Genomic DNA, 55,353 nt, shown 5'->3' with positions numbered 1-55,353 from the left:
CCGCGCGGGGTGCCGGCCGCGCCGCTGCGCCCGGCACGCGCTTCGCGCCCGGCCTTGAGCCAGGCCGGGCTGGCATGGCGCCGGCCCCGTGCATCGGCCCCCATGTTGGGCGCACCGCCGAAACCGGCGATCCGGCCCAGCGTGGCGGTCGAGCTGTTGCCGTCGAGGTCGATCTGCAAGGTCGAGCCGATGAACATGTCGCAGGCGTAGTGGCCGGCCGCCTGGCAGAAGGCGCGGTTGCTGCGCAGGCTGCCGTCGGGGCCGGTGAAGAACACGTCGGAGCGCGCGCGGATGTAGTCCTCCATGCCCAGCTCCGAGCCGAAGGAATGCACCGACTCGACCCAGCCCGCCTCGATCGCCGGGATCAACGCCGGGTGCGGGTTCAACGCCCAGTGCTTCCCGATCTTTCCCTTGAGGCCGAGCGACTCGGCATAGGTCGGCAGCAGCAGCTCGATCGCCGCGGTGTCGAAGCCGATGCCGTGGTTCAGCCGCTGCACGCCGTACTCGGCATAGATGCCCTTGATCGCCATCATCGCCATCAGCACCTGGACCTCGCTGATCTGCGCCGGGTCGCGCGTGAACAGCGGCTCGATGAAGTTGGGGCGCGGCGCCTTCACGACGAAGTTCACCCAGCCGGCCGGGATGTCGATGCGCGGCAGCGTGGTGCTTTGGCCGTCGACCCATTCGTTGACCTGGGCGATCACGATGCCGCCCGAGAACGCCGTGGCCTCGACGATGGCCGGCGTGTCTTCGGTGTTGGGGCCGGTGTAGAGATTGCCTTCGGCATCGGCCGCCTGCGCGGCGACCAGCGCGACCTTGGGCGTCAGGTCGACGAAGTAGCGCGCGAACAGTTCGAGGTAGGTGTGGATCGCGCCGATCTCGATGCGCCCGGCCGACACCAGCTTGGCCAGGCGCGCGCCCTGCGGCCCCGAGAAGCTGAAGTCCAGCCGGGCGGCCACGCCGTTCTCGAAAATGTCCAGATGCTCGGGCAGCGCCAGCACCGACTGCACCATGTGCAGGCCATGCACGCGCTGAGGATCGACCTGCACCAGCGCCTGGGCCAGGAAGTCGGCCTGCTTCTGGTTGTTGCCTTCGAGGCAGACGCGGTCGCCGGGCGAGAGCACCGCTTCGAGCAGGGTGGCGACCGCTTGCGTTTCGACGCGCTTGCCGGCCAGCCGAGGCCCGAGGGCAGCCGCCGCGCGCGCCAGCCGGGCGGCGCGGTCGTCGGCCTTGGAGGTCCAGGATCTGGAGTTCATGTCGGTCCGAAGAGCTTGCATGGAATTCAGTCGAATGGGAGGCGCCGTCTCACAGCACCACGAAGAGCAGCCACACCACCACGGGGGCGACAAGGGTCACGATCGCGCCGTACACCATCAGCTGCCGGAAGAACACGTCGCGGTCCACGCCCTTGGCATTGGCAAGCACCAGTGCGCCGTTGGTGGAGAACGGACTGACGTCGACGATGGTCGAGGACACGGCCATCGCCGCGATGAAGCCGATCGCGCTCACGCCGCCGTCGCCCTGCAGGAACGGCACCGCGAGGGGGATCAGCGAGCCGAGCACCGCGGTCGACGAGGCGAAGGCCGAGACCACGGCACCGACGAAGCACAAGAGCAGCGCGGCCATCATGGGCGAGGTGAGGCTCGCCACGCTGTGGCCGACGAAATCGATCGTGCCCATCTTGTCCATCACGCCCACGTAGGTGCTGACGCCGACGATCAGCATGATCTCCGGCCACGACACCTGGCCCAGCGCGCGCTTCTGCAGATTGGGCGCCATCAGCGTCAGCACGAGGCCGATGGTGATCGAGACGAAGCCGATGTCCTGCTTGAAGAACAGCGTCAGCACAGCCAGCGCCAGCAGACCCAGCACGGTGGCGAGCTGGTAGAGGCGCGAACCCTGGTCGGGCGCGACCGCCGGCGCCGCGTCCATGAGCGACTCGCCGGCTGCCGTCGTGACGCGCCGCTCTTCCGCGAGCGATTCGGCCTCGGCGCCGCCGAACACCTGCGCGCCGCCCTGTGCATGCGCCGTGCGGCGCGTCGGCGGCACCGCGCCGGTCACGTCGGCCTTCTGGCGCAGCAGCTTCATCCCGCCCATGAGAAAGAACAGCAGCAGCGACACGGACAGGTTGACGCCCAGGCTTGCCAGCATCGTCGCGAGCTCGTTGAGCGGCAGGCCGGCCTTGGCGACGATCTTGTTGGTGATGCCGCCGTAGATGCTGATCGGTGAGAAGCCGCCGCCCTGCGCGCCGTGCACCACCATCAGCCCCATGAGCAGGGGATTGATGCCGTACTTGGCGGCAAAGCCCAGCGCGATCGGCGCGATGATGGCCACCGCCGCCGGGCTGACCGCACCGACCGCCGTGAGCAGCGCGGCGATGAAGAACATGATCCAGGGGATGGCCGCGATGCGCCCGCGCACGGCGCGCACCGCCAGCCTGACCAGCCAGTCGATGGTGCCGTTGTTCTGCGCCAGCGCGAACAGGTAGGTGATGCCGACCAGGGTGAGAAACAGGTCGGCCGGAAAGCCGCCCATGATGGCCTTGGCGTTCATGCCGGCCACCAGCGTGCCGACCAGGAAGGCGCCGACGAAGGCGATCACGCCCATGTTGATCGGCAGCACGGTGGCCAGCACGAACATGCCGACCAGCGCATAGATCGAAATCCAGTGAGAACTCATCGAGGCGTCTCCGTTTTTTGGTGCGACGTGCAGTGCTTGCGCGTCTGGGTACGGACAGTACGCACCCCCTCCGGGACGATCAATGAAGCGCTGCGGTCGACCTTTACGCCTTCTGAAACGATCGAGGGTTAACCCCAATCGGATCGCCGTTGGGCACTCAGCCGAGTTCGGCCTTGGCCAGGCGGCACACCGACAGCAGCGCGAGCAGGTTGGGATCGCGCTCGCGCGTGCGCAGAAAATTGAGCGCGATGGTCTGGCGCATCAGGTACCTGGGCTGAAGCGGGATCAGCTGCACGTTCTGCGGCATGACGCCGCGCACCCGGCCCGGCAGCAGCGTGTAGCCCACGCCGCCGCTGACCAGGTTCATGAGCGAGAAGATGTCGTCGGTCTTCATCACCACGTCGGGGGTGAAGCCGGCGATGCGAAAGGTGTCGACGAAGCCGCTGTAGGTGACGAAGCCCTCGCTCAGGCTGACGAAACGCTCGCCGGCGCAGGTGGCGAGGTCGATCTCCTTCTGCGTGGAGTAAGGAGAGCCCACGGGTGCGGCGAACTGGATGTCGTCCTCGAACAATGGCTCCGATTCGACATCCGACGCCTCCTCGGGGATCGCCATGAGCGCGGCATCGACGGCGCCATCGCGCAGCTTCTGCAGCAGGTGGGCATTGGAGCCGAGCACGAGCTCGGTGTGCAGCTCCGGCTTGCGCAGCTTCATGCCCATGATCAGCTGCGGCACCGTGCGGCTCGTCAGGGAATAGAGCGAGCCGATGCGGATCCGATCGGCCGAGTAGCCGGCGACTTCTCGCGTGGTGTGGATGCCCTTGGACATCGTGCGCAGCACCTCGCGGGCCACCTCGGCCAGTGCCTGCGCGGCTTCGGTCGGATGCAGATTGCGGCCTTCGTGCCGGAACAAGGCACAGCGCAAACCCGTCTCCAGCGCATGCAAGGCGCGATGCACGCTGACGGCACTGATGTCGAGCTTCTCGGCCGTGCGAGCGAGGTTGCCGGTCTCCAGGAAGGCCAGCAGGATCTCGAGCCTGCGGAATGTGATCTCTTCGTCGACGTGGAGGTGCATGAGACGGGCCGGGGTTCATGCGCATCGTAAGCGAGTCCCGCGTGGCGCTGCACCGGAAGCTCACGCGAAATCGACCGATTCGACGCCTCGCCCATGAGGGCGCGTGCAAACAGATCCGGTGGTGTGGGCGCATCGGCGGCGCGTGAGACTCGCTCCCCTGCCACGAGCTAGACGGTGATCTGGGCTTCCTTCACCATGACTCTCCACCGGTCGACCTCCTGCTTCATGAACGTGTTCACCTGCTGGAGCGACATGTCGGGCATCAACGGTGTTCCCTGTTCCTCGAACTGTCTTGCCAGGACGACATTCTTTCGGCCCGCCGCGATGGCTTCATGCAGGCGGCTCACGGTGTCCGCGGGTGTGCCGGCGGGTGCCCAGAGACCGCTCCAGGTGGTGGTGTCCAGTTCCTCGTGCAGCATCTCGCTCAAAGTCGGGATCTCGGGTGCGACCGAGAGGCGCTTGCTGCCGGTGGCGGCCAGGGCGCGCAGGCGGCCGGCGCGCACGAGCGGACCGACGACGGACCAGGGATCGACCGCGAAGGTGAGACGGCCCGCCGCGACCTCCGCCATGACGCCCTGCGACCCCTGCTTGAACGGCACGTGCAGGAGGTTGGGAACGCCCAGGCGGTTGGCGATCAGCTTGCAGGTGATGTGGCTGTTCGCGCCCACCCCGTTGGAGCCGTAGCTGTGTCGATCCGGAGCGGCCTTGACGCGGGCGGCGAGGTCCTGCAATGAACGGATGTCGCTGTCGCCACCGACCACCAGGAGGGTCGGCACGGTGGTCGTCACCGCCACGGGAAGGAAGTCGCGAGTCGGCTGGTAGGCGAGGTCCTGATAGATCAGCGGCGCGATCGCCCAGGTGGTGGCCGTGCTGTAGAGGAGCGTGTAGCCATCGGGCGTCGATCGTGCGACCGCCGTGGCGCCGATGTTGCCCCCGGCCCCCGCGCGGTTGTCGACGATCACCGAGGCGCCGCCCAACTGCCTGCCGATCACGTCGCCCCAGCTCCGCGCGGCGATGTCCGTGCTGCTGCCGGGGGCGAAGGGGACGATCAGCTTGATGGTGCGGCTGGGATAGCGATCCTGCGCCATCGTGCGGGCGGGCCCGAGCACACCGCCTGCCGCCAGCGGCAGGCTGGCCAGGGCGCCCAGGAATCCTCTGCGCGTGGACTGCGCGGATGTGTCGGTGATGCTCATGGGAGGGGCTCCGGTGGATGGCGGGGCGCGGATCAGCCGCAGAATTTCCGCATGGCGCGCAGCCAGCTGCCGCCGAGAAGCGCCGTGACCTCGCTTTCCGAATAGCCGCGGTCGAACAGGCCCTGCGTGAGGTTCGGCAGCTTGCGAACCGACTCGATGCCGATCGGGTAGGACTGGCGTCCGAACGCCGACAGGGAACCGAAGATGTCCGGACGGCGGGTGCGCCAGGTCACGACGCTGGGCGGGGCGACCACGGTCGCGGACTCCTGGAAGGACTCGACATAGTCCATGCCGATGCCGACGTGGTCGACCCCGACCAGCTTCACGTAGTGGTCGATGTGGTCGAGCAGGTCGTCCAGCGTCGGGGTGTCGTCGGACAGCGATTGCGGCAGGCCGCACACGCCGACCATGCCGCCCTTGGCGGCCATCGCCTTGACCGTGGCGTCGGTGGTGTTGCGGCCATTGGGGCGCAACTGGTCGCTGTTCGAGTGCGTGCAGACCGGAGCCCGCGACAGCGCGGTGGCCTCGGCACGGGTGCGGTGGCCGCAGTGCGACAGGTCCAGCATCAGCGGCAGCGTGTTCGCCAGTGCGATCAGCTCTTCGCCGAGATAGGTCAGGCCGGCGTCGCGCTTCTCGCCGCAGCCGTCTCCGAGCGCATTGGAGGTGGTGTAGGCCAGGCCGAGGAAACGCAGGCCCAGGCGAGTCATGGTTTCAAGGCGCCAGAACTGGTCCGGGTCCTCGATCATGCTCGCGCCCTGCGTGCCGATCACGATGCCGAGCTTGCCTTTTTTCTTGGCGGCGACCACCTCGTCGGCCGTGGTGCACAGCGCCAGAAGGGGGCTCTTGTCGATCTTGCTCAGGTAGCGCTCGAAGTTGTGCAGGGTCTTGTCCCAGTTCTCCTCCAGCGCGAAGGTGACGTTGGCGGCGTTGACCCCGCCTTCGAGGCAGCGACGGGTGAACTTCTCGTCGAGCACATACGAAATCGCGAGGCCGTCGAAGACCAGGCTGCTCTGGTGGACGCGGCGGGCGCGCTCGTCGACGACGAGCTCTTCTGCGGGATGGGCGGTCACGGACATTGGAAATCTCCAGGAACTGTGGGTGATGGATTCAGGCGGTCGCGGATGCAGGAGCCCGAGGGGTGGAAAGAGCGAGGCCGCGGGGCGCCGCGAATCGCTGGATATGGAAGGGGTCTATCGGCGTCGTGGTCGCGCCGGTATCGATGAGTTCGGCCATCACGTCGCCGACGCCGGGGCCGAGCTGAAAGCCATGGCCGCAGAAACCGAAGGCGTAGTACAGGCCGCTGACCCGGCCGCTCGGGCCCATGACCGGGAGCTCGTCGCGCATGTAGCCCTCGATGCCGCTCCAGGTGCGAAGCACCTGCAGCTTGCCCAGGACCGGCGCCAGGCGCCGGAGCTCGCGCAGCTGCCGCAGGACGTTCTCCGGCAGCACATAGGCGCGCTTGAGGTCCGGGTAGGCCGGTCCTCGCAAGCCTCCGCCGAACACGATGTTTCCGCGCTTGACCTGGCGGAAGTAGACGACCTCGTGCGCCACCTTGGTGGAAACGCCGACGACCGGGACGATGCCGTAGGGCAGCGGCTCGGTGACGCCCATGCTGGGCCCATGCGGCGTCATCGGCACCGGCTCGCCGAAGGCAGCGGACAACTTGTCGCCCCAGGCGCCGGCGCAGATCAGTGCGGACGGTGCGCGGAAGCACCGGCCGTCGGCCGCCTGCACCCGGAAGTCCTCGCCGTCCTTGTCGACCGCCCGCACATCGCAGTTCTCGATCACCCGGGCACCGGCGCGTGCCGCGGCACGGCCGAATGCCGGTGCCGCCAACCGCGGGTTGGCATGGCCGTCGTTCGGCGAATAGGAGCCGCAGATGACCTCGCTGCCGAAGAACGGAAAGCGGCGGCGGAACGCACTGCCTCCGACCAGCTCCAGCTCCAGTCCCCAGCCGCGCGCGTCCTTGGCGTATTGCTCGACCACCGCCGCCTGCGCCTCGTCGTAGACGCCGCGCACATGGCCGGTCACGAGGAACTCGGCGTCCTCGCCCAGCAGTTCCTTCATCCGGCCCCAGATCGCCCGCGAGCGGTGGGCCAGCGGCAGCTGCGGCAGGAAGCGGCCCTGCCGGCGCACGTTCCCGAAGTTGACGCCGCTGGCCTGCTGGCCGACCAGGCCGCGTTCCAGCAGGATCACCGAGCGGCCGCGCTTGCGCAGGAAGAATGCGCTGGCGGCACCCATGAGGCCGCCGCCGACGACGATGACGTCGGCCTTCAGGTCTTCAGCCATGGGCGGCCCCGCCATTCTCGAGGGCCGCCATCGGCAGCGGCTTCACCGGTCCCTGTCCGCGCAGCCGGCCGACCATTTCGATCGGCACGCCAGCGGCGTGCGCCACGACCTCGGCGGCCGCGTGGCCGCAGAAGCGCCCCTGGCAGCGGCCCATGCCGACCCGGCTGAAGGCCTTGGCCCGGTTCATCTCGCTGCCGCCCATCTCGTGGACCACGCGGCGCAGTTCACCGGCCGTGATCGTTTCACAGCGGCAGACGACCGCCGAATCGGGCAGGGCCGCCGCTTGGGCATGCGGCCAGGGAAAGGCCTGGATCAGGCCGCGCCGAAAGCGATCCATCTTGACCAGCGTGCGTCGCAGCGCCGGCATCGGGTCCGGGGCGACGGGCTGGCCCAGATCGGACAGCACGGCCAGCGCTGCCAGGCGGCCGCTCGCTTCGGCACCGTCGGCGCCCAGAATGCGGGCCCCATCGCCGGCCAGGTAGACCCCGGGGGTCGTGCTGCGCCCGTCCGCGTCGATCTTCGGCAGCCATTGGCGCGACGCGGCGTCGAACCGGAATTCGCAGCGGGCCAGATCGGCAAGCTGGCTTTCCGCGCGCAGGTGGTAGCCCAAGGCCACGGCGTCGCAATCGAATGTCCGTTCCCTGCCGTGCGCATCCAGCACCGTGACGCCCTGGACGCCGGTTGCCGCCGCACCGGTGATGCGCAAGGGCGTGATGCCGCCGTGCACCGCGACGCCGGCCTTGCGCAGAATGCGGTCCAGCGCCATGCCCTTGAGCAGCAAGCCGGGCCGCGCGGCAAGCGCAGGCAAGGCGCGGACTCGCTGCGAAAACCGCGAGGTGTCGAGCACGGCGAGGACCGTGGCGCCGGCCTGGACATACTGCGACGCGACCAGGTACAGCAGCGGTCCGGTCCCCATGAACACGATGTGCCGTCCGATCGCGCAGGCCTGCGATTTCAGCGCAATCTGCGATGCACCCAGGCTGTAGCAGCCGGCGAGGTTCCAGCCCTCGACCGGCATCAGCCGGTCGGTGGCGCCGCTGCACACGACCAGCGCGTCGAACGGCAAGGCGGCCGTCCGGTTGCCGTCATGCACCACGTGCAGCTGCCGGGCCGTGACGTGCCAGGCCAGCGTTTCGGGCCGATAGTCCACCTTGGCGCGGATGGCCTCGAAACTGCGGTGCAGGTCTTGCGCCTTGGTGGCCTCGCTGCCATAGAGCTTGGCATAGGGCCGGGTAAAGCCTTCGGGCTGGCGCCGGTAGATCTGGCCACCGTCGCGCCGGCCTTCGTCGATGACGGTGGGCGACCAGCCCGCCGCCACCAGCGTCTGTGCGCAGCGCACGCCGGCCGGACCGGTGCCCACGACGATCACGCGTGGTTGGGCCATGTCGCCTCCGACGGTTCGGTGGTGACGCGCAAGCCTTCGCGCACCACCGTGGTACAGGCACGCAGCCGCTCACCCTCTTCGGTCCAGACCCAACAGTCCTGGCATGCCCCCATGAGGCAGAAACCGGAGCGCACGCCATCGCCGAACTCGGAGTGCCGCACGTGGCCGACGCTGCCCAGCAGCGCGACCAGCAGGGTGTCACCCTCGAGCGCGACCAGTGCTCTTCCGTCGGCCTCGAGCCGAACCGGCGCGCGTGCCGTTTCGGCCAGGCGGATGAAGCGTCCGGCCGTCATTCGCAGATTCCGCCGCAGCGGTGCATGAGTGGATTCATGCCGGCAATTCTGTAGAGGATGGGCCGGACACGCCAATATCGATTGTTTGGAAATACCCAACCTTTGGTTATGCTCGGCGCATGAACGCCCGCCAGCTCGAAGTGTTCCGCGCCGTCATGCGCAACCGGTCCCTGACCGCCGCCGCCGAAGCGCTGCACGTGTCCCAGCCGGCGGTGAGCAAGCTGCTGCGGCACTTCGAAACCCAGATCGGATACACCCTGTTCGAGCGCCTTGGTGGCCGCCTGGTGCCGACTGCGGAGGCCCAATTGCTCTACCGCGACGCCGACAGGATCTTTCGCGAGATCGAGGTGCTCAGGGGCTTGTCGGATCGCATCCGCGACAAGCAGGTGGGGCTGCTGCGGGTCGGCGCCAGCGCGCCGCCGACCTTCGCCTTGCTCCCTCACGCCACCGAGCGCTTCCGCCAGCGCCATCCCGGGCTGCGCGTCGTGCTGCAGACGCTGTCCGCAGAGGCGATCGACGAACACATCATGCTGGGCGACATCGATCTTGGCGTGACCATGCGCTGGTCGGACGAGGCGCAGCTGCGGTGCGAGTCCCTGGGCAAGGTGGCCATCGTGGCGCTGATGCGGCCTGACGCGCCGCTGGCGAAACGGGAGGTGGTGACACCGGCGGACCTGCTCGGGCAATCCTTGATCAGCTATGGCCCGCAAACGCCTGCGGGCAGATGGCTGGACCAGGCCTTTCAGGCGGCGGGCGTGCAGCCCCAGGTGCAGATCGAAGTGTCCCTGTCGATCGCCGCTTTGCCGCTGGTCCAGCATGGCCTCGGGATCGCCCTGGTGGACGGGCTGGTTACGTGGCGCGACTTCGGCGATGTGGTGGTGCGGCCTTTCCAGCCGCAGGTGCTCTTGGAAATCGTGCTGTCACGCAGTGCACTGCGGCCCCAGACACGGCACGGCCGCGAGTACGCGCGAGACCTGCGCGCCGCCGTCGCGGCGTTGTCACGACGCACTTGAGCGCCTCTGTCGCGGCGCGACCGTGGCGCACGTCTCGTGAAAATTCAGAGTGCCGTTCCCGGCCGCCGCCACAGGCGGATCAGCTTCCGCGTGCGGTGTCGCGTCGCACGGCGATGGCTTCGATCTCGATGAGATAGCCGTAATGCAGCGCCGGCACCGGAACCACGGCGCGGGCCGGCCGGGCCTGCCCCATGGCTTCGGCATAGACCTTGTCGAGACGGGGCCAGTTGGCCACGTCGACCACATAGGCGGTGACCTTCAGCACGTCCCCGGGACCCGAGCCGGCGGCTTCCAGCACGGCGAGTACGTTCCGCAGCGCCTGCCGTGCCTGCACTTCGAATGCGCAGTCGGCCGTGTGGGAGCCGTCCGGCCGGATGCCGAGCTGGCCCGAGACGAAGAGCAGGTCGCCGTAGCCCGCGCCGTGGCTGTAGTGACCTCCCGGAGGCGCCGTCCCGGCCGGCTCCACGATGTGAATATCCTGCGTCATGCGTGTCCTCCTTGTCGGCGGCGGCGCGAGCCGGCGCTGTCGTTCGTTGCTGAATTCGTCACTTGGCATAGCCGTACACCGAGGCGCGCGAGACGCCCAGATGGGCGGCGACCGTCTCCATGGAGCGGCGCACGTCGAGGAGGCCAGCGGCCTTCAGCTCCTGCAAGAGGGCGCGGCGGTCCTGCGCCTTCAGCGCTCGCGGGGTCGTGGCCAAGCGTCCCGCGAACCGATCGATCCGCTCGCGGATCACGTCGGCACCTGCCGGATCCAGTGACTCGCGCACGACCGAACTGCAGTCGACACGCACGAACTGGCTCATCGCGCTCTGCAGGCTGCGGAACAGAGTCAGGTCCAGGTTCATGCAGAGGGCCGCGATGTACCGGCCCGAAGAGTCCTTGATGCCGATGGACGTGCTCTTGGCTTGCCGGCCATCGGCAAACCGGTTGGCATAGTTGGGGATCACCTGCGCGACATCAGGGTCGAGGATGCGCGCCAGCCCCAACTCCGTCGCGGGGCTACCCACCTTGCGGCCAGACAAGTTGTTGTGGATGGCGAGGATGGCGTGCTTGGGATCGAGCAGGTCATGCACGACCACTTCGCAAAAGGGCGCGAATGTCGCGCCCAGTCCTTCGGCGACCTGCTTCAGTTGGTCCAGCAAGAGCCGCTGCTCCTTGGTACGGGTCTTCATGTCTTGTACAGTTTGTCCAGAAGTGAACAAAATGTCAACTCTCCCATCTGTCCGGGAACCGTAGGGCGCCGACATCAGCATCGGGCGTCGCCCGCCTACGGGCGCAGGACTTCTCCCACGCGGACTATGGCGCCTGGCCAATGGAGGGGCAGGGCATTCGATCGGACAATCACCTCACGGTTTCGGCAACACCCTGAGCGGCAATCCGAAACTGCGGGGGCCCTCCGGACGAACGAAAGTTGGCGGAGGGCCCTTCGTCGTCGACGAACCCCTGCCGAGCGAAGCCGGCCTGGTGGACGCGGGGTTTCAGGCGTGCCAGGCCGAGGTTTCGCGAATCCCGCGCCGGCCCACGGCAGCGGCCGGTGAGCAGCCTTTCGAGATTTGGAAGGCTCGCTCTCAAACTTGCGCATTGTGGTCGCGAGCGCGATGGCGGACGATGAGTCGCACCCCACTCACCTTCCCCGACGACCATGCTCGAGAAAACCGGTTCCAACAACTACCATGAAATCCGCGATGCGGTTCGGAGCCTGTGCAACCAGTTTCCGGCCGACTACCACCGCAAGATCGACGAAGCGCGTGGCTACCCCGAGGAGTTCGTCGACGCGTTGACCAAGGCCGGCTGGCTGGCGGCGCTGATTCCGCAGGAATACGGTGGCCCCGGTCTCTCGATGGCCGAAGCCTCGGTCATCATGGAAGAGATCAACCGCTCGGGCGGCAACTCCGGCGCCTGCCACGGCCAGATGTACGTGATGAACACCATCGTGTTCAGCGGCAACCCGAAGCAGAAGGAGCACTACCTGCCCAGGATCGCGGCCGGCGATCTGCGCGTTCAGTCCATGGGCGTGACCGAGCCCACCACCGGCAGCGACACCACCAAGCTCAAGACCACCGCCGTGCGCAAGGATGGCCGCTGGGTCATCAACGGCCAGAAGGTCTGGATCTCGCGCGTGCAGCACAGCGACCTGCTGATCCTTCTGGCGCGCACGACGCCGCTGGACCAGGTGCAAAAGAAGAGCGATGGCCTCTCTTGCTTCATCGTCGAGCTGGACAAGGCCATCGGCCATGGCCTCACGGTGCGCCCCATTCTGAACATGGTCAACCACGAGACCAACGAGCTGTTCTTCGACAACCTCGAAATCCCCGAGGACGCGCTGCTGGGTACCGAAGGCAAGGGCCTGAAGGTGATCTTCGACGGCCTCAACGCCGAGCGCACGCTGATCGCCTCGGAGTGCATCGGCGACGGCTACTGGTTCTTGGAGAAGGCCCGCGACTATGCGAGCGAGCGCAAGGTGTTCGGCCGGCCGATCGGCCAGAACCAGGGCATCCAGTTCCCGCTGGCCGAAGCCTTCATCGAACTCGAAGCCGCGAACCTGATGCGCTGGCGCGCCTGCGAGAAGATCGACACCCGCCAGAACGCCGGCGCCGAGGCCAACATGGCCAAGTACCTGGCCGCCAAGGCCAGCTGGGAGGCGGCCAACGCCTGCCTGCAAACGCACGGCGGCTTCGGCTTTGCCTGCGAATACGACGTGGAGCGCAAGTTCCGCGAAACGCGCCTGTACCAGGTGGCGCCCATCTCCACCAACATGATCCTGAGTCATGTGAGCGAGCATGTGCTCGGCCTGCCGCGGAGCTTCTGAGATGGCAAGACCTCTGGATGGCATCACGGTCGTGTCGCTGGAGCACGCGATCGCCGCCCCTTTCTGCACGCGCCAGCTCGCCGATCTGGGTGCGCGCGTGATCAAGGTGGAGCGCCCTGGCGCGGGCGACTTCGCCCGCAACTACGACCACCGCACGCAGGGCCTCGCCTCCCATTTCGTCTGGACCAACCGCTCGAAGGAAAGCTTCGCACTTGACCTGAAGCAGCCCGAAGCGCTGGCGGCGCTCAAGGACCTGATCGCCAAGGCCGACGTGCTGGTGCAGAACCTCGCGCCCGGCGCCGCCGCGCGAATGGGCCTGGGCTACGAGGCGTTGAGCGAGCGCCACCCCGGGCTGATCGTCTGCGACATCTCGGGCTATGGCAACGACGGCCCCTACCGCGACAAGAAGGCCTACGACCTGCTGGTGCAGAGCGAGGCCGGCTTCCTGAGCATCACCGGCACGCCGGAGGAGCCGTGCAAGGCCGGCAACTCCATCGCCGACATCGCCGCGGGCATGTATGCCTACACCAGCATCCTGGCCGCCCTGCTGCAGCGCGCACAGACCGGGCGCGGCTCGCGCATCGATGTGTCCATGCTGGAGGCGCTGGGCGAGTGGATGGGCTTTCCGATGTACTACGCCTACGAGGGACAGCCGGCGCCGCGCCGCGAGGGCGCATCGCACGCCACGATCTATCCCTATGGGCCGTTCGAGGCGGGCGACGGCAAGACCGTGATGCTGGGCCTGCAGAACGAGCGCGAGTGGAAAGCTTTCTGCGACAAGGTGCTGCTCCGGCCGGAGCTCGCCACCGATCCGCGCTTCGACCTGAACCCGAAGCGCAGCGAGCACCGCGTCGAGCTCAAGCGGATCATCCTCGAGGTCTTCGGCCAGCTCGGTGCCGAGCAGGTGATCGCCCGGCTCGAGGAGGCGCAGATCGCCAATGCCCACGTCAACACGGTCGGCGAGCTGTGGAACCATCCGCAGCTGAAGGCGCGCGATCGCTTCCGCACGATCGGCTCACCGGCGGGCGAGCTCGCCGCGCTGCTGCCGCCGGGCGTCAACAGCAGCTTCGACTACCGCATGGATGCCGTGCCGGCCGTGGGGCAGCACGGCGAGGCGATCTTGCGCGAGCTCGGGCGCAGCGAGGATCAGATCGCCTCGATGCGCACGGCTGGCGCCATCTGACATGGAGGCTTCGATTGCGCGTGCGCGCAGTTTCCTCTTCGTCCCGGCCTCGCGGCCGGAGCGCTTCGCCAAAGCCTTGCAGTCCGGCGGCGACTGCATCGTGCTCGACCTGGAGGACGCGGTGGCGCCGGACCGGAAGGCCGCGGCGCGCGACCAACTGGCCCAGAGCCTGCCCGGCTTCACCCGCGAGCAACTGCAACGCACGCTGGTACGGGTCAATGCCGCCGGCACGCCCTGGCAGCGCGACGACCTGCGGCTGCTGGCCGCCTGGATGGGGCAGGGGCTGGCCGGCGCGATGGTGCCCAAGGCCGAGGACGCCGACACGTTGCGCGAGGTGGGCGCCGCCCTGGGCGGCGGCGCGCAACTGGTGCCGCTGGTCGAATCGCTCGCGGGCCTGGACGCGGTGGACCTGCTGGCGCGCGCGCCGCAGGTGGCGCGACTCGCCTTCGGTCATCTGGACTTCCAATTGGATCTGGGGATGCGCAGCGGCCCGCAGGAGGTCGAGCTCGTGCCGGCGCGCTTCGCGCTGGTTGCCGCCTCGCGGCGCGCGCAACTGCCGGCGCCGGTCGACGGCGTCACCGTCGATACCGGCGATCGCGAACGGCAGTGGGCCGATGCGCAGCGCGCGCGCGCCTTCGGTTTCGGCGGCAAGCTGTGCATTCATCCGGCACAGATCGGTCCGGTGAACGAGACCTTCTCGCCCTCGGCCAGCGAGTTGGCATGGGCCCGGGGCGTGCTCGAAGGGGCGCGCGAGCACCAGGGCCAGCCTTTCAGCCTGGACGGCCGAATGGTCGACCTGCCGGTGATCCGGCTCGCCGAGAAGATACTGGAGCAGCAACGATGACCCACAGGCCGCCCGCGATGCGATGAACGGCCCGCCCGTTCGACGATGTTGCCGGCTTCAAAAGAACGTGCAGACCTGATCGAACAAGCGATTGCCGGGCGATGAAAATCGTCGCAGCAGGCTGAAGTGATCGGCCTTGGCCGCGATGTGCAAGGAGCTCCTGTTGCCCGCCTTGTTCCAGGCAGCGTGAAAGCGCCGGCTCTGCGCGATGAAAGCTGGCGTTTCCTCGTCGCCGACGACGACCAGCGCAGGTGGCAGTGGCGCGCGCATGCGATGGATCGGGGAGCAGGCCGCTGCGCCTGCAGCATCGAGCTGCAGCTTTGGGTTGAGCGAGGTTCCCACGAGAGGTGCCAGGTCGAAGATGCCGCTCATGGCGACAAGGCCCGCGATGTCCCGGGCATCGGACAGGACCAGCTCGGCCGCGATATGGGCACCTGCGGAGTGTCCCGACAGCACCAATGGCAGACGATGGGCATCTTCAATGGCCGTCCGCGCCCTGATCGCAGGCAGGCAGGCTTTCGCGGCCTCGATCAGTTCCGGGAGCGACACGGTCGGGCACAGCGGATAGTTGACCAACGCGACATTCAGGCCGGCAGCCGTGTAGGCCGGTGCGATGAATCGGAACGTCGACTTGTCCCGTGATTGCCAGTAGCCCGCATGGAAGTAGGCCAGCGTGCCCCTCGGCTTCCGGCGTGTCGCGAAGAAGTCGAAGGTCTGGCGCTCCAAAGGCCCGTAGCGCACATCGAGCACACAGGTCCCGGCGGCGGTGGCCGCGAGGCACTCTGCCTCGTATTCGGCGAGGAGCGAGGCGAAGCCCGAGCGCGCCTGGCCCTCGACGTACTGGAACTGAGCGTCGTCCACGCCGTCAGTCGGCCTTGAGGCCCGTGGTCTTCACGAACTGGGTCCAGCGTTGCAGTTCGCTGCGCATCAGCAAGCCGAAGTGATCCGGCGAGTTCGTGGCAGCCGCTTCCATGCCGAGTTCCGAGAGCTTGTCGCGAACACGGGGCGACAGCATGATCCTTGAGAGTTCCTCGTTCCACTTGGCGACGATGTCGCGCGGGGTGCCGGCCGGCGCCACGATGCCTTCCCATTCTTTCAGGTCGAAGCCGGCGATCCCGCTTTCGGCCATGGTGGGGACGCTCGGCAGGGCGGGCAGGCGGGACGGACTGGTCACCGCCAGAGCGCGCAGCTTGCCGGCGTTCACCAGCGGGACGGCCACCGAGGTGGTCGCGAACATGGCCGAGACGTAACCGCCGAGCAGTGCCTGAACCGCTTCGGACGGTCCCTTGAAGGGCACGTGCAGCATCTCGACCTTGGCCAGTTGCCTGAAGGACTCGCCGATCAGATGGGCCGGCGAGCCGTTGCCGCCCGAGCCATAGGTGAGTTTTCCCGGCTGCGCACGCGCAAGTTCCACCAGTTCCCGCGCGTTGCCGGCCGGCACCGAAGGCGGCACCACCAGCACGTTGTAGAGCCACACCAGGTTGGCAATCGGCACGAAGTCGGCGGTGTCGTAGGGCACCTTGCCGAACAGCGCCGGCAGCACGGTGTGCGTCAGGAACATGATGCCCACGGTGTAGCCGTCGGGCGCCGCCTTGGCCACCGCATCCATGCCGATCATCCCGGTGGCGCCGGGCCGGTTGTCGACGATGACCGGCTGCTTCCATGCCTCCTGCAGACGCTCGGCGACCACGCGGGCAAGCACATCCGGCGGGCTGCCGGGCGGCAAAGGCACGATGATCCTGATGGGCTTGGCCGGATAGCTCTGGCCCCGGGCCGGGAACGTGGCCGCGGCGAGCGCCGTGGCGCCGAGTGCTCCCAGGATGCGTCTGCGTTGAATCACGGTGTTCATGCCGCCGATGAAACGGGCGGTGCAAAGATGACGTCGTACTCGCGTGCCGCGGCCACCACTTCGGCGGGGCTGGACATGTTGTGGATGCGCCGGTAGAGCGCCTGCAGCTTGCCGGCCGGCGTGGCCCAGAAGAGGGCCGTGACGGGCTCGCCCGTGTTGTTGAAGAAGGCGTGCGGAATGCCGCGCGGCATGCGGACCAGGTCGCCTGCGCCGGCCGAGGTCTTCTTCCCCGCCAGCAGCAGGTCGATGCGACCGTCGAGTACGAAGATGTATTCGTCCTGGTACGGGTGCACGTGCGGCGGCACGAAGGTCTCCACCGGGAAGGTCGCATGCCAGGAAAAGCTGTCGTCGCTCACCTGCTTGGGCACATAGATCTGGCCGAGGATATTCCACGACACGCCGTCGATGCCGGTCTGCGCGCGCGTGATGTCGGGGGTTTCAATGTTCATGGGGAACTCTTTCGGGGTGGGCGAGGCGATCGAGCGTGGGCTTCACCAGGGGGTTGGTCGATGCGAAGCGCGGCTTGAAGCTCTTGCGTGCTTCGGCCAGGTCTTCTTCGTCCCAGTAGCCGATGAGGATGCCGCCCTCGGAGATGCGGGGCTGGATCTCCATCGTCTCGATGGCACCGTCGGGAATGGTGACGCGCTGGCGGGGCTGGCGCGCCCAGCGGAACAGTGCTTCGTGCAGGCGCTGGCGCACGGCTTCGTGTTCGGGCGCGGCGCCGAGGTCGACGAATTCGTTGGGATCGGACGCCAAGTCGAACAGCATCGGGCGGTAGCCTTCCGCCAGCACGTACTTCCAGCGGCCGTCGGAGATCATCCGCAGCCAGGCGTCGCGCGACGGCGTGCCGAGTGCGATGCGCGAATCCTGGAAGGCGTAGTCGTACTCGCAGACCACGTGCTCGCGCCAATCGGGCGGACGGTGGCCGAACAACAACGGGCGCAGCGAGCGGCCATCCATGATGTGAGGAACCGCAACGCCGCCGCAGGCGTCGAGGAATGTCGGCGCCAGGTCGACGGCCTCGACCAGCGCGTCGCAGCGCGTTCCGCGGGTCGCATCGGCGCGCGGGTCGGGATCGTAGACGATGAGGGGAGCGCGAATGATGGGCTCGTGAAACAGGTCCTTCTCGCCCATCCAGTGGTCGCCCAGGTAGTCGCCATGGTCGGAGGTGAAGACGATCATGGTCGTGTCCATCAGCCCGCGCTCTTCCAGGAAGCGGAAGAGCAGACCCAGCTGGTCGTCGATCTGCTTGATGAGTCCCATGTAGCCCGGCATCACGGCGTCGCGTACGCCTTCTCTCGAGAAGGTCCTGGACACGCGGTGCTTCATCATCGCGCCATACACCGGGTGCGGATCCCGGCGTTCGATCTCCGAGCGCACGACCGGCAAGGCATCCTCGGGCTCGTACATGCTCGCGTAGGGCTCGGGAACGATATACGGCCAGTGCGGCTTGATGTACGACAGGTGCAGGCACCAGGGCTGCTCGCCGGCCTCGGCAATGCAGTCCATCGCACGCCGGGTGATGTAGGGCGTCTCGGAGTGCTCGTCGGGCACGCGGGCCGCCCGGTTCGAATACTTCAGGAACCAGCCCGAGCGAATCCGGCCGTCGTCATCGACGGTCGAATTGGCCCAGCTCTCCCAGGGGTTGTCGCCACCCAGGCCGTGCTTGCGCAAGTAGTCGTTGTAGCTGGGGTCGGGGTCGTGGCCGGAGTACGGGTGGATGCCATCGTCACGCTCGTAAGGGTCGAAGCCGCATTCGGCGATGCGCACGCCGATCGTCGAAGCCGGGTCGATGCCGAGGCGCGACATGCCTGCCAGATCGGCACGCATGTGGGTCTTGCCGACCAGCACCGAGCGCACACCCAAGGGACGAAGGTGATCCCCGATCGTCATCTCGCCGGCCTTGAGCGGCACGAAGTTCCAGCTCGCGCCGTGCGAGTGAACGTAGCGGCCGGTGTAATAGCTCATGCGCGACGGCCCGCACACCGGCGACTGCACGTACGCGCGGTCGAAGATCATCCCGCGGGCTGCCAGCGCATCGAGGTTCGGCGTCTTCAGCGACGGATGGCCGAAGCATGACAGGTGGTCCGCGCGAAGCTGGTCGCACATGATGAAGAGGATGTTCTTGGCGCGTCGGGTCATGCCGGTGTCCTGTCGCAACGTGGTCATGCATGGAATGCTAGAGGGCGCATTCCACGCTGTCGCGTCACATGTTTTCATGTCGATTACCATGGGTAATCGATACTCCCGGCCATCGTGCGACTTCAACATCTTCACCTGCTGCTGACGCTCGCGAAGACGGGCAGCCTGCGCGCGTCGGCCCAGGTCCTCAACGTCTCTCAGCCGGCGCTGACCAAGGCCTTGCGTCAGCTCGAAGAGGAGTTCGGCACGGCCCTCGTGGTGAGAATGCCCAAGGGCGTGCGGCTGGCGCCGGCCGGCGAGCTGATCGCAGCGCGCGCCGCGACCGTGGTTCGCGAAATCGAACGCGCACGCGAAGAGGTCGCGTGGCATCTTCGACACGCCGAGGCGCAGGTGACGGTGGGCCTTTCGCCCGTGGCGGCGATCCTGCTCGCCCCCGGCGCGGTGGAGCGCTTCGGCGCGAGATGGCCACTGGTCAGCCTGCGCATGCGCGATTCGCTCTATCCCCGTGCGTTGGAGCAGGTGCGCACGGGCGAGTTCGACATGGCACTGGGGCCCCTGCCCACCGAAGGCGTCGGGCGCGACCTGGTCATTCAGCCGCTGTTCGACAGCCAGGCGGTGCTCGTCGCACGCCGCGGGCATCCGATGGCGCGCACGAAGAGACTGGCCGGCCTTCTCGACGCGGGATGGGTGCTCACCGGACCGGCCGGAGGGCCCGGCGACCCGCGCAATCTCCATTTCGACTCGGCAGATGCACGCACACCGCAGGTGCGCCTGGAGTGCGAGTCCTTTGCGACCCTGCTGGCGCTGATGCCCAGGCTGGATGTGATCGGCATCATGCCCAAGGGCTTCTTCGACCGCTACGGTCCCGGCATGGACCTCGTCAGGTTGCCGATCGTGGACCCGCTCCCCAATACGACGATCCACGTCCTCTACCGTGCCGATGCTCCGCTCACGGTGCCGGCGCAGCGGCTTCTGGACGCGTTCCTCGCGGAAGCCCGCTCGCTGCGGACCTCTCCTCGCACCTGACGCGCCGCGGCGACAGGCAGCCGGGCCATGCGCCTTGCGCATGGGGGCGTTCGTTACAAAGATTACGCCCTCGTCGCTCGACTTCTCGCGCCAGGTGCATGATGGTTGCTCTTCGGTTTCATCTTCCAGAGACGCAAGGAACGCGATGCAAAAGGCCATGTCGAGGCTCGCCGCTCGTATCCGCGGACGGGCGCCGGATTTCCGGGATGCGGAGCCGCTCAAGATCCATCCGGCGATTCCGCAGTCCTTCGATGCTGCGCAGGTGCAGCTCGTTCTGCAGCTCGGCGAGTTGCATCAGGACGACCCGGGGCAAGCGGCGCTGATGCTCGAGTCCTGGGTTCAGCGCAAAGTCTTCTCGGCAGCGCAGCAGTCCCTGATTGAAAGCCTGTGGGTCCTTGAACGCGACGACCTCCTGCAGACCCTGTTCGATTGCGCATCGACCCACGAGGCGCGCCGTGTCATCGGTGAAGAGTTGCTGCGGCTGGCGCGCGAGTAGCCTGACGTCCAGCTAGAGCTGCGAGGCCAGCAATGCGGCCAGATGTTCCTGCAGCTTCTCCGTCCACGGCCGATCGCGCCAGGCTTGCAGCGTGACGCGTCTGGACTGCTTCAGGTCCGCTTCGAATTGCGCCGTCTGCGCGGCGGCGAACTCCGCGTCGTAGATGTTGAGGTTGGCCTCGTCGTTCAGCCGGAAGGAGCGGTTGTCGAAGTTGGTGGAGCCGACCGACACCAGCAATCCGTCGACCGTGAAGACCTTGCAATGGAACATGGTGGGTTGGTATTCGCTGATCTCGGCCCCGGCCTCGAGCAGCGGACCCCAGCCCGCGCGGGAGGCGCTGCGCACTGTCTGCGAATCGATGATCGGTCCCGGCGTGATGATGCGCAGCCGCACGCCGCGGCGCATGGCGTCGACCAGCGTGCGCACCGTGAGCTCGTCGGGCACGAAATAGGCGCTCGACAGGTCGATCGACCGCGTGGCCGCGGCGATGGACAGCAGGTACATGAGGTGCATGCTCTCGCTGCCGCCGGAGGGCGAACTGCTGAACACCTGGGCGCGCTGCCGGCCCACCTCGGACAGCGCCGGGAAGTAGCGCTCGCCATGCAGCACGTCGCCGGTCGCCTTGATCCAGTTGTCCATGAACACGGCTTGCATCTGCGCCACCACGGGGCCCTCGGCCCGGAAATGGGAGTCGCGCCAGTGTTCCGCGTCCTGCGCGTCGCCCGTCCACGCCGGGGCGATGCCCACCCCGCCGGTGAAGCCGATGCGGCCATCGACCACCAGCAGCTTTCGATGGGTGCGGTTGTTCATCTTCGAGAGGTCGTACCAGCGCGGCTTGTGGAACTTTCGGACCTGCACGCCGGCAGCCTCCATCTCCTTCACGAAGGCCTCGTCGACTTTCGAGCTCCCGACCCAGTCGAGCAGCACATGGACCTTGACGCCTGCGCGCGCACGCTCGGCCAAAGCGTCGGCGAAGGCCTTGCCGATGTCGCCGGACCAATAGATATAGGTCTCGAAGGTGATCGTATGCCGGGCGCCGCGAATGGCGGCGAGCATCGGCGGGAAGATCCGGTCGCCGTTCTGAAACGCTTCGAGGCGGTTGCCCTCGGTGATGGGAGGGCCGAGAAGGACGCCAAGGGCGCGCTGGTACTGGGCGTCATGGAGCCCGTATTCGTGCCGGACCTGCTCTTCGAGCTTCTTCTCGCCGCTCGTGAAGTTGAGCGCGGTCACAGCCGCCGCGCACGTCAGAACGAAGGTCCACACAACGAGCTTGAGCTTCATCTCGATGCGCTGCCGGATCGGGTTGCGCGCCAGGCGCTGCACGGATTCAGCGCTTCGCCTTTCCACCATTGCTTGTCAGGGCCGGGCTGAAACACCGCGAGACGCAAGTGCGGCGCGTCGGGCGCGGCATTGCCGGTCGTGCCGACCGGCACCACGAGGCAAGCCATCGCCATCGCTATTTGCCGTCGCGACATGTGCATCGGCAGTCCGATTCAGGCCTTCACCTCGACCGCGAAGCCCGCCTTTGCCAACTGCGACACGCGTGCCGCGTCCCAATTGGTCAGGTGGATGCAGCCGTTGGTCTCCTCATGCCCCACGCGATCCGGCGCCGGCGTGCCGTGGATGCCCCAGTGCGGTTTCGACAGGCCCATCCACATGTTGCCGATCGGGTTGTTCGGACCCCCTGCGATATCGACCTTCACCGCGCCGGCCGGCACCTTCTTCAGGATCGCCGGGTCGTAGGTGAAGGTGGGGTCCTTCACTTCGTTGACGATCTTCATCTTGCCCAAAGGCAGCGGGTCGAGAGGCCCGCCGATGCTGATGGGAAAGCCGGCGAGCGGCTGGCCCGCCCCGTCGAGCACGAACAGCATGCGTTCGCTCTTGTCGATCTCGATCGAGGCGGCGGCCTTGATGACACCGGGATCTGCCTGATTCGTGACATTGGCGACCACGATCTCCTCACCAGCCTGGAATCTGGCACCGACATTCAGGTCGGCAAGGGCCTTCGGAGACATGTGGTGCTTTTCCGAAAGGGCTTCCTTCAGGTTTTCGTAGCTCGATGCCTTCATCCTGGCTCGATCGGCCATCTCCCTCGGCGTAGCCGCAAAGGGACCCGCCGCATCCTTCTCGGTGATGGCATAGGTGGCGAACAGCGGCGCGGTGTCGGACTTCAGCGCGGTCCACGTCGCGGCATCGACCTTGCCGCTCTGCGCAAGACCCTTGGCCTTCTGGTAGGCCTTCACCACGCGGCGCATGTTGGCGCCGAATCCGCCGTCGATCTCGCCGGGCGAGAACCAGGCGCGATCGAGCAGGATTTGCGCTCGCATGACCGCGGCCCCGCGCGAGCCTTGCGCGAGCACCGGCGTTTCCCCGGCTGCATTGAGCCTGTCGAGCACAGCGGGCCCCGATACGCCGGAGGGTTCCTTCGAGACGTGCTTCGTGGCCGCATAGGCAAGCCACGATGCGGCACCCGTGGCACTGACAGCGAGACGGGCCGCGCTGCGCAACAGGATTCGACGTGAAGACATCAGCATGGGAGCGGACGAAACGCAGTGAAGTTCGTCGCACCATAGGGTCGCCAGGCGCCTGCGACCTGTAGTCTCAAACAGACACAAGGCCTCGGCCTGCGCCGCATCCATCGGCCATCCCGGTGTGCGGGGCCGAATTCGTGGCGGCCGCGTCCTCCTCGAAAGCAGCAGCTGGCGCGCGGGTCAGCTCGCCGTCGACGATTGCATGCCGGCCGACAGCGCTGCCGGCGGCGGCATGAAGGTCGGCGCATTCAGCGCCATCCGGCCGAGGATCGTTTGCGCACGGGGGATGAGCTGGTCTGCATCGACGATCTCGTTGACCAGGCCGTTCCGGTGTGCCTCTGTGGCGTCGATCGTGTCCGCGGTGAGGATGAGCTGCAGCGCACGGCCCTTGCCGACGAGACGCAGGAGGCGCTGCGTTCCGCCGAAGCCGCGAACGAAGGCCTTCGCTTCCGGCCCGCCGAATCTCACCCGCGCCGTTGCAAGGCGCAAGGTGCACGCCATCGCCAGTTCGCACCCTTCGCCCGATGCGAAGCCGTTCATGGCGGCGATCACCGGCTTGCCGAGGTGCTCGATCAGATCGAACGCACGCCGCCCGGTGCGCGTGAAGGCTTGCGCATCGACGGCGGAGATCGACCCGTTCTCGCCGATATCGGCGCCGGTGGCGAAGGCCTTATCGCCCGCGCCGGTCACGATCACGCCCAGGATGTCGGGGTCCGCTTGCGCGTCTTCCATCACCGATCTCAGCTCCTCGAGCGCCGTGTGGCTCAGTGCGTTCATCGCCTCCGGACGGTTGACTGTGACGCAGGCGATTCCCGCCCGCTTTTCATAAAGGAGGTTCTGCAGCAATCCAAGTGGCACCCCGCCGTCCGGGATTTCCTCCGATCCATCGCACATGGCTTTTGCTCCTCGCTTCAGGTCTGCGAGGCCAGCACGCTGGGCCACCCGTAGTCGCGGCCCATCAGTGCGCGTGCAAGCAGGTAGTTGTTCAGCGCCCGCTCGCTCAGGCTGTCCATGTGCACCGATCCACTGGCGTCACAGGGAAAAGACAGGGCGCAGCCCGTGCCGCTGAGCGAGGGAAAGCGCAGCTCGAAGGCGGACGGTGCAGCGGATGAGTGGGAAGCGGTCGGCATGGCGATCTCCTCATGGTTCAGTTCGATGAAGCGGTTCCGGGAAACGACGTCCTGCGCTCACGCATGATCGATGCGCAGGGCGGTCTCGATGCAGCTCAGAAGGTCTTCCGGGCTGAAGGGTTTTGCGAGAAAGCAGATCACGCCCATCGACAAGGCCCGGGAGCGCACCTGTTCGTCGGGGTACGCGGTGATGAGGATGGTGGGAATCGGGGTGCCGGCGGCGGCCAGGTGGCCGTGCAACTCGAGCCCGGTCATCCCCGGCATGCGCATGTCGGCGACCAGGCATCGGATGGCGCGCACATCCTGGGACTGCAGGAAGCGTTCGGCCGAGTCGTAGGTGGCGGCGGACAAGCCGGCGGAGTCGAGCAGGTCCTTGGTCGTGTCTCGCACCGACTCATCGTCGTCCACAATCGCCACGGAGGGGTTGGTGCGCACTTGGATGTCCTTGCCGGTCACGTTGAGCGTTGACGCAAGACTAGGCCGATTGCGAACGCAAGACCATTGGACGATTGTCAGGCGCTCTACGACTTTGGTTTAGGCGCTGGAAGGCCCCGACGACGGTGACGAGATCGACCCGAGGATGTAAGCTGATTCGATTCGTCGGTGCGCAAGCGGGTGCCCGCAGACCGTCGGTCGGCCCGCCGGGGGCCGGCCAGGCGAGGAGAAGATGATGTCCAGGATGTTTCGTCTGTTGGCCTGCCTGATGCTTGCCTGGCACCTGAGCGCCGCCGGCGTGGAGGTCGTCCGCTTCCCGAGGCCCGAATTCGACGGCGATCGCCGCTTCGACTATCCGTTGCAGCTGCTCGAGCTCGCGCTCTCGAAGACCGGTACCGAGTACCGGGTCCAGACGGCCGAGTTCCCGATGAACCAGGAGCGCCAGGTGCTGGAAATCGAGGCAGGACGCACGATCGATGTCGGCCCGATCCCCAGCTCCGCCGAGCGCGAGACGCGCCTGTTGCCGATTCGCATCCCCGTGAACAAGGGCGTGCTCGGATGGCGCCTGGGCCTGGTCCGCAAGGGCGACAAGGACCTGGTCGCAGGCGTCAGGACGCTGGACGACCTGAAAAGCGTGCGGCTCGCCCAGGGACACGAGTGGCCCGACACGAGTATTTTCCGGGCCAACGGCATCGACGTGATCACCGCCCCGAAGTACGAAGTCCTGTTCAAGATGCTCGAGGGCAAGCGCTTCGACTACTTTCCGCGCAGCGTGATGGAAATCTGGGACGAGCAGGCGCTCAACGCCGACTCGCTCGAAGTGGAACCCCATCTCGCGCTGCACTACGTCTATGACTCCTACTTCATGGTGAACCGCAGGAACACCCGGCTGGCACAAGACATCCGCGAAGGCCTCGAGAAGGCGATTGCCGACGGCTCGTTCGACAAGCTCTTCCTTGAGCACTTCGGCGAACGGCTGCGCCAGGCGCGTCTGGACAAGCGCACGGTCATCGAGCTGCGAAACCCCTTGCTGACGCCCGAGACGCCGACGAATCGGCCGGAGCTCTGGTACGACCACCGACGGGGGCGCTGAGGGCCGGTCCATCGAGCCGTACCCGGCCGCGGCCGCTGCAGCACCTCGTCGGGCCTGGCCGGCAGTGCCGGTTCAGGGCAGCTGTCTTGGCCCGAGCGCCTGCAGCTCGGAAATGACCGGGCCGAGCAGCTGAGCCACGTTCCGGACCAGGGTCTCGACGCCGGCATCGCCGGTGCCGTCGGTGCAGGCCAGTTCGAGCTCCGCGGCTGCGGGGTGAACGGCGCTGACGGCGAGGGCCCCGGTGACGCTCTTCAGGTTGTGCGCCATGCGCATCGCCGCCTCGTTCTGGCCGGTCGCGCGCGCGGCCCGGAAGCGCTCGGGGAAATCCGCTTCCCGATCGCGAAACATCTGCAGCAGCCGACGGTAGAGGGCCTCGTCGCCCATCGCGTCGAGGCCCGCGCGGTGGTCGATGCCCGCCATGCCTTCCAGCGAATCGCTGCGCGAATCGACGCAGGCGGGATTCGGCGCCGGCGCGGGCTCTACCGCGGCCGGGCGAACCCAGCGGTCGAGCGTCGCGAACAAGGCGTCGACGCGGATCGGCTTGGCGATGTGGTCGTTCATGCCCGCTGCCAGGACCCTGTTGCGATCGCCGACCAGCGCACTGGCGGTCATCGCGATCACCGGCAGCTCGCGCCACTGCGGCCGCTCGCGCAGCGCACGGGTGGCGGCGTAGCCGTCCATGACGGGCATGTGGCAGTCCATCAGGACGCCGTCGAAACGCTCCCGCTCCAGCATGTCCAGGGCCTCCCTGCCATCGCAGGCAAGGCTGACGAGGATGCCGGCCCGACGTAGCACGGTCGAGGCGATCTCGCGGTTGATGGGGTTGTCCTCCACGAGGAGAATCCGCGCGCCGCGCAGGCGGGCTTGATGGCGCAGCAAGGCCTCCTCGATCCCGGACGTGCGGGGCGAGCGGGAAGACGACGGGCCGAGTGCCTGGTGGCAGGCGTCGAAAAGCGTTGCCGGCATGACCGGCTTGATCAGCAGGGCGCCGACGGCAAGGTTTTGCTCCCTCAGCTGTTCCTGCGCTTCGTCGCGGCCGAAGGCGGTCACCATCAGCACGGTGGATGTGCGCGGGCGCGGGGATTTGCGCGCGCTCAGCAGGCGCGCGCACTCCACGCCCCCCATTCCGGGCATCTTCCAGTCCAGAAGCACCAGGTCGTAGGCCTCGTCGCCCGCATCGGCAAGCGCCATCATGCGAAGGGCGTCCTCACCGCCGGCCGCGGTGTCGGCCCGCAGTCCGAGTGCGGTGCTCATGTCGGCCAGCACGGCGCGGGCGCAGGTGTTGTCGTCCACGACCAGCACGCGGCGGCCGCGCAGGACTTCCTGGTGCAGCAAGGACGGCCTTGCCGGCGCCGGCTGCAGGTCGAAGCGCAGCGTGAAGTGGAATCGGCTGCCGAGCTGCGGCGTGCTGTCGACCTCGATGTCGCCACCCATCATGCGCACCAGGTGGCGACTGATCGACAGCCCCAGCCCGCTGCCGCCGTAGCGCCTGCTCGTCGAGGCGTCGCCCTGCGAGAACGGCTGGAACAGACGCTGCTGCACGTCGGGCGCCATGCCGATGCCGGTGTCGCGCACCTCGAATCGCAGGCGAACGGACCGGGTCTCGTGCTCGACGATCTGGATCGCGATGACAACCTCCCCGCGCTCGGTGAACTTGACGGCGTTGTAGCCCAGGTTGAGCAGCACCTGGCGCAGACGCGAGGGATCGCCCACCAGCGCCATCGGCAACTCCGGCGGGAGGACGAACAGCAATTCGAGGCCCTTGGCCTCGACGTTCAGGCCCACCAGATTGCCCAGCCCGTCCATCACCTCGCCGAGGTCGAAGGCAATGGACTCGATGTCGAGCTTGCCGGCCTCGATCTTGGAGAGATCGAGGATGTCGTTGATGATCCTGAGCAGCGATTCGGCCGCGCCATGGATCTTCTGCACGTAGTCGAGCTGTTGCGGGTTGAGTCCACTCTGCAGGGCCAGGTAGGCCATGCCGAGAATGGCGTTCATCGGCGTGCGGATCTCGTGGCTCATGTTGGCCAGGAACTCGCTCTTGGCCTGGTTCGCTGCTTCGGCTGCCTGCCGCGCAATCCGGTCCGCCTCGGCCTGCCGCCGCGCGGTGATATCGCGAGCAATGCCGACCGTTCCGGCCACGCGGCCGTCGCCGCCGTGCAGCGCGGTCTTGATGGTCTCGACCAGGGTCGTGCTGCCGTCGGCGTTGATGTGCTGCTCCTCGATCCTTTTGACGCGGTTCGAGGCCATCACTTCGGCGTCGTCGAGCACATAGCTCCGGGCGATCTCGGGGGGGTGGAGCTCGAAATCGGTCTTCCCGATCATTTGGCTCGGCTCGGCAAAGCCTTTGCTGGCGGCAAGAGCCCGGTTGACCGCGACCATGCGGCCGCTCGCGTCCTTGACCCATGCGAGGTCCGGGATGTTGTCCAGGATCGCCGCCATGCGCGCATTGGCGTTCCCGAGCTCCATGGCATGCTGCCGCAGCCTCTCGCGCATCGCGTTGACGGCATCCACCAGCTGGTCGAGTTCATCGCCCCGGCCCGGCGCACGCCGCAATCGCAGCGGCGCGGCCTCTGCATCCGGGGTGACGCTGCCCAGCGAGACGGCCATGTCCTGCAGATGGCGCGTCGCCAGGCGGTGCACGATGAACAAGATGAAAAGTGCGACCAGGAAGGTCTTGGCAGCGTTGCTGAGGAGGATGACGACAGCCTGTGCCGCGATCTCGCGGTAGATGTCCTTGAGCGTCGCTTCGATGCGCAGCACGCCGATGACTTCCGGCCGTTCGCCGCAGCAGGTCAGCGGAAAGTCCTTCACGACAACGCTGGCGGTCTGTCGCTCGCCGCGAAAGACCCTCAAGGCATGGGCAGACGATGCCGCCTCCCGAACCTCCACGGCGCGTATGGAGGGTAGGCGCAAGATGCCGTCGAGCTGCTCCTGGAGTTGCTTCGAATCGAGCGCCCACAGGCTTTCGCTCAGGCTGCGCGAGGAGGCCTGATCGATCTCGCCGAACCGACTCTCGAGGCGCGCCCGCTCGCTGCGGTAGCTCAAGGACAATTGCAGGATGGTCAGGACCAGCGTGACCACGGTGCTGAACAGCAGCACACGAAGCAGCAGCGCGATCCCGATGCCGCCTCCCGGGACCCGCGAGATCGATGCCAGCCAGCCGTGGCCCACGGACCGCGGGTCCGACTCGCGCGCTTTGAGGATCATCGGTGAACTCGCCCATCACATCGAACCGTCGAAATCTATGCGCTTGGTGCGCCCCCGGCAAGGGGAGATGCAGGTGGGCGCTCTGAGCCTTGGTTGCACGCGCGCTCCGGCTTGCTTTCCTTTTTTTTCTCTCCGTAGCCTAATTCGAATCGGCGAGAAGGCACCGACAGGAGGGCCCTCTTCGGGAAGCAACGGGCCAGGGACTCTGACCCTCGTCGACGGATCATGACTACGACCAACGACATCCTCGTCATCGAAGACGACGAGATCATGCGCGAAGCCTTGGCGGAGTGGCTGGAGGCGGCCGGCTACGTGGTGCGCAAGGCCGCGGACGGAAGCGCCGGGCTCGCGGCCGTGAGGTCGGCGGCCCCGGCGCTGGTCGTCACCGACATCCACATGCCGGGAACGAGTGGCGCGGTGGTCATCGCCGAGTTGCAGCAGCACCACCCGGACATCCCGGTGATCGCGATCTCGGGCCTCTTCCAGATGGGACGCGGCCTGGACGCAGACAGCGCGGTTGCGCTGGGGGCCGCGCGCACGCTGACCAAGCCGTTCACCCGCCGCGAGCTGCTGCAGGCCGTGACAGTGGCCGACCTGGCCGCCCGAAAGCGGGCCGAGTACCTGACGCGCCAGGTGTTCGAAAGCGCCTCCGATGGCGTGGCCGTGATCGGCCGGGACTACCGCTATCAAAGAGTCAATCCGGTCTATGAGCGCAATTGGGGGATGCCGGCCGAGAAGATCGTCGGCATGCATGTGGCCGACCTTGCGGGGACCGACGTCTTCGAGCGCACCCTGAAGCCGCATCTCGATCGCTGCCTCGCCGGAGAACACGTCACTTTCGCGGAATGGTTCACGACCGAACTGGGCCGCTTCTACCTGTCGGTGTCCTATTCGCCGCTGCGGCTCGACTCGGAGCGCCTGGAGGCGGTGCTCGTCATCTCGCGCGATCTCACCGACCACGTCCTCGCATCCGAAGCGCTGCGCGACGCGCAGGCGGCGCTGGCGCGGGTGAACCGGGTGACCACGCTCGGCGTGCTGGCGGCGTCCATCGCCCACGAGGTGAATCAGCCGCTTGCGGCCATGGTGTCGAGCGCCGGGTCCTGCACGCGATGGCTCGCTGCCGAGCCGCCCCAGCTCGAGAAGGCACGGCACGCGCTCGAGCGCCTCGCCAGGGACGGCCAGCGCGCCAGCGAAGTCATCGACCGCATCCGCGCGCTGGTGATGCGCCAGCCGCCGCGCCGCGATCTCGTCGATGTCAAGGAGACCGTCCTCGACGTGATCGCGCTCACGCGCGACCAGATGCGCCGCGGCAACATAGCGCTCGAGACGGCGCTCGCCGACGGTCTGCCGAGCGTGCGCGGAGACCGGGTGCAGCTGCAGCAGGTGATGCTCAACCTGATCGCCAACGCCATCGACGCGATGAGCACGCCTGGCGATCGTCCTCGGCGGCTGGCGATCGGCTGCGCCGCCGACTCGGCTGGTGGCGTGTGCATCGAGGTGCGCGACTCCGGTCCGGGCATCGCGCTCGAGATGGCGGACACGCTCTTCGAGCCGTTCTGCACCTCCAAGCCGCAGGGCATCGGCATGGGGCTTTCCATCAGCCGGTCGATCGTCGAGGCCCATGGCGGCCGGCTCTGGGTTGCGTCCAACCTGCCCCACGGCGCCTTGTTCCAGCTCTCGCTGCCGCGGGGAGAGGGACCCGTGGCGTGACGACGGGCGGCGGATCATGCGCGCGATGGACGCGATGTCCGTGGCCGCTTGCCTCAACTCAGGTGCGCCAGCAATCTTCGAAGCAACTGTGCCCGGCTCGTCACGCCGAGCCGGAGGAAGGCGCGCTTCTGGTAAGTCGTGCCGCTTTGCGCCGAAATGCCGAGGTCGCGGGCAATCTCCTTCATCGACATCCCGTAGACGATGCGGGCGCAGACCTCGCATTCGCGCGCGCTGAGCTGCGCGGGCACGTGGGCAAAGCGAGACGCCAGTTCGTCCACGGACGCAAAGACGGCGGACAAGGAGCTGGCTCTGGCCAGCAGGCCATGGTGCTTGGCCAGGCATGAGATCAGCGTATCGGCGGCGGACCGGATGAGCAGGCACTCGGACTCCGAAAAGAAGCCGGCGGCATCGTCGCGGAACAGGGAAATTCCATAGAGGCTGTCGTTGCGCTCGCCGACCAGCATCGCGCGCCCGGCCAGGCGCTGGGTCAGGAACATCTCGTGGCGGAACTCGGCATCGCCGACCTGCTCCGCGGGCACGCAGGCGATCTCCGAACGGTAGCCGCTGATGTTGGCCTTCAGGCCCTGGTAGATCGTGTCGCGCTTCCAGAAATCCTTGCGGTAGCGCGACGAGTTGGCGCCTGCCATGGCGCCGCCGTTCGAACTTGCGTAGCCAAGGACCTGGAGGTCGTCCTCCTCGAAGCGGAAGAGCACGCAATGCTCGGCGCCCACGGCGGCATTCAGATGCGACAACAGCGTCGGCGCGAACTCCTCGCGCCCGATGGCATCGAGCGCCCGAGGAAACATGGAATCGTCAGACATGGCCGAAGCAGGGTGGAACCGCGCGCATCGAGCAGGTGAATCGGGACGGAATTCGATCATAGACCTCGGGGTGAGCAAGAGCAGGGGAGTAGACGGCGGCCAAGACCGCCACGACCTGGGGAAAACCCGTCCCTGATCTTGGGGACAGACCCGGGGCTTGCGGATTTGGATCATCGGCGCATCCCACAAAGAGACATCGAGCAGACATGAAACGGCTGACCCTCAGCTTCGACAACGGACCGACCGAAGGCACCGCCGCCGTGCTGGATGCTCTCGCGCAGCGCGCCATCAAGACGAGCTTCTTCCTCGTCGGCAAGCAGCTGCGCGCGCCCGGGGCGCGGGCGCTGGCCGAGCGCGCGAAAGCAGAGGGCCACTGGATCGGCAACCACACCTTGAGTCACGACGTGCCCTTGGGCCATTCAGACGCGCCGCCCGGCCATCACCTGCCCGAGATCGAAGAAATGGACGCGCTGCTCGACGGTCTCAACGAGGAGGTGCCTCTCTTTCGGCCCTATGCCGGCAAGGGCATTCTCGGACCGCACGTGTTCACGCCGGAATCGCTCGCCTACCTGTGCCGCACGCGTCACTCCGTCGTGCTGTGGAACAGCGTGCCTAGGGACTGGGAGCAACCGCCGGGCGCGTGGGTGGACCGCGCGCTGGCCGACATCGAAGCGCAGGACTGGACCGCCGTCGTGCTGCACGACAAGCCCAACGAGGCGATGAAGCATCTGCCGGCCTTCCTCGATACCGTGCTGGCGAATGGCATCGCGATCAGGCAGGACTTTCCCCCGGACTGCCTGCCGATCGTTGCGGGCGAGTCACGCTGGGACATGTCGGGTTTGCTGAAAAAGATCTGAGCCAATGGAGACAGAAATGAACATCGAGACAGGCCGCCTTTCGCGCCGTGCGGCATTGGCCGCGGCCGCATCCCTCATTGCGCTCCCCGGCGCGCTGCTCGCGCAGACCGGCAGCGCCGCGACGATCCGGCTGGTCGTGCCCTTCGCGGCAGGCGGCGGCAGCGATGTGGTGGCACGGCTGGTGGCCGACGGCCTGCGGGAGACCCTCAAGGAAACGGTGATCGTCGACAACCTGGCGGGTGCCGCCGGCAACATCGGCGCCGATGCGGTGGCCAGGGCGAAGCCCGATGGGCGAACCCTGCTGTTCACGCCGCAGAGTCCCATCACGATCGCGCAGTTCGTCGAGCCCAAGCCGCCGTTCGACCCGGAGCGCGCCTTCGTGCCGATCGCCATCGTCGCCAAGACACCGCTGGTATTGCTGGTCAACGCCTCGGTGCCTGCCAGCTCGCTGCCGGAACTGGTCGCCTATTCGAAGGCCCATCCCAAGGCCCTGAGCTACGGCGTGCCCAGCCATGAGTTCGGCTTCACGACCGAGCTCCTGGCGCGCGAGGCCGGGCTCTCGATGCTGGGCGTCCCCTATCGAGGCAGCAGCCAGGCGATGACCGACCTGCTCGGCGGAACGATCCAGGTGCTGCTGTCGTCCGGCGCAGCCGCCCAGGCGCAGCTCAAGGACAAGCGGGTCAAGGCCCTGGCCGTGGTCGGAACGAGCCGTTCGCCGGAGTTTCCCGACGTGCCCTCCACCCAGGAGATCGGGCTGCGCGACCTGAAGGTGTTCGGCTGGTTCGGACTGTTCGCACCGGCCGCAACGCCCGAAACCATCGTCGCCCGGTTGACGGAAGCCGCGACGGCACTGGGCCGTGATCCAGGCTTCGCCGCCAAGCTCAAGCAGGCCGGCTACGAGCCCATGGCCCTGGATCGGGCGCAGACCCGGACAGCGCTGGCGGAGCATCGCGCCGCCTGGCGTTCGGTCGCGCCGCGGCTCGGCGACAAGTGAAGCAGAAATTCCCACAACAGGAGGAGAGACACATGACCTGTCGACTGCGACTGCGAAGCGCCTGGGCGGCCGGCTCGGCGCTGGCGCGAATTCTGGCTTTGCCCGCGCTGGCGCTGGCCACTTCCGGCATCCTCCAGGGCTGCGGCGGCAACGATGCGCAAGCCCAGGTGCCGTCGCTGTCCCAGGCGCAGCAGGTGCGCAGGGGTGCCCAGGCGACGCCCTGGGGCTTGCCTTACTCGAACATGCCCGACATCGTGCCGCCCAACGTGCGATCGGACGCGTACACCCCGCTCACCGAAGCGCAGATGGGCCCGCCCATCGATGCGGCCAAGGGCTACCGCATCGACAACCTGGGCGGTGGCGTCTACGCGGTGGGCGACGGGATCTACAGCACCATGTTCGTCGTTTCGGACGTGGGCGTGATCCTCGCGGATGCGCCGCCGACCCTGGGTCCGAAGATCCTGAAGGCGATCCAGGAAGTGGCGAACGGCGCCACCATCGTCGCGATGGTCTACAGCCATGCCCACATCGATCACATCGGCTATGCGAGCGAGTTGCTCAAGACCAACCCGGGCATGCAGATCGTGGCGCACGACCAGACGCTCAAGGCACTGGAATTCGCCAGGGATCCGAAGCGGCCGGTGCCGACCCGGACCTTCGACACGCTGGATGTCGATTTTCCGCTGGTGGTGGGCAACCAGACCTTGCAGCTGCGATACCCCGGCCCCAACCACTCCCTGGGCAACATCGGCATCTTCCACCCCGGCCAGAAGGTGCTGATGCTCGTGGACGTGGTCTACCCGGGTTGGATGATGTGGCGCCGCATGGGCCTCGCGACGGACATTCCGGGCTACTTCGCCTTGGTCAAGAGCATGAACGCGCGTTGGGACTTCAACAAGCTCGTGGCCGGACACTTCCAGCCCGGCACCAAGGCCGACGTCGATACGCAGCTCGAATTCATGACGGACCTGCACAACGCGGTCACCGAAGCGATCGGCACCATTCCCTATGCCAACGATGCCCTGAATGCGGCGGACGCCAAGAACTCCTGGGCGGCCACCCGGGACTGGACCGATCGCCTGACGAACCACTGTGTCAACAAGATCAGTCCCAAATGGGCCAGCCGCCTCGCGGCCTACGACGTGTGGATCTACGAACAGTGCGAGGCCCTGGAGCAGAGCATTCGCATCGATGGCCCCAGCCTGAGATAGGCGTCGTCGAACGCCTTCACCAAGGAAAACTTCTCATGTCAACGAACCTTGCACCCAACCCTCCGCTCGCGAAGCTTCCCGAGCGCATGCACCACCACGCCTTCATCGTTCGCGACCAGGAGGAAAACAGGAAGTTCATCGAGGACCTGCTGGGCATTCCGCTCACGAGCACCTGGTGCGAGGAGGTTTTCAACCGCGATCTGGATGCCACGCTCAACCTCTGCCACACCTACTACAGCTTCGCCGATGGCAGCGCACTGTCGTTCTTCCAGTTCGCGAACCCGGGCGCCTACGAGAAGTTTCGTCCCCCGGTTCTGCCGAACCTGCGCTACGACCACCTGGCCGTCAAGGTGGACCTGGAAACCTACGAAGACATCGAGCGGCGTCTTCAGGCCGCCAGCTATCCCTTCAACGAAACGCACCACGGCTACTGCATGTCGCTCTACGTGACCTCGCCGGACGACTTCACGATGGAGTTCGCCTACGACGCCCAGAACAGCCCGGAGATCTTCGAGGAGCGCGCCAAGGCCGATCCGCACCTGGAGCTGCGCGAATGGCTGGCCGGCAAGCGCACGCCCAACAACCACTGGCGCGACCAGAAGATCCGCTGAACTGGGCGTCGCCATGGATCTTGGATTGAAAGGACGCGCGGCCATCGTCTGCGCGTCGTCGCAGGGGCTGGGCCTGGCCTGCGCGGAATCGCTGGCGCGCGAAGGTGCCATCGTCTACATCAACGGCCGGGAGCCGCAGAAGCTGGAGCGGGCGGCGGCCGATCTGGCGCGGCGGACCGGCGGCACGGTCGTGGCTGTGTGCGCCGACATCAACGTCGGCGAGGGTCGCAGCGCATTGCTCGCGGCCTGCCCGCGGCCCGACATCCTGGTCAACAACAACGCCGGTCCACCGCCCGGCAAGCTGGAGGAATGGACACCCCAGGTCTGGGAACAGGCCCTGGCGGCCAATCTCCTGAGTCCGATCCAGCTCATTCAGGCCGTGGTGCCGGGCATGCGGGAGCGCCGCTTCGGCCGCATCGTCAGCATCACTTCGGCCATGGTGAAGACGCCGCGCCCGCACATGGCCCTGTCGACCACCGCGCGCACCGGGTTGACCGCCTTCGCGAAGGCACTCTCGCTCGATGTCGCCTGCGACAACGTGACCATCAACCAGCTGCTGCCCGAGCGCATCGACAGCCCTCGCCAAGTCGAGATGACGCAGCGCCTGATGAACACGGAAAAGCTGAGCTGGGACCAAGCCCGTGCCCGCATCACGGCAGGCATCGCGGCCAGGCGATTCGGAACGCTGAAGGAGTTCGGCGATGCCTGCGCCTACCTTTGCAGCGTGCAGGCGGGCTTCATCTCGGGGCAGAACCTGCAGCTCGACGGGGGCTCCTACCCCGGTCTGCTATGAGCGGAGCGCTTTCGCACCTCAAGGTGCTGGACTTGTCGCGCATCCTGGCGGGCCCTTGGGCTGGCCAGCTGCTGGCGGACCTGGGTGCGGAAACCTTCAAGGTCGAGCGGCCGGGGGTCGGCGACGACACGCGAGCCTGGGGACCGCCGTTCATTCGCGGCACGGATGGGGAAGCGCTCGATGCCGCCTATTTCCTGTGTGCCAATCGCAACAAGAAGTCGCTCGCCATCGACTTCACGCGGCCGGACGGACAGGCCCTGGTGGGCGCACTGGCCGGGCAATGCGATGTGCTGATCGAGAACTTCAAGGTCGGCGGACTTGCGGCCTACGGGCTCGACTACGAGACTCTGCGCAAGCGCAACCCTCGGCTGATCTATTGCTCGATCACCGGCTTCGGGCAGACCGGGCCTTACGCGGCCAGGCCGGGCTACGACTTCCTGATCCAGGGGATGGGGGGTCTGATGAGCATCACCGGCGCAGCTGCCGGCGAGTCCGGCGCCGGCCCGCAGAAGGTCGGCGTCGCGGTCACCGATGTCATGACCGGCCTCTATGCCACCGTCGGCATCCTGGCGGCCCTGGCGCATCGCGAGCGCACCGGGGAAGGCCAGCACATCGACATCGCGCTGCTGGACGTGCAGGTTGCGGCGCTCGCCAACCAGGCTGCCAACTATCTGGTGGGCGGCATTTCGCCGGGGCGCATGGGCAATGCCCATCCCAACATCGTGCCGTACCAGGATTTCCCGACGGCCGATGGCCACATGATCGTGGCCGTCGGCAACGACGGACAGTTCGCGCGGCTGTGCGGCGAGCTTGGTTGTCCGGAGCTCGCCGGCGATGCGCGGTTCGCGGCCAACCGCGATCGCGTCGCCCACCGCGAGGACCTCTCCGCCGAGCTGGCGCGCCGCACCCGGACGCAAGGCACCTCGCACTGGATCGCCGCGCTCGAGGCGGTGGGCGTGCCCTGCGGTCCGATCAACACCATCGACCAGGTCTTCGACAACCCGCAGGTTCGCGCACGCGGCATGGAGGTCGCGCTGCCGCATGCGGGCGCGGGCACGGTGCCCTTGGTGGCGAACCCCTTGCGCCTGTCGGCATCGCCGGTGCGCTACCACATGGCACCGCCGGACCTGGGCGCCCACACGCGGGACGTGTTGGGCGCGGTGCTCGGCGTTTCCTCGCGAGACATCCAGGCGCTGGCAGACAGCGGAGCCATCCAGATCGATTGAAACAGCCCACCATGAAATCACCCATCCGATACGAAGTCGACGGCCCCATTGCCGTCATCACGCTGGACACGCCGGCAACGCGCAATGCGCTGGCCTCCCAGGCGCAGTACGACGGCATCGAGGCCGCCTGCGCCGCCATCTCGCGCGACCGGAGCATTCGCGCGGCCATCGTGACCGGGTCGGGCAGCGCGTTCTGTGCGGGCGGCGACATCAAGCAGATGCTGGAACGCGTCCAAGACCCTCGGCTGGAGCCGGTGGACGACCGGTACCACTACAAGGAGGGCATCCACCGCATCCCACTGGCGCTCTACGGGCTCGAGGTGCCGGTCATTGCCGCGGTCAACGGGCCCGCGATCGGCGCGGGGCTCGACCTGGCGTGCATGTGCGACGTGCGCATCGCGGCGCCGGGCGCTCGCTTCGCCGAGAGCTTCGTCAAGCTGGGCATCATCCCCGGCGATGGCGGCGCCTTTCTGTTGCAGCGCCTGGTGGGCCCTTCCAAGGCGGCGGAAATGACGTTCACCGGCGATGCGATCGATGCCGAAGAAGCACTGGCGTGCGGGCTGGTTTCCGCGGTCGTTCCCGAGGCGCAACTGATGGCGCACGCGGTACGGCTGGCGCTGCGCATGGCGGCCAATCCGCCGCATGCGCTGCGCATGGCGAAGCGGCTGATGCGAGAGGCGCAGCATGCGCCGCTGGAAACGATCCTCGAACTCTCGGCGGCATTCCAGGCCATTGCCCACCACAGCCGCGACCATGCCGAACGGATCGCCAAGGCCGTCGACCGGTTGGGCCGGGTCCCTGCATGAGGCCGCGTCTGCGCATCCTGGTCTGCAGCACCCGGCCGGGACGGGTCGGCCCGCGAATCGCCGAGTGGGCGCTGGAAGCCGCATCCGCACACGCGCGCTTCGATGCGGACCTGCTCGACATCGCGGCCTTCGAGCTGCCGGTGTTCGACGAGCCCGAGCATCCCCGCCTCGGGAACTACCGCCATGCGCATACGCGCGCGTGGTCGGCGGCCGTGGACAGCGCGGATGCCTTCCTGTTCGTCATGCCCGAATACAACCACGGCCCGCCGCCATCTCTGCTCAATGCGCTCAACTACCTGGTGCGGGAGTGGCAGTACAAGGCCCTGGGATTCGTCAGCTATGGAGGGATCTCCGGCGGCATGCGGGCCGTGCAAGTGACCAAGCAACTGGTCTCGACCTACAAGATGGTGCCCATGCTGGAGGCGGTGGCGCTTCCCAATGTCGCGCAGCACCTGGGCGGGAGCCGGTTCGAGCCTCTTCCCGTTCACACGGAATCGGCGCGCGTGATGCTCGACGAGCTGTACCGATGGACGATTGCGCTTGCATCGCTGCGGAATTCCCAAGAGACGAAAGTGACTTCATGAAATTCATCAGCTTCGAAATCAAAGGTAGACCCTCGTACGGTGCCGTCGTGGGCGAACGCGTGGTCGATCTCGCGCCCGTTTTCGGCGCGCAGGCGCCCGACCTGAAGGCGTTGATTGCGCAGGGCCTGCTGGGCGCTGCCGCCGACGCAGTCGCCGGGCAATCTCCGGCTTTCGCCTTGGAGGAGGTGACGCTCCTTCCGGTCATTCCCAACCCGGGAAAGATCGTGTGCGTGGGCCTGAACTACAGCGAGCACGTGCGCGAGACGGGCCGCACCGTCACCGAAAGTCCGACGCTGTTCCTGCGCGTGCCGCAGTCGCAGGTGGCGCATGGGCAGGACTTGATCCTGCCCCGCGAATCCGATCGTCTCGACTACGAGGGCGAGATTGCCGTGATCATCGGAACCGCTGGGCGGCGCATCGCGGAAGGCCGCGCCTGGGACCATATCGCCGGCTATGCCTGCTACAACGACGGCAGCATTCGCGACTGGCAGAACGCCACGTCGCAGTGGACGCCTGGGAAGAACTTCTGGCGAACCGGCGCCTTCGGGCCCTGGATGGTGCCGGCCGGCGAGATCGAGGCGGGTCGGAAGATGACCTTGGTGACCCGGCTGAACGGCCAGGAAATGCAGCGTGCATCCACCGACATGCTGATCCACAGCGTGCCGCGCCAGATCGCCTACATATCGAGCTTCATGCCCCTCGAGCCTGGCGACGTGATCGTCACCGGCACGCCGGGTGGTGTCGGCGCCAAGCGCTCGCCGCCCGTATTCATGAAAGAGGGAGACGTGGTCGAAGTCGAGGTCGATGCGATCGGCGTGTTGCGCAACCGGGTCTGGCCCGAGCGCGCAGAAGCTTGACAGGCCCGGACGACGGAGCCGCATGAGGCTTGAAAACGCCGAACTCCGACCGCACATCAGCACCCGATGAGTGTTCGAAAGGAGGCGCACATGGAAGTTCTCAAGGATCTGGGAAATGCCTTCCGACATGGCTGGCAAGACGTCTCGGAAGGTTGGCGCGACCTGACGCAGCGAACGAGCTCCGCGCTCACGCGCTTTCTTCCCCGCAGGAGCGAACCGGACGAGCGGACACCTTCGTTCCCGCGCTGGGGCCTTCTCGCGGGAGAGGTCGTCGACCGCGGCGATTCCGTGGTGGTCCAGCTCGAACTGCCGGGCATCGAGCGCGACGATTGCGAGCTGAGCGTCATGGACGGCTACTTGCGCATCAGTGGCGAGAGGCACTCCACACGCGAACATGCGAGCGGGAGCTACTACCTGATGGAGCGCGCGTACGGCGGCTTTCAGCGCACGGTGCGCTTGCCGGCCGACGTGGAGCCCGACAGCGCCAAGGCCACGCTGCGCAACGGCGTGCTGAAGGTCGAACTCAAGAAGAAGAAAGGGGCAGTTGCGCGACGCCGCGTGATCGAGGTCCGCTGAGGGCAGTGTCCTGCCGGATCGGACCGCCCTGGGCTTTTGCCCGCCGTACTCGCTAGCCCAGCCGGCCGCGCCGCAAGGTGATCGACGGCGTTTCGCCGAACGCACGCCCGTAGGCGGCTGCGAATTCGCCCACGTGGAAGAAGCCGAACTCCAGGGCCACATCCGCCACGCGCAGGTCGTCACGCCCGGGCTTCTCGAGCATCGCGCGTGCCCCATCCAGGCGGCGCTGGCGCAGCCATGCCATCGGGCCGGTTGCGTGATGCGCCTGGAACGCGGCAAACAGCGAGCGGCGCGACACGCCGCAGGCAGCGCTGACCTCGGCCACCGTCACCGGCTCACGCAGCCGCTGCTGCATGAACTCCTCGGCCAGCCGGACCACGCGGGGCGCCGCCGCCCGGGAGTCGGACTCCAGCAGGAAGCGGTGGTTGTGGGGATGCTGCGTCAGCAGGACCGAGGCCACGCTGGCGGCGAACGCCGATTGCGCATACTCGCGCGCCGGCGTGCCCAAGGGCAGTCGTGCCACGCTTTCGCCCAGCGTCACCAAAGACATCCACTGGGCGGCGAGGGCCGGTGAATCCGGCATGGCGGGCTCGAAGAACAGGGGCGCGCTGAGCGGCCGGCCCGAGATCCCCTGCCACGCGCGCGCCAGGAACGCGGCATCGATGCGCACCAGGAGATGGTCGAATCCCTCGTAAGCCTCGATCTCGAAGCTGCGCAAGGGGCTGAACACGCCGCACGTGCCGTGCGCCAGCGGCTGCACGTGCGAATCCTGCCGCACACGCGCCGAGCCCCGGATGGGCAGCGTGACGAGGTAGTAGCCCGGCAGCGATTCCGCCTTCGGGACGAGCGAGGTATGGGCGCCCCAGCTCATGCGGTCGAACGAAACGGCACCGAAGGGCACGTGGTCGTGCGTGAAATGGAAAGCACCGCCGGCGCGCAGCCTGCGCATGCGCGCCGAGCCGAACAGACGGGCGGAAAGTTCGTTGGACTGGTCGACGTCCCGGCAGTCCGCCAGGCGCAGGCCGGCGATCCGATGGCCGGCGAATTCGATCCGGGAGGGCAGGGTGGCAACGCGCATGGCAGCACTCTGGGATGGACGGCAGCGCCGGGCAATGGGGGAAACCGCAGTGGCTGCACGCAATCCTCCGGCCTGCACCTTTCCGATATCCGCGCGCGCAGATCGGCGCGAAGCTGCGGGCATCGACTGAACCGAACCCCATGTACCTCACGCAAGGATTGCACCGCTCGCTCCAGCGCCACCCCGGCAAGGACGCACTGATCCACCTGGGCGACGGCGCCCCGCGGCGCCTGACCTTCGCCGAGCTGCTGCAAGGCACGGCCCGCCAGGCGGCCGCGCTGGCCGGCCATGGCGTGGGCGCGGGCGATCGCGTCGCATTGCTCGCACCCAACGACGATCGCCTGGTCCAGGCGCTGCTGGCCTGCTGGTGGCTCGGGGCCGCGGCCTGCCCGCTCAACATTCGCTGGAGCGCGCCCGAACTGGCCGACGCGATGTCCGACAGCGCCGCGGTGCTGATGCTGGCCGACGAATCGCTCACGCATCTGGTGCCGCAGCTCCAAGCGCCGGTGCTCACGCTGGACGCGTTCGCGGCGCAGGCGCGCGGGCACACGGGGCTGCCCGATTCGCGCACGGGCGGCGACGCGCTCGCCGCCATTCTCTACACGGGCGGCACGACCGGCCGCGCCAAGGGCGTGATGCTGTCGCACACCAACTTCTGGGCAGCCTCGGTCGCGCGCGGGGCGGAGTTGCCGAACTCGCCGGACTCGGTGGCGCTGCTCGTCGCGCCCCTGTTCCACGTCGCCGGCCTGGGCCGGCTCATCGGCCAGATCCTGGTGGGCGGCACGTGCAAAACGCTGGCGCGCTTCCAGCCCGACCGCGTGCTGGATGCGATCGAGCACCACGCCGTGAGCGACATCGTCGCGGTACCCACGATGCTGCAGTCGCTGCTCGACGCGCCCGAGTTTCGGCGCGAGCGCGTGCAGGGGCTCACGCGCGTGGCCTTCGGCGCCGCGCCGATGCCCCCGGACCTGCTGGCGCGCGCATTGGATACGTTGCCGCAAGCCGAATTCATTCAGGCCTACGGCATGACGGAGACGGCCGGCGCCGTATGCATGAACCCGCCGGCCAACCACCGCGCAGGAGCTCGCGAGCGCGGGCTGCTCAACTCGGTGGGCCGCGCCGGCCTCGGTGCCGAGATCCTGATCGCCGACGCGGAGGGCCGCGAGCTGCCGCGCGGGCAGGTGGGCGAGGTGGTGGTGCGCGGGCCCATGGTGATGCGCGGCTACTGGCGGCAGCCGGAGGCGACGCAAGCCGTCTTTCGAGACGGCTGGCTGCGCACGGGCGACGCCGGGCGCTTGGATGAAGGCGGCCACCTCTTCATCGTCGATCGCCTCAAGGACATGATCATCAGCGGCGGCGAGAACGTGTACGGTGGCGAGGTCGAGACCGTCCTGCGAGCCCACCCGGCGGTGGCGCAGGCGGCGGTGGTCGGCGTGCCCGACCCTCGCTGGGGCGAGGCCGTGCACGCGGTGGTGGTCCTGCAGGCCGGGTCGCTGCCGATCGAGGGCGAGGTGCTGCGCGAGTGGTGCCGCCAACGGCTGGCCGGCTACAAGTGCCCGCGCGGCTTCAGCTTCGTGCCCGAGCTGCCGCTCTCGGCCGCCGGCAAGGTGCTCAAGAGCGTGCTGCGCGCGCAGGTCCGTGGATGAAGGAGCGCCGATGAAGCACGGTATCTCCGGCGGCCGGCCACGGCCCAAACCGCTGCTCGAAGTGCAGGACGTCACCCTGCGCTTCGGCGGCGTGGTCGCCCTGGACGGCGTGTCCTTCGACGTCGCGCCCGGTGAGATCTGCGGGCTGATCGGGCCGAACGGGGCGGGCAAGACGACGCTGTTCAACTGCCTGTCGCGCCTGTATGCGAATCACTCGGGCGAGATCCGGTTCGCGGGGCAGGCGCTCGGTGCGCTGCCGCGGCACCGGATGGCGGGGCTGGGCATCGGCCGCACCTTTCAGAACCTCGCGCTGTTCAGGACGCTGACGGTGCGGCAGAACATTGGGGTGGGCACCACCTGCGGCCGCAGCACCGGGTGGCTGGCGCATGCACTGCGCCTGCCGGCGGTTGCGCGCGAAGAATCGGCGCAGGCAGCGCGCGTTGCCGAGCTGATCGACCTGCTTCACCTCCGTGACGTCGCCGACGTACCCGCCGGCGAATTGCCTTTCGGCACCCAGAAGCGCGTGGAGCTCGCACGTGCGCTGGCGGCGTCGCCGCGCCTGCTGCTGCTGGACGAGCCGGCCTGCGGCCTGAATCAGCAGGAGGTCGAGACGCTCGCGGTCCTGATCCGCGCGCTGCGCCGGCGTTTCGCGCTGACGGTGCTGCTGGTCGAACACCACATGGGGCTCGTGATGGCTCTGTCGGACAACATCGTGGCATTGAATTTCGGACGCAAGATCGCCGAAGGCCCTCCCACCGAGGTGCGGCGCGATCCCGGGCTGGTGAAGGCCTACCTGGGCGAGCTGGCCGAACGGAGGGCTCTGCATGAGTGACATCCTGCTCGAGGTGCGCGGGCTGGAGGCCGGCTACGGCAACAGCCGCGTGCTCTTCGGCATCGACCTGGAGGTGCCTGTCGGAGGCGTCACCGCGCTGCTCGGCGCCAACGGTGCCGGCAAGACGACGACGCTGCGCGCCCTGTGCGGCCTGGTGCGCCGGCACGGCCGGATCACGTTCGCCGGCCAGCGCATCGACACCCTTGCCACCGAAGACATCGTGCGCCTCGGCGTGGCCCATGTTCCCGATGGCCGCGGCACCTTCGCCGGCCTCACCACGGAGGAAAACCTGCGCATGGGTGCATGCACGCGGACCGACAAGGCCGGCGTGCGCGAGGACTTCGAACGCCTCTACGGGTATTTCCCGCGGCTGAAGGAGCGCCGGCACCAGCAGGCGGGCACGCTGTCCGGCGGCGAGCAGCAGATGCTCGCCATCGCGCGCGCCCTGATGCTGCGGCCGCGGCTGCTGCTGATGGACGAGCCCTCGTTCGGCCTGGCGCCCCAGGTCGTGCAAGACATCTTTCGCATCATGCGGCGCGTGCGTGACGAACAGCGCGTCGCGATCCTGCTGGTCGAACAGAACGCCGGACTGGCCCTGGACCTGGCCGACACGGCCTACCTGCTCGAAACCGGCCGCATCGTCCTGCACGGGCCCGCCGCCGCCGTGCGCAACAACGAGGCCGTGCATGCGGCCTACCTGGGAGGAGACACCGCATGAACACATTGCTGCCGCAGCTCGCCGCGGGCCTGGCGACCGGCGGGATCTACGCCAGCCTGGCGCTGGCGCTGGTGATGGTGTACCGCAGCACCCACCACGTGAACTTCGCGCAGGGCGAGATGGCGATGTTCTGCACCTTCATCGCGTCGCTCCTGATCGAGGCCGGCTGGCCCTACTGGGCCGCCTTCCTCGCCACCGTGGCGATCGCCTTCGCCCTGGGCGCCGCGATCGAAGCCGTGCTGATCCGGCGGCTGCGCCATGCGCCGGTGCTGTCGATCGTGGTGGTGTTCGTCGCGCTGCTGGTCATCCTGCACAGCATCGCGGGCTGGCTGTTCGGCTATGCGATCCGATCGTTCCCCAGCCCGTTTCTGCAAGCCGGCGCGGCCGGCGGACTCATCTCCGCCCATCAGTTCGGCGCCGTCGGCGTGACGCTCGCCATGCTCGCGGTGGTGTACCTGTTCTTCCGCCATTCGCCGCTGGGGCTGCAGATGCGCGCGACCGCGGAGAACCCGGTGTCGAGCCGCCTCGTGGGCGTGCGGGTCGATCGCATGCTGGCGCTCGGCTGGGGGCTCGCCGGCTCGATCGGCGCCGTCGCCGGGATGATGATCGCGCCCGTCGTCTTCCTCGACGTCCACATGATGTCGGGCGTGCTTGTGTATGCCTTCGCTGCGGCGGTGCTCGGCGGCATCGACAGCGCACCGGGCGCCGTCGTGGGCGGGTTCATCGTCGGCGTGCTCGAGAACCTCGTCGGCACCTACGTGGTCGGCGCCGAGCTCAAGCTCACCGTCGCCCTGGTGCTGATCATCGCGGTGCTGGTGGCGCGGCCCAGCGGCCTGTTCGGCAAGGCCGTCGTGGTGAGGGTCTGACATGCAGCGCCACCTGTTTGCCGCCGTGCTCCTTGCGATCGCCTGCGCGCTGCCGTTCGCGCTGCCGGGCTATGCCGTGTTCGAGGCCACCCTCGTGATCACCTACGCCGTGGCCCTGCTCGGGCTGAACCTGCTCACCGGGTTCAACGGGCAGATCTCGCTGGGCCACGGCGCGTTCTTCGCGCTCGGCGCCTATGCCGCCGCCATGTTGATGGAGCATGCCGGCTGGCCCTATTGGACGACGCTGCCGACGGTGGCGCTGCTGGGCGGGACGCTCGGCTGGCTGTTCGGCAGGCCCGCCCTCAAGCTCGACGGCATCTATCTCGCCCTGGCCACTTTCGCGCTGGGCGTCGCGACGCCGCAGTTGCTGAAGTACAAAGGGCTGGAAGCCTGGACCGGAGGCTCGGGGGGGCTTGTGCTGATGAAGCCCGAGGTGCCTTTCGGCTTGCCGCTGGATGCGGACCAGTGGCTCTACTTCTTCTGCCTGGCGGTGGCGGCCGCGCTGTTCGCCGCGGTGCACAACCTGCTGCGCGGCGGCATCGGCCTGAACATCGTCGCCGTGCGCGACCATCCCATCGCGGCGCAGGCCATGGGCGTCGACAACGCGCGGATCAAGACGCTCGCCTTCGGTGTGTCGGCGCTGTGCACCAGCGTCGGCGGTGCGCTGTCGGCCATCGTGGTCCAGTTCGTCGCGCCGGACAGCTTTTCGATCTTCCTGTCGATCACGTTGCTGGTCGGCGCCGTGGTCGGCGGCCTGTCGTCGCTTCCGGGCGCGGTCTATGGCGCGATGTTCATCCAGTTCGTGCCGCGCGTGGCGGAGCAGGTCTCGAAGTCTGCGCCGTGGGCCGTCTACGGCGCCATCCTGATCGTGCTGGTGCTGCTCTGGCCCACCGGCGCGGCCGGTGCCGTCCGGCATCTGAAGATCCGTTTTCTTGCGAGGAGCAAGCCATGAAGATGTTCGTCCTGGGCCTGGCGGCAACGCTGGCATTGGCGTGCGGCAGCGCCGCCGCGCAGAAGAAATACGATCCGGGCGCGTCTGATACCGAGATCCGCATCGGGCAGACGATGGCGTACAGCGGCGCCGCATCGATCTATGGCGAGGTCGGCAAGACGCAGGCGGCCTACTTCCGCATGGTCAACGAGCAAGGCGGCGTGAACGGCCGCAAGCTCGACTTCATCAGCCTCGACGACGGGTACTCGCCGCCGAAAACGGTGGAGGGCGTGCGGCGCCTGGTGGAGCAGGAGCAGGTGCTGTTGCTCTACGGGATGTTCGGCACGGCCACCAACTCCGCGGTGCACCGCTATGCGAACGCGAAGAAGATTCCGCACCTGCTGCTGCTGAGCGGGGCTTCGAAGTGGAACGACCCGCAGCGACACCCCTGGAGCATCGGCTTCTATCCGGACTACCCATCGGAGGCGCGCGTCTATGCGCGGCACATCCTGGAGCACAAGCCCGACGCGAAGATCGGCGTCCTGTACCAGAACGACGACTACGGGCGCGACTATCTGCGCGGCTTCAAGGAAGGCCTCGGTGCCCGCGCCAAGTCGATGATCGTCGCGGAGGCTTCGTACGAAGTGACCGATCCCACCGTGGATTCCCAGATCGTGCAGTTGCGTGGCGCGGGTGCCGACGTGCTGGTGAGCTTCAGCACGGCGAAGGCAGCGATCCAGACGCTGCGCCGGATTCACGATACCGGCTGGAAGCCGATGCACTACCTGGCCCAGGGCGCCGCGCTGATCGGTGCGGTGTTCAACCCGGCCGGGCCGGAGAAGGCCGTCGGCGTGATCTCCACGGCCTATTCCAAGGACCCCAACGACACGCAGTGGGAGAACGATGCCGCGTTCCGCGAGTGGCTGGCCTTCATGAAGAAGTACCGGCCGGAAGCCGATCTGCGCCTGGGCTCGCATGTCTACGCATACTCCAGCGCAAGGCTGATGGTCGACATCCTGCGCGCCTGTGGCGACAACCTCACGCGCGAGAACGTGCTGCGGCAAGCCGCGTCGATCAAGGCCGTGCAGTTGCCCATGTTCCTGCCCGGCGTGGTGGTGAGCAGCAGCCCCGACGACTATCGGCTGATCAAGTCGCTCCAGCCGGTCGTGTTCGACGGCAAGCGCTGGGACCGCCTCGGCGGATCCGTTTCCATCTTCTGACATCCGCACCCATGCACCCTGCTTTCCGAAATCTCCGGCTCCCTGTGGTGGCCGCGCCGCTGTTCATCATCAGCACGCCGCAACTCGTCATCGCCCAGTGCAAGGCCGGCATCGTCGGCTCGATGCCGGCGCTCAACGCGCGGCCGGCCGAACTTTTCGACGACTGGCTGGCCGAAATCACCGAGGAGCTCGCGGCGCACGACCGACGGCATCCCGAAGCGCCGTCGGCGCCGTTCGCCATCAACCAGATCGTGCACCGGAGCAACGATCGGCTCGAGCGCGACATGGCCGCCTGCGCACGCTACAAGGTGCCGATCGTGATCACCTCGCTGGGCGCGCGTCCCGAGATCAACGAGGCCGTGCATGCGTGGGGCGGTGTCGTGCTCCACGATGTGATCGACGACGTCTTCGCGCGCAAGGCGGTCGAGAAAGGCGCGGATGGGCTGGTGGCCGTGGCCGCCGGCGCCGGCGGCCATGCCGGCAGCGTCAGCCCCTTCGCGCTCGTGCACGAGATCCGCCGCTGGTTCCGCGGGCCACTCGCCCTGAGCGGCGCGATCGCCACCGGCGACGCGCTGCTCGCCGCGCTGGCCGCCGGCGCCGACCTCGGCTACATCGGGTCCGCCTTCATTGCCACCGAGGAAGCACGCGCCGACGCCGCCTACAAACGGATGATCGTCGAGAGCACCAGCCGCGACATCGTCTATTCCAACCTGTTCACGGGCGTGCACGGCAACTACCTGCGCGGTTCGATCGCGGCGGCGGGGCTCGATCCCGACGCGCTGCCGCACAGCGACGCGAGCAAGATGAATTTCGGCAGCGACCGCAAAAAACCCTGGAAAGACATCTGGGGCTGCGGCCAAGGTGTCGCGGCGGTGACCGAGGTGGTGCCCGCCGCTGCACTGGTCGAGCGCCTGCGCCGCGAATACTGCGCGGCGATGCAGCGCCTGGCTGAAACATCGCTGGCCGCCTGAGCATCGTGAATCCGGCGGTGCTCAGCGAGCCTGCGCCCGCGCGCCATCACGATACGGCCGATTCACCCCGCAGCAGCGCCTGATAACGAGCCGAAGCGCTTGCCGCGTGTCGCGTTCCCCGTGAAGCAGGGGAATCCGTCCCCGATCGCGGGGACAGAACAGCCGGGGCCAAGCCCGGATCATCGGCATCTCACGAGAAACCAGCACGGCGATGACGTGAATCGGCGGACGCCGGGCTTCGTCACGGTCGCCTCCCCTCGACTTTCGCTTCGCGGGGCCTAGGGTTCACCCCGATGAGATCTTGGGGTCGCGACCTCGCTGATCTGCATAGAATCACGTTTTATGCACAAAGACGAAGATATTGCTCCGATGACTCAAGACGACGATACGCAAGCGTTGATCGCCCTCGAGCGGCAGCGCTGCAACGCCATGGTGAATGGCGACACGGCGCTCCTGCGCGAGTTGCTGCACCGTGATCTCGTGCATGTGCACGCCAAAGGTCAGGTCGACGGCTTCGACAGCTACTTCGCCACAGGCGGATTCAACGTCCGCTACCAGCGGGTCGAACGGTCCGAACTCGCCGTTCGGGTCATGGGCGACAGCGCGTTGATGACCGGTCGCCAGATGCTCGTCGGGGTGCGCAAGAACGGCACCGGCACGGTGACCATCGACTCGCGCGTCATGCAGGTGTGGGTGAAGGAAGCGGGGCGCTGGCAACAACTCGCATTCCAGACCACGCCCACCGAAATGAGCGTGGCATGACAGACGCGATGGCCGGCAGGCATCGCAGCAACCACCAGACCAGAGGAACAGAGATGACACTGCCCAGCAAGATGAAAGCGGCCCGCATGCACGAAGTCGGGGGCCCGATGGTGATTGAAGAACTCGACGTGCCGGCGGTACGTCCGAACGACGTCCTGGTTCGCGTCAAGTCGTGCGGGATCGTCCCGAACCTGGGCAACATCCTCAAGAACTGGACGACCTGGTTCCCGGAGCGCCCTCTGCCGCCGCTGCCGGCGATCTTCGGCCTCGATCCGGCCGGGGAGATCGTCGAGGTCGGCTCGCAGGTGCACACCTGGAAGCCGGGTGATCGCGTCTACGTAAACCCCGGGCGCCACTGCGGCGGATGCCGCGCTTGCCGCGGCGGGCAGCACACCAGCTGCAGCCACTACACCTTCAACGGCTACTTCGGGTTCTCGCAGAACTCGCTGCCGATCTTCCGAGACTATCCCTATGGGGGCCTGTGCGAGTACATGACGGCGCCGCAGTATGCGCTCGTCAAGTTGCCGGACAAGGTCAGCTTCGATCAGGGTGCGCGCTTCGGCTACCTCGGTACGGCTTACGCAGCATTGCGGAAAGTGGAGATGAGCGTCGGCAAGACGATGCTGATCAATGGCGCGAGCGGGACGCTGGGGATCGGCGCAGTCCTGTACGGGCTCGCAATGGGCGCCACCCGCATCTACGGCACGGCTCGCAACCGGGAACTGCTGGCGCGCGTGAAGGCGCTCGCACCGAACCGGATCGAGGTCCTGTCGCTCGACGATGCGGAGACGCCCGATCGCTGGATTCTTCGCCATACGGGCGAGGGCGTCGATGTCTTCGTGGATTGCCTCGGACCGGGGGCCGCGCACGAAACCTTTCTGGCGGGCATGCGAGCGCTCAAGCGCGGTGGCGCGGCCGTCAACATCGGCGCGCTCGCCGGCGGGGTGCCGATCGATCTCCACACCCTGATGGACCTGCGCCAGTCGCTCGACGGCTCCGTGTGGTTCACCGCCGGCGAGGGACAGGACATGGCCGACATGACCGAGGCCGGGCTCGTCGACCTCTCGATCTTCGAGCAGGTGGCTTTTCCGCTCGAGCAGGTCAACGAGGCCATCTCCGGGATCGAGAACCGCCACGGCGGCTTCAGCAACTACGTCATTCACCCCTGAGTCAAACGGAGACCTCCATGACTGCCAAGCAACAGCGCCGCGATTTCGTCCGAATTCTGGGAAGCGCCGCCCTCGCGGCTTCGGTGCCCGGCACCTTCGTCAGGGCGCAGGGCGCCGAAGCCAGGATCAAGTTCGGCTGGGCCATCTCGAAGACGGGCCCGTTCGCAGGCGCCGCTGCGTCCGCACAGATCCCCAACTACCGGCTGTGGGTCGATGACGTCAACAAGGCGGGCGGCATTCTGGTGGGCGGTGCGAAGCGCCCCATCGAAGTCGTCGAGTACGACGACCGCAGCCAACCGGAAGAAGCGGTGCGGGCGATCGAGCGTCTGGTCAACCAGGACAAGGTCGACTTTCTCTTGCCGCCGTGGGGCACCGGAATGAACCTGGCTGTCGCGCCGTCCTTCCACAAGGGCAAGTTCCCCATGATCACGCCCACCTGCATCACCGACCAGATGCCTCAACTCGTCAAGCGCTGGGACAACATGTTCTCGCTGCTGGGCACGCCTTCCAGCTACTCGGATGCCATCGTCGGGCTGCTGACGCAGATGCGCGCCGACGGCAAGATCGGCAGCAAGGTGGCCATGGTGAACGTGACCGACCAGGGTGGCCTCGAACTCGCCGCCGCCGCTCGCAAGTCGCTGAAGGCCGCGAAGTTCGAGGTCGTGGTCGACAGCAGCTATCCGATCTCGACCCAGGACATGACGCCCCTGATCGCCGACGCGCAGCGCGCGAGCCCGGATGTCTTCCTGGCCTTCAGCTATCCGCCGGATACGCTGGGATTGACCGATGCCGCGCGCGTGCGCGGCTTCAACCCGAAGGTGTTCTACGTCGGGATCGGATCGGCGTTGCCCCTGTATGTCGCGAAGTTCGGCGCCGGCACCGAGGGCGTGATGGGCCCGGGAGGCTGGAACCCGAACTCGGAGGCCTTCAGAGGCTACATCGCCAGGCACACCGCCTTGATCGGGCAGCCGCCCGAGCAATGGGTCAGCGTCTTGTGCTACTCGGGCCTGCAGGCGCTGGCTCAATCGATCGAGAAGGTCGGCAAGCTTGACCGGCCGGCCATCATCAAGACGCTCGCCTCGGCGACTTTCGACACGGTCACGGGGCCATTGAAGTTCGACAACCATTTCGCAGCGGGCGGCTGGACGGTCGGGCAGTGGCAAGGCGGGACCTTTCTGGGAATTGCCCCGAAGCAGCCCGGCGCGAAAGAGCCCATCGCCAAACCGGCCTGGAAGGCCTGAGCCGCCCCATGAGGCTGATCGACACATTGATCTTCGGGCTGACGCTGGGGGGAACCTACGCGCTCATCGCGCTGGGTCTCAACCTCCAGTACGGCGTCGCGCGCATTCTCAACCTCGCCTATGGCGAGATGTTGATCGCAGCGGCACTGGGCGGTCTCGTGCTCTTCACGCAGGCCGGCATTTCGCCGCTCTTCGCGCTCCTGCTGCTCGTCCCGATCGCGGCGGCAGCGGGGGCATTGCTGTACAAGGTGGCGCTGGTTCCGTTGGTGAGACGCGCGCGCAGCCGTGAAGCCCTCGAGGCCGACAGCATCCTGTCCACCTTCGGCCTGCTGTTCGTGGTCCAAGGGCTCATGCTTGCCTTGTTCAGCGGCAACTACCTGAGCTACTCGTTCCTGTCGATTCCGATCGAAGTCCTTGGCACGACCGTCGCCGCCAACCGCTTGCTCGCCCTCGTGGTTGCACTGGTCCTGGGCGGCGCGCTGTTCCTGATCCTGACCCGAACGCGCGTCGGGACGGCCCTGCGCGCAGTGGCGGTCGACCCCGGGTCCGCGCCGCTGGTGGCGATCGATGTCACGAAGATCGCGATGCTGGCCTTCGCCATGGGCACGGCGCTGGTCGCCATCGCCGGCGTGCTGGTCAGCATGTTCTCGACCTTCAGCGCCACCATGGGCGTGCTATTCACCATGAAGGCGTTGATCGTCGTGATCATGGGCGGGGTGGGCAACTTCGTCGGCTGCGTGCTGGCTGCTCTGCTGCTCGGGTTGAGCGAGAGCATCGTTTCGACGTACGTGGATCCGGGCCTCACGCTGGCTGCCAACTACGCCATCTTCCTGCTGGTGCTCGTGTTTCGGCCGTCCGGCTTGTTCGGAAGGAGCCGCCGGTGACATCGAGATCCAGACTGTTTCTCGCGCTGTCGCTGGCTGCCTTCATTGCGCTGGCATTCGCCCCGCAAACCGGCAACGACTACACGACGTCGCTGCTGATCAACGTGCTGCTGTACGCGAACCTTGCCACCGCCTGGGGCATCTTCTGCGGCACGACGCGATTCATCTCGCTGGCGACCGTCGCCTTCTTCGGCATCGGATGCTACAGCGTCGCGGTTCTGTCGGAGTTCCTGCCCTGGCCAGCGGTGCTCGCCGTCGCGGCCTTGCTGGGAGGCGCTCTGGCGCTTGCGATCGGCATCTGCACGCTGCGCCTGTCGGGCATGTACTTCGTCGTCTTCAGTTTCGGCATCGCCGAGATGATCCGCCAGCTCGTCACCTGGTACGAATCCAAGATCGTCGGCTCCGTGGGTCGCTACGTCTTCCTGGAGATCACCTCGGCGCAGATCTATTGGCAGCTCCTTGCACTGCTCGGGCTGCTGTGGCTCCTCGGCGCCTGGCTTTCGAGATCGCGGCTCGGGTTTGCGCTCCGTCTGATCGGCGAGGACGAAACCGCGGCGCGCAGCTGTGGCATCAACACGGTGGCCGTGCGCCTGGCGGTGCTGACGGGCACCGCCATGTTCATGTCGGTCGCAGGCGCCATCGTGGCGCCGCGCTGGACCTACATCGAGCCGTCGATCGCTTTCAACTCGCTCGTGTCCTTTCAGGTGGTGGTGATGGCGCTTCTGGGCGGCGTGGCGGCGTTCTACGGGCCGATCCTGGGCGTGGTCCCGCTCGTGCTCGCGTTCGAGGTCCTCACCAAGTACTTTCCCGACCACTTCAGCATCGTGCTGGGCGCCATCTTCCTGGTGATCGTGTATCTGCTGCCGCGCGGCCTGCTGGGCGCGAGCGAGAAGCTCAGGGGGCGCCCATGAGCGCGCCACTGCTGGAGGTCAGCGACCTGTCCAGGCGTTTCGGTGGGCTGAAGGCGGTCGAAGGCTTGTCGCTCCACATCGGCCAGGGCGAGATCGTCGGCCTGCTCGGGCCCAACGGCTCGGGCAAGACGACGGCGCTCAATCTGATCAGTGGCGCGCTGCAGCCAGACCGCGGCTCGGTAAAGCTCGATGGCCAGGAGACCGCCGGCGCGCCGAACTTCCGGACGGCGCGCCTGGGCATCGCGCGTACCTATCAGCTCGTGCGGCTCTTCAAGACGATGAGTGTGCTGGAGAACGTCATGGCGGGGATGTCGTTCACCCACGAGCGCCGATTCGGAGCGCAGGCGGCCGCGGCCGCGATGGCACTTCTCGAACGGGTGGGCCTTGCAGCCAGGGCGACGCAGCAGGCCGAGGATCTCACCTACATCGACCAGAAGCGGCTCGAGCTGGCACGCTGCCTCGCAAGCCGTCCGCGCGTGCTCTTGCTGGACGAGTGGCTGGCGGGATTGAACCCGACGGAACTGCGCCAGGCGATCGAGCTCGTGCGTTCGCTGAAGCACGACGGCGTCTCCATCCTGATGGTCGAGCACGTGCTGGAAGCCGTCAGGTCGCTGTGCGACCACTGCGTCGTCATGAATGCCGGGCAGCGCATTTCGGTCGGGCCGGCAGCTTCGGTGCTGGCCGATCCCGAAGTGGTGCGAGCCTATCTCGGAGCGGATCATGCTTGAGGTCAGACAGCTGAGCGCGCATTACGGAATGCACCAGGCGCTGCAAGATGTGGAGATTCACGTTCGCGCCGGCGAAGTCGTCAGCGTGCTGGGTGCAAACGGTGCCGGCAAATCCACCCTGCTGAGGTGCATCGCCGGGCTGATGCCGGTCAAGGGCGCGGAGATGACCCTGAGCGGCAAATCGATCACGGGCCTCAAGGCAGACCAACGCGTGGAGGCAGGCATTGCCGTGGTGCCCGAAGGACGCGGCGTCTTCGGCGACCTCACCGTGAAGGAGAACCTCTTCCTGGGTGCGTTTCCGCGGCGCGCTCGCGCAAGCGAGCATCGCAATCTGGCGCGCGTGCTCGAGCTCTTTCCGCGCCTGCGTGAGCGGCTGTCCCAGAGCGTGAGGACCATGAGCGGGGGCGAGCAACAGATGGTCGCGATCGGACGGGCGCTCATGTCCAATCCCGATGTGCTGCTTCTGGACGAGCCGTCGTTGGGCCTGTCGCCGCTGATGGTGTCCGAGCTTTTCAGATCCCTCGAACACATTCGCGACGACAAGGTATCCATCCTGCTCGTGGAGCAGAACGCCAAGCGCAGCCTGGCCCTCTCGAATCGCGGCTACTTGCTGGAACAGGGCCGCGTCGTCGGCGCCGAGGGCGCTGCCGCGTTGCTGGCGAGCGAGGCCGTGCAGCGCGCCTATCTGGGAGGCTGAGCGAGGCGGCGGCAGGACGTGGAAGGGCATTGCGAGGACGGCATTTGACAGACAAAGCCACTTGCAACGCCAGTCGATGGCAGCGATGGCAGCGATGACGGCGTGACGGCGTGACGGCCATGAATCAGAACTTCGTCGACAATCCCTGAGCGACGTCCACTACACCGTTTGAACGCAGAGAAAGCAAGCACCATGGCCATCGCAAGGTCTATCGACACGGGGGACTACAAGCTCTTTCCGTCGCCCAGGAACGTGCACCGCGTCGTCTTCGAGCACCAGGTCTTTGTGCCGTACCCCTACGCGCTGATCGTGCTCGAAGAGTTCTACTTCAAGGGCCGCTACAGTCTGTTCTCCGCCTGCCGCCTCAGCGATGGGAAGATGGGGCAGTTGGCGACCTTCGAACTGGCATCGGACGTCGACATCTTCAACAAGAAGTTCACGCCGGACTGAACCTCCCTGCTGCAGCGCGAGCGGACACGCTGGACAACCTCGTTTACGTCGGCGACGCCCGCGGAGATGTCGCCGCATGATGCTGAACGAGGCCAGTCCAAGAGCCCCAGGGCTGAAGCAATGCGGTTTCCGAGACGCTAGCGCGCCTTCTTCCTTGGCGCACGCTTGTTCGCTCGAACGGCCGGCTCTTCGATCATCGCTTTGGCAGGGTCCTGCCGTTTCGTCGACAGGGATGCGTTCAGAGCGACGGCCATGGCGGCTTCGCCGCTCAACAGATCACGCCAGCGCAGTTCAACTTCGGGTCGTCTCTTGCCTTTGGCAGTCAAGCGAAGGCCGTCGGGATCGACAGCAACGGTGTAATCCGTGCCGTCGACGGTCACTTGCCGCTTGATTAGTTTGTCGAGAACGGTGGCCACGGGACACGTACTCCATCGAATGAAATGGTGCGTATGGCGCATTCTGCTCCCGGCGAGCGCGTTGTCACGCGCGAGCCCAGGCGGGCGCAGGGCGACGGCAGAGGTGTTCATGT

56 protein-coding genes (1 of these 56 running past the window's edge) are annotated in these 55,353 nt (G+C 67.2%); 33 read left to right on the top strand and 23 right to left on the bottom strand.

Features of this window, described 5'->3' with window-relative positions; genetic code table 11:
* The 8 genes from mdcA to AC3A6Y_RS21905 form a co-directional block, all read right to left on the bottom strand.
* Positions 1-1,256 carry the 5' portion of a malonate decarboxylase subunit alpha gene (gene mdcA, locus AC3A6Y_RS21940; RefSeq protein WP_487870334.1) on the bottom strand. Its footprint begins 427 nt before the window's first position, so only the first 1,256 of its 1,683 coding nucleotides appear in the window; it begins with the start codon at positions 1,254-1,256; its stop codon lies beyond the left edge, outside the window.
* 49 nt (positions 1,257-1,305) lie between these two features.
* A complete protein-coding gene (locus AC3A6Y_RS21935) occupies positions 1,306-2,679 on the bottom strand; it encodes an SLC13 family permease (protein WP_487870333.1) in 1,374 nt (457 codons plus the stop codon).
* Positions 2,680-2,836: 157 nt separating this feature from the next.
* Positions 2,837-3,751 carry a LysR family transcriptional regulator gene (locus tag AC3A6Y_RS21930; RefSeq protein WP_487870332.1) on the bottom strand — a complete coding sequence of 305 codons (915 nt, stop codon included), beginning with the start codon at positions 3,749-3,751 and terminating at the stop codon, positions 2,837-2,839.
* Between the two features lie 167 nt (positions 3,752-3,918).
* Positions 3,919-4,944: a Bug family tripartite tricarboxylate transporter substrate binding protein gene (locus AC3A6Y_RS21925; RefSeq protein ID WP_487870331.1), complete on the bottom strand. Its 1,026-nt coding sequence runs from the start codon at positions 4,942-4,944 to the stop codon at positions 3,919-3,921.
* Positions 4,945-4,976: 32 nt separating this feature from the next.
* Positions 4,977-6,020: a membrane dipeptidase gene (locus AC3A6Y_RS21920; protein ID WP_487870330.1), complete on the bottom strand. Its 1,044-nt coding sequence runs from the start codon at positions 6,018-6,020 to the stop codon at positions 4,977-4,979.
* Between the two features lie 31 nt (positions 6,021-6,051).
* The gene (locus AC3A6Y_RS21915) at positions 6,052-7,233 is read right to left on the bottom strand and encodes an NAD(P)/FAD-dependent oxidoreductase (protein ID WP_487870329.1); all 1,182 of its coding nucleotides are present in this window, start codon (positions 7,231-7,233) and stop codon (positions 6,052-6,054) included.
* Positions 7,226-8,617: an FAD/NAD(P)-dependent oxidoreductase gene (locus AC3A6Y_RS21910; protein WP_487870328.1), complete on the bottom strand. Its 1,392-nt coding sequence runs from the start codon at positions 8,615-8,617 to the stop codon at positions 7,226-7,228. Before AC3A6Y_RS21910 ends, AC3A6Y_RS21915 begins: the two co-directional genes overlap by 8 nt.
* Positions 8,599-8,910 carry a (2Fe-2S)-binding protein gene (locus AC3A6Y_RS21905; RefSeq protein ID WP_487870327.1) on the bottom strand — a complete coding sequence of 104 codons (312 nt, stop codon included), beginning with the start codon at positions 8,908-8,910 and terminating at the stop codon, positions 8,599-8,601. The genes AC3A6Y_RS21910 and AC3A6Y_RS21905 overlap by 19 nt, the downstream gene beginning before the upstream one ends.
* Positions 8,911-8,930: 20 nt before the next feature.
* Between AC3A6Y_RS21905 and AC3A6Y_RS21900 the strand changes: the two genes are divergently transcribed.
* The gene (locus AC3A6Y_RS21900) at positions 8,931-9,923 is read left to right on the top strand and encodes a LysR family transcriptional regulator (RefSeq protein ID WP_487870326.1); all 993 of its coding nucleotides are present in this window, start codon (positions 8,931-8,933) and stop codon (positions 9,921-9,923) included.
* 79 nt (positions 9,924-10,002) lie between these two features.
* Here AC3A6Y_RS21900 and AC3A6Y_RS21895 read toward each other — a convergent pair whose 3' ends face one another.
* Together AC3A6Y_RS21895 and AC3A6Y_RS21890 are read right to left on the bottom strand one after the other, a co-directional pair.
* Complete coding sequence (locus tag AC3A6Y_RS21895) at positions 10,003-10,410, bottom strand: RidA family protein (RefSeq protein WP_487870325.1); 408 nt, start codon at positions 10,408-10,410, stop codon at positions 10,003-10,005.
* A gap of 58 nt (positions 10,411-10,468) precedes the next feature.
* The gene (locus tag AC3A6Y_RS21890; protein WP_487870324.1) at positions 10,469-11,098 is read right to left on the bottom strand and encodes a helix-turn-helix transcriptional regulator; all 630 of its coding nucleotides are present in this window, start codon (positions 11,096-11,098) and stop codon (positions 10,469-10,471) included.
* A gap of 470 nt (positions 11,099-11,568) precedes the next feature.
* On the opposite strand from AC3A6Y_RS21890, the gene AC3A6Y_RS21885 reads away from it, so the two are divergent.
* From AC3A6Y_RS21885 to AC3A6Y_RS21875, 3 genes are read left to right on the top strand one after another with little or no spacing between them, the layout of a single operon-like run.
* Complete coding sequence (locus tag AC3A6Y_RS21885) at positions 11,569-12,735, top strand: acyl-CoA dehydrogenase family protein (RefSeq protein ID WP_487870323.1); 1,167 nt, start codon at positions 11,569-11,571, stop codon at positions 12,733-12,735.
* 1 nt (position 12,736) lies between these two features.
* On the top strand, positions 12,737-13,918 hold the full coding sequence (locus AC3A6Y_RS21880) for a CaiB/BaiF CoA transferase family protein (protein WP_487870322.1): 1,182 nt from the start codon (positions 12,737-12,739) through the stop codon (positions 13,916-13,918).
* Between the two features lies 1 nt (position 13,919).
* A complete protein-coding gene (locus AC3A6Y_RS21875; protein ID WP_487870321.1) occupies positions 13,920-14,762 on the top strand; it encodes an HpcH/HpaI aldolase/citrate lyase family protein in 843 nt (280 codons plus the stop codon).
* A 57-nt stretch (positions 14,763-14,819) separates the two neighbouring features.
* On the opposite strand, the gene AC3A6Y_RS21870 is transcribed toward AC3A6Y_RS21875, so the two are convergent.
* Genes AC3A6Y_RS21870 through AC3A6Y_RS21855 form a run of 4 tightly spaced genes read right to left on the bottom strand, consistent with a single transcriptional unit; the run spans position 14,820 to position 18,780 of the window.
* Positions 14,820-15,623: an alpha/beta hydrolase gene (locus tag AC3A6Y_RS21870; RefSeq protein WP_487870320.1), complete on the bottom strand. Its 804-nt coding sequence runs from the start codon at positions 15,621-15,623 to the stop codon at positions 14,820-14,822.
* A gap of 4 nt (positions 15,624-15,627) precedes the next feature.
* The gene (locus tag AC3A6Y_RS21865; RefSeq protein ID WP_487870319.1) at positions 15,628-16,611 is read right to left on the bottom strand and encodes a Bug family tripartite tricarboxylate transporter substrate binding protein; all 984 of its coding nucleotides are present in this window, start codon (positions 16,609-16,611) and stop codon (positions 15,628-15,630) included.
* Positions 16,608-17,060, bottom strand: coding sequence for a cupin domain-containing protein (locus tag AC3A6Y_RS21860; protein ID WP_487870318.1), 453 nt, complete (start codon positions 17,058-17,060; stop codon positions 16,608-16,610). Before AC3A6Y_RS21860 ends, AC3A6Y_RS21865 begins: the two co-directional genes overlap by 4 nt.
* Complete coding sequence (locus AC3A6Y_RS21855) at positions 17,050-18,780, bottom strand: alkaline phosphatase family protein (protein ID WP_487870317.1); 1,731 nt, start codon at positions 18,778-18,780, stop codon at positions 17,050-17,052. Before AC3A6Y_RS21855 ends, AC3A6Y_RS21860 begins: the two co-directional genes overlap by 11 nt.
* Positions 18,781-18,867: 87 nt before the next feature.
* Between AC3A6Y_RS21855 and AC3A6Y_RS21850 the strand changes: the two genes are divergently transcribed.
* Both AC3A6Y_RS21850 and AC3A6Y_RS21845 read left to right on the top strand, forming a co-directional pair.
* Positions 18,868-19,779 carry a LysR family transcriptional regulator gene (locus AC3A6Y_RS21850; RefSeq protein WP_487870316.1) on the top strand — a complete coding sequence of 304 codons (912 nt, stop codon included), beginning with the start codon at positions 18,868-18,870 and terminating at the stop codon, positions 19,777-19,779.
* A gap of 145 nt (positions 19,780-19,924) precedes the next feature.
* Positions 19,925-20,275 carry a hypothetical protein gene (locus AC3A6Y_RS21845; protein ID WP_487870315.1) on the top strand — a complete coding sequence of 117 codons (351 nt, stop codon included), beginning with the start codon at positions 19,925-19,927 and terminating at the stop codon, positions 20,273-20,275.
* Between the two features lie 12 nt (positions 20,276-20,287).
* Here AC3A6Y_RS21845 and AC3A6Y_RS21840 read toward each other — a convergent pair whose 3' ends face one another.
* From AC3A6Y_RS21840 to AC3A6Y_RS21820, 5 genes are all read right to left on the bottom strand, one after another.
* A complete protein-coding gene (locus AC3A6Y_RS21840) occupies positions 20,288-21,556 on the bottom strand; it encodes a phospholipase D-like domain-containing protein (RefSeq protein WP_487870516.1) in 1,269 nt (422 codons plus the stop codon).
* 212 nt (positions 21,557-21,768) lie between these two features.
* Positions 21,769-22,914 carry a L,D-transpeptidase family protein gene (locus AC3A6Y_RS21835; protein WP_487870314.1) on the bottom strand — a complete coding sequence of 382 codons (1,146 nt, stop codon included), beginning with the start codon at positions 22,912-22,914 and terminating at the stop codon, positions 21,769-21,771.
* Positions 22,915-22,986: 72 nt separating this feature from the next.
* Positions 22,987-23,652 (bottom strand): enoyl-CoA hydratase-related protein, encoded by a 666-nt coding sequence (locus tag AC3A6Y_RS21830; RefSeq protein ID WP_487870313.1) that lies wholly within the window; start codon positions 23,650-23,652, stop codon positions 22,987-22,989.
* A 65-nt stretch (positions 23,653-23,717) separates the two neighbouring features.
* Positions 23,718-23,936, bottom strand: coding sequence for a hypothetical protein (locus AC3A6Y_RS21825; RefSeq protein ID WP_487870312.1), 219 nt, complete (start codon positions 23,934-23,936; stop codon positions 23,718-23,720).
* A gap of 57 nt (positions 23,937-23,993) precedes the next feature.
* A complete protein-coding gene (locus tag AC3A6Y_RS21820) occupies positions 23,994-24,392 on the bottom strand; it encodes a response regulator transcription factor (RefSeq protein ID WP_487870311.1) in 399 nt (132 codons plus the stop codon).
* A 214-nt stretch (positions 24,393-24,606) separates the two neighbouring features.
* On the opposite strand from AC3A6Y_RS21820, the gene AC3A6Y_RS21815 reads away from it, so the two are divergent.
* Positions 24,607-25,464 carry a substrate-binding periplasmic protein gene (locus AC3A6Y_RS21815; protein WP_487870310.1) on the top strand — a complete coding sequence of 286 codons (858 nt, stop codon included), beginning with the start codon at positions 24,607-24,609 and terminating at the stop codon, positions 25,462-25,464.
* Between the two features lie 72 nt (positions 25,465-25,536).
* On the opposite strand, the gene AC3A6Y_RS21810 is transcribed toward AC3A6Y_RS21815, so the two are convergent.
* The gene (locus AC3A6Y_RS21810; protein WP_487870309.1) at positions 25,537-28,674 is read right to left on the bottom strand and encodes a hybrid sensor histidine kinase/response regulator; all 3,138 of its coding nucleotides are present in this window, start codon (positions 28,672-28,674) and stop codon (positions 25,537-25,539) included.
* 225 nt (positions 28,675-28,899) lie between these two features.
* Between AC3A6Y_RS21810 and AC3A6Y_RS21805 the strand changes: the two genes are divergently transcribed.
* A complete protein-coding gene (locus tag AC3A6Y_RS21805) occupies positions 28,900-30,384 on the top strand; it encodes a sensor histidine kinase (RefSeq protein ID WP_487870308.1) in 1,485 nt (494 codons plus the stop codon).
* A gap of 53 nt (positions 30,385-30,437) precedes the next feature.
* Here AC3A6Y_RS21805 and AC3A6Y_RS21800 read toward each other — a convergent pair whose 3' ends face one another.
* Positions 30,438-31,283 carry a helix-turn-helix transcriptional regulator gene (locus AC3A6Y_RS21800; protein WP_487870307.1) on the bottom strand — a complete coding sequence of 282 codons (846 nt, stop codon included), beginning with the start codon at positions 31,281-31,283 and terminating at the stop codon, positions 30,438-30,440.
* A 128-nt stretch (positions 31,284-31,411) separates the two neighbouring features.
* Between AC3A6Y_RS21800 and AC3A6Y_RS21795 the strand changes: the two genes are divergently transcribed.
* From AC3A6Y_RS21795 to AC3A6Y_RS21750, 10 genes are all read left to right on the top strand, one after another.
* On the top strand, positions 31,412-32,062 hold the full coding sequence (locus AC3A6Y_RS21795; protein ID WP_487870306.1) for a polysaccharide deacetylase family protein: 651 nt from the start codon (positions 31,412-31,414) through the stop codon (positions 32,060-32,062).
* A 16-nt stretch (positions 32,063-32,078) separates the two neighbouring features.
* Positions 32,079-33,056 carry a Bug family tripartite tricarboxylate transporter substrate binding protein gene (locus AC3A6Y_RS21790; RefSeq protein WP_487870305.1) on the top strand — a complete coding sequence of 326 codons (978 nt, stop codon included), beginning with the start codon at positions 32,079-32,081 and terminating at the stop codon, positions 33,054-33,056.
* A 32-nt stretch (positions 33,057-33,088) separates the two neighbouring features.
* Positions 33,089-34,267 (top strand): MBL fold metallo-hydrolase, encoded by a 1,179-nt coding sequence (locus tag AC3A6Y_RS21785; RefSeq protein ID WP_487870304.1) that lies wholly within the window; start codon positions 33,089-33,091, stop codon positions 34,265-34,267.
* A 35-nt stretch (positions 34,268-34,302) separates the two neighbouring features.
* Positions 34,303-34,878, top strand: coding sequence for a VOC family protein (locus tag AC3A6Y_RS21780; protein WP_487870303.1), 576 nt, complete (start codon positions 34,303-34,305; stop codon positions 34,876-34,878).
* Positions 34,879-34,891: 13 nt separating this feature from the next.
* Entirely contained in the window at positions 34,892-35,671 is a 780-nt protein-coding gene (locus AC3A6Y_RS21775; protein ID WP_487870302.1) for an SDR family oxidoreductase, read from the top strand.
* A complete protein-coding gene (locus AC3A6Y_RS21770) occupies positions 35,668-36,897 on the top strand; it encodes a CaiB/BaiF CoA transferase family protein (RefSeq protein WP_487870301.1) in 1,230 nt (409 codons plus the stop codon). Before AC3A6Y_RS21775 ends, AC3A6Y_RS21770 begins: the two co-directional genes overlap by 4 nt.
* An 11-nt stretch (positions 36,898-36,908) precedes the next feature.
* A complete protein-coding gene (locus tag AC3A6Y_RS21765) occupies positions 36,909-37,703 on the top strand; it encodes a crotonase/enoyl-CoA hydratase family protein (RefSeq protein WP_487870300.1) in 795 nt (264 codons plus the stop codon).
* Positions 37,700-38,287 (top strand): NADPH-dependent FMN reductase, encoded by a 588-nt coding sequence (locus AC3A6Y_RS21760; protein WP_487870299.1) that lies wholly within the window; start codon positions 37,700-37,702, stop codon positions 38,285-38,287. Before AC3A6Y_RS21765 ends, AC3A6Y_RS21760 begins: the two co-directional genes overlap by 4 nt.
* On the top strand, positions 38,284-39,144 hold the full coding sequence (locus AC3A6Y_RS21755; RefSeq protein ID WP_487870298.1) for a fumarylacetoacetate hydrolase family protein: 861 nt from the start codon (positions 38,284-38,286) through the stop codon (positions 39,142-39,144). The genes AC3A6Y_RS21760 and AC3A6Y_RS21755 overlap by 4 nt, the downstream gene beginning before the upstream one ends.
* Positions 39,145-39,234: 90 nt before the next feature.
* Positions 39,235-39,720 carry an Hsp20/alpha crystallin family protein gene (locus AC3A6Y_RS21750; RefSeq protein ID WP_487870297.1) on the top strand — a complete coding sequence of 162 codons (486 nt, stop codon included), beginning with the start codon at positions 39,235-39,237 and terminating at the stop codon, positions 39,718-39,720.
* Positions 39,721-39,772: 52 nt separating this feature from the next.
* On the opposite strand, the gene AC3A6Y_RS21745 is transcribed toward AC3A6Y_RS21750, so the two are convergent.
* Positions 39,773-40,798 (bottom strand): cupin domain-containing protein, encoded by a 1,026-nt coding sequence (locus AC3A6Y_RS21745; RefSeq protein WP_487870296.1) that lies wholly within the window; start codon positions 40,796-40,798, stop codon positions 39,773-39,775.
* 140 nt (positions 40,799-40,938) lie between these two features.
* On the opposite strand from AC3A6Y_RS21745, the gene AC3A6Y_RS21740 reads away from it, so the two are divergent.
* The 15 genes from AC3A6Y_RS21740 to AC3A6Y_RS21670 all read left to right on the top strand — a co-directional run bounded on the left by AC3A6Y_RS21740 (position 40,939) and on the right by AC3A6Y_RS21670 (position 54,824).
* A complete protein-coding gene (locus tag AC3A6Y_RS21740) occupies positions 40,939-42,444 on the top strand; it encodes an AMP-binding protein (RefSeq protein WP_487870295.1) in 1,506 nt (501 codons plus the stop codon).
* A 10-nt stretch (positions 42,445-42,454) separates the two neighbouring features.
* Complete coding sequence (locus AC3A6Y_RS21735; RefSeq protein WP_487870294.1) at positions 42,455-43,276, top strand: ABC transporter ATP-binding protein; 822 nt, start codon at positions 42,455-42,457, stop codon at positions 43,274-43,276.
* A complete protein-coding gene (locus tag AC3A6Y_RS21730) occupies positions 43,269-43,994 on the top strand; it encodes an ABC transporter ATP-binding protein (protein ID WP_487870293.1) in 726 nt (241 codons plus the stop codon). Before AC3A6Y_RS21735 ends, AC3A6Y_RS21730 begins: the two co-directional genes overlap by 8 nt.
* Positions 43,991-44,860, top strand: coding sequence for a branched-chain amino acid ABC transporter permease (locus AC3A6Y_RS21725; RefSeq protein ID WP_487870292.1), 870 nt, complete (start codon positions 43,991-43,993; stop codon positions 44,858-44,860). Before AC3A6Y_RS21730 ends, AC3A6Y_RS21725 begins: the two co-directional genes overlap by 4 nt.
* A gap of 1 nt (position 44,861) precedes the next feature.
* Positions 44,862-45,812: a branched-chain amino acid ABC transporter permease gene (locus AC3A6Y_RS21720; protein ID WP_487870291.1), complete on the top strand. Its 951-nt coding sequence runs from the start codon at positions 44,862-44,864 to the stop codon at positions 45,810-45,812.
* Positions 45,809-47,011, top strand: coding sequence for an ABC transporter substrate-binding protein (locus tag AC3A6Y_RS21715; protein ID WP_487870290.1), 1,203 nt, complete (start codon positions 45,809-45,811; stop codon positions 47,009-47,011). Before AC3A6Y_RS21720 ends, AC3A6Y_RS21715 begins: the two co-directional genes overlap by 4 nt.
* Positions 47,012-47,022: 11 nt before the next feature.
* A complete protein-coding gene (locus AC3A6Y_RS21710; RefSeq protein WP_487870289.1) occupies positions 47,023-47,982 on the top strand; it encodes an NAD(P)H-dependent flavin oxidoreductase in 960 nt (319 codons plus the stop codon).
* A gap of 342 nt (positions 47,983-48,324) precedes the next feature.
* Positions 48,325-48,744, top strand: coding sequence for a nuclear transport factor 2 family protein (locus AC3A6Y_RS21705; protein ID WP_487870288.1), 420 nt, complete (start codon positions 48,325-48,327; stop codon positions 48,742-48,744).
* A gap of 53 nt (positions 48,745-48,797) precedes the next feature.
* Positions 48,798-49,913: an alcohol dehydrogenase catalytic domain-containing protein gene (locus AC3A6Y_RS21700; protein WP_487870287.1), complete on the top strand. Its 1,116-nt coding sequence runs from the start codon at positions 48,798-48,800 to the stop codon at positions 49,911-49,913.
* A gap of 17 nt (positions 49,914-49,930) precedes the next feature.
* Positions 49,931-51,154 (top strand): amino acid ABC transporter substrate-binding protein, encoded by a 1,224-nt coding sequence (locus AC3A6Y_RS21695; RefSeq protein ID WP_487870286.1) that lies wholly within the window; start codon positions 49,931-49,933, stop codon positions 51,152-51,154.
* 8 nt (positions 51,155-51,162) lie between these two features.
* Positions 51,163-52,038 carry a branched-chain amino acid ABC transporter permease gene (locus tag AC3A6Y_RS21690; RefSeq protein WP_487870285.1) on the top strand — a complete coding sequence of 292 codons (876 nt, stop codon included), beginning with the start codon at positions 51,163-51,165 and terminating at the stop codon, positions 52,036-52,038.
* Positions 52,035-52,949: a branched-chain amino acid ABC transporter permease gene (locus AC3A6Y_RS21685; protein WP_487870284.1), complete on the top strand. Its 915-nt coding sequence runs from the start codon at positions 52,035-52,037 to the stop codon at positions 52,947-52,949. The genes AC3A6Y_RS21690 and AC3A6Y_RS21685 overlap by 4 nt, the downstream gene beginning before the upstream one ends.
* Positions 52,950-53,014: 65 nt before the next feature.
* Positions 53,015-53,677 carry an ABC transporter ATP-binding protein gene (locus AC3A6Y_RS21680; protein WP_487870283.1) on the top strand — a complete coding sequence of 221 codons (663 nt, stop codon included), beginning with the start codon at positions 53,015-53,017 and terminating at the stop codon, positions 53,675-53,677.
* A complete protein-coding gene (locus tag AC3A6Y_RS21675) occupies positions 53,670-54,374 on the top strand; it encodes an ABC transporter ATP-binding protein (protein ID WP_487870515.1) in 705 nt (234 codons plus the stop codon). Before AC3A6Y_RS21680 ends, AC3A6Y_RS21675 begins: the two co-directional genes overlap by 8 nt.
* A 192-nt stretch (positions 54,375-54,566) precedes the next feature.
* On the top strand, positions 54,567-54,824 hold the full coding sequence (locus tag AC3A6Y_RS21670) for a hypothetical protein (protein ID WP_487870282.1): 258 nt from the start codon (positions 54,567-54,569) through the stop codon (positions 54,822-54,824).
* Positions 54,825-54,961: 137 nt separating this feature from the next.
* On the opposite strand, the gene AC3A6Y_RS21665 is transcribed toward AC3A6Y_RS21670, so the two are convergent.
* A complete protein-coding gene (locus AC3A6Y_RS21665; RefSeq protein WP_487870281.1) occupies positions 54,962-55,240 on the bottom strand; it encodes a hypothetical protein in 279 nt (92 codons plus the stop codon).
* Positions 55,241-55,353: the final 113 nt, after the last annotated feature.

The organism is Variovorax sp. Soil_C_17 (assembly GCF_057657265.1).
The sequence above is the reverse complement of the archived record's forward strand: the minus strand, read 5'-3'. Positions and strand labels throughout refer to the sequence as shown.

Bases quoted from the DNA above. Each gene is read 5' to 3' on its own strand.
- AC3A6Y_RS21935 (WP_487870333.1), bottom strand. From the start codon at position 2,679: ATGAGTTCTCACTGGATTTCGATCTATGCGCTGGTCGGCATGTTCGTG.
- AC3A6Y_RS21930 (WP_487870332.1), bottom strand. From the start codon at position 3,751: ATGCACCTCCACGTCGACGAAGAGATCACATTCCGCAGGCTCGAGATC.
- AC3A6Y_RS21925 (WP_487870331.1), bottom strand. From the start codon at position 4,944: ATGAGCATCACCGACACATCCGCGCAGTCCACGCGCAGAGGATTCCTG.
- AC3A6Y_RS21920 (WP_487870330.1), bottom strand. From the start codon at position 6,020: ATGTCCGTGACCGCCCATCCCGCAGAAGAGCTCGTCGTCGACGAGCGC.
- AC3A6Y_RS21915 (WP_487870329.1), bottom strand. From the start codon at position 7,233: ATGGCTGAAGACCTGAAGGCCGACGTCATCGTCGTCGGCGGCGGCCTC.
- AC3A6Y_RS21910 (WP_487870328.1), bottom strand. From the start codon at position 8,617: ATGGCCCAACCACGCGTGATCGTCGTGGGCACCGGTCCGGCCGGCGTG.
- AC3A6Y_RS21905 (WP_487870327.1), bottom strand. From the start codon at position 8,910: ATGACGGCCGGACGCTTCATCCGCCTGGCCGAAACGGCACGCGCGCCG.
- AC3A6Y_RS21895 (WP_487870325.1), bottom strand. From the start codon at position 10,410: ATGACGCAGGATATTCACATCGTGGAGCCGGCCGGGACGGCGCCTCCG.
- AC3A6Y_RS21890 (WP_487870324.1), bottom strand. From the start codon at position 11,098: ATGAAGACCCGTACCAAGGAGCAGCGGCTCTTGCTGGACCAACTGAAG.
- AC3A6Y_RS21885 (WP_487870323.1), top strand. From the start codon at position 11,569: ATGCTCGAGAAAACCGGTTCCAACAACTACCATGAAATCCGCGATGCG.
- AC3A6Y_RS21880 (WP_487870322.1), top strand. From the start codon at position 12,737: ATGGCAAGACCTCTGGATGGCATCACGGTCGTGTCGCTGGAGCACGCG.
- AC3A6Y_RS21875 (WP_487870321.1), top strand. From the start codon at position 13,920: ATGGAGGCTTCGATTGCGCGTGCGCGCAGTTTCCTCTTCGTCCCGGCC.
- AC3A6Y_RS21865 (WP_487870319.1), bottom strand. From the start codon at position 16,611: ATGAACACCGTGATTCAACGCAGACGCATCCTGGGAGCACTCGGCGCC.
- AC3A6Y_RS21860 (WP_487870318.1), bottom strand. From the start codon at position 17,060: ATGAACATTGAAACCCCCGACATCACGCGCGCGCAGACCGGCATCGAC.
- AC3A6Y_RS21855 (WP_487870317.1), bottom strand. From the start codon at position 18,780: ATGACCACGTTGCGACAGGACACCGGCATGACCCGACGCGCCAAGAAC.
- AC3A6Y_RS21845 (WP_487870315.1), top strand. From the start codon at position 19,925: ATGCAAAAGGCCATGTCGAGGCTCGCCGCTCGTATCCGCGGACGGGCG.
- AC3A6Y_RS21840 (WP_487870516.1), bottom strand. From the start codon at position 21,556: ATGAAGCTCAAGCTCGTTGTGTGGACCTTCGTTCTGACGTGCGCGGCG.
- AC3A6Y_RS21835 (WP_487870314.1), bottom strand. From the start codon at position 22,914: ATGGATGCGGCGCAGGCCGAGGCCTTGTGTCTGTTTGAGACTACAGGT.
- AC3A6Y_RS21825 (WP_487870312.1), bottom strand. From the start codon at position 23,936: ATGCCGACCGCTTCCCACTCATCCGCTGCACCGTCCGCCTTCGAGCTG.
- AC3A6Y_RS21815 (WP_487870310.1), top strand. From the start codon at position 24,607: ATGTCCAGGATGTTTCGTCTGTTGGCCTGCCTGATGCTTGCCTGGCAC.
- AC3A6Y_RS21810 (WP_487870309.1), bottom strand. From the start codon at position 28,674: ATGATCCTCAAAGCGCGCGAGTCGGACCCGCGGTCCGTGGGCCACGGC.
- AC3A6Y_RS21805 (WP_487870308.1), top strand. From the start codon at position 28,900: ATGACTACGACCAACGACATCCTCGTCATCGAAGACGACGAGATCATG.
- AC3A6Y_RS21795 (WP_487870306.1), top strand. From the start codon at position 31,412: ATGAAACGGCTGACCCTCAGCTTCGACAACGGACCGACCGAAGGCACC.
- AC3A6Y_RS21790 (WP_487870305.1), top strand. From the start codon at position 32,079: ATGAACATCGAGACAGGCCGCCTTTCGCGCCGTGCGGCATTGGCCGCG.
- AC3A6Y_RS21785 (WP_487870304.1), top strand. From the start codon at position 33,089: ATGACCTGTCGACTGCGACTGCGAAGCGCCTGGGCGGCCGGCTCGGCG.
- AC3A6Y_RS21780 (WP_487870303.1), top strand. From the start codon at position 34,303: ATGTCAACGAACCTTGCACCCAACCCTCCGCTCGCGAAGCTTCCCGAG.
- AC3A6Y_RS21775 (WP_487870302.1), top strand. From the start codon at position 34,892: ATGGATCTTGGATTGAAAGGACGCGCGGCCATCGTCTGCGCGTCGTCG.
- AC3A6Y_RS21770 (WP_487870301.1), top strand. From the start codon at position 35,668: ATGAGCGGAGCGCTTTCGCACCTCAAGGTGCTGGACTTGTCGCGCATC.
- AC3A6Y_RS21765 (WP_487870300.1), top strand. From the start codon at position 36,909: ATGAAATCACCCATCCGATACGAAGTCGACGGCCCCATTGCCGTCATC.
- AC3A6Y_RS21760 (WP_487870299.1), top strand. From the start codon at position 37,700: ATGAGGCCGCGTCTGCGCATCCTGGTCTGCAGCACCCGGCCGGGACGG.
- AC3A6Y_RS21755 (WP_487870298.1), top strand. From the start codon at position 38,284: ATGAAATTCATCAGCTTCGAAATCAAAGGTAGACCCTCGTACGGTGCC.
- AC3A6Y_RS21750 (WP_487870297.1), top strand. From the start codon at position 39,235: ATGGAAGTTCTCAAGGATCTGGGAAATGCCTTCCGACATGGCTGGCAA.
- AC3A6Y_RS21745 (WP_487870296.1), bottom strand. From the start codon at position 40,798: ATGCGCGTTGCCACCCTGCCCTCCCGGATCGAATTCGCCGGCCATCGG.
- AC3A6Y_RS21740 (WP_487870295.1), top strand. From the start codon at position 40,939: ATGTACCTCACGCAAGGATTGCACCGCTCGCTCCAGCGCCACCCCGGC.
- AC3A6Y_RS21735 (WP_487870294.1), top strand. From the start codon at position 42,455: ATGAAGCACGGTATCTCCGGCGGCCGGCCACGGCCCAAACCGCTGCTC.
- AC3A6Y_RS21730 (WP_487870293.1), top strand. From the start codon at position 43,269: ATGAGTGACATCCTGCTCGAGGTGCGCGGGCTGGAGGCCGGCTACGGC.
- AC3A6Y_RS21725 (WP_487870292.1), top strand. From the start codon at position 43,991: ATGAACACATTGCTGCCGCAGCTCGCCGCGGGCCTGGCGACCGGCGGG.
- AC3A6Y_RS21720 (WP_487870291.1), top strand. From the start codon at position 44,862: ATGCAGCGCCACCTGTTTGCCGCCGTGCTCCTTGCGATCGCCTGCGCG.
- AC3A6Y_RS21715 (WP_487870290.1), top strand. From the start codon at position 45,809: ATGAAGATGTTCGTCCTGGGCCTGGCGGCAACGCTGGCATTGGCGTGC.
- AC3A6Y_RS21710 (WP_487870289.1), top strand. From the start codon at position 47,023: ATGCACCCTGCTTTCCGAAATCTCCGGCTCCCTGTGGTGGCCGCGCCG.
- AC3A6Y_RS21705 (WP_487870288.1), top strand. From the start codon at position 48,325: ATGCACAAAGACGAAGATATTGCTCCGATGACTCAAGACGACGATACG.
- AC3A6Y_RS21700 (WP_487870287.1), top strand. From the start codon at position 48,798: ATGACACTGCCCAGCAAGATGAAAGCGGCCCGCATGCACGAAGTCGGG.
- AC3A6Y_RS21695 (WP_487870286.1), top strand. From the start codon at position 49,931: ATGACTGCCAAGCAACAGCGCCGCGATTTCGTCCGAATTCTGGGAAGC.
- AC3A6Y_RS21690 (WP_487870285.1), top strand. From the start codon at position 51,163: ATGAGGCTGATCGACACATTGATCTTCGGGCTGACGCTGGGGGGAACC.
- AC3A6Y_RS21675 (WP_487870515.1), top strand. From the start codon at position 53,670: ATGCTTGAGGTCAGACAGCTGAGCGCGCATTACGGAATGCACCAGGCG.
- AC3A6Y_RS21670 (WP_487870282.1), top strand. From the start codon at position 54,567: ATGGCCATCGCAAGGTCTATCGACACGGGGGACTACAAGCTCTTTCCG.